A 55838-nucleotide genomic window follows, 5' to 3' on the forward strand; every position below is an offset into this window, starting at 1 on the left:
GCCCGTCGATCTGGGAAGGCTTCGTCAAGCCGTTCGTCTGGGCCGGCGAGGGTTACCAGGGCCAGTATCCGCTGCTGGTCTCCGACCGCTACCTGATCGTCGACGCCGCGCTCAAGCGCGCCGCCGAGCTGGGCACCAACATCATCGCGCACGGCTGCACCGGGATGGGCAACGACCAGGTCCGCTTCGACCTGGCGGTCAAGGCGCTGGGCGACTACGAGATCGTCGCCCCGATCCGCGAGATCCAGAAGGAGCACACCCAGACCCGCGCCTACGAGCAGAAGTACCTCGAGGAGCGCGGCTTCGGCGTGCGCGCCAAGCAGAAGGCCTACACCATCAACGAGAACCTGCTGGGCCTGACCATGTCCGGTGGCGAGATCGACAGGTGGGAAGCGCCGGGCGAAGGCGCGCGCGGCTGGTGCGCACCGCGCAGCGCGTGGCCGATCGAGCCGCTGACCGTGACCCTGAAGTTCGTCGAGGGCGAGGCGGTGGAGCTGGACGGCAAGCCGCTGCCGGGCGCGCAGATCCTGGCCAAGCTCAACAAGCTGTTCGCGCAGTACGGCGTCGGCCGCGGCGTCTACACCGGCGACACCGTGATCGGTCTGAAGGGCCGCATCGTGTACGAAGCACCGGGCCTGGTCTCGCTGCTGGCCGCGCACCGCGCGCTGGAAGACGCGGTGCTGACCAAGCAGCAGAACCGCTTCAAGCCGGAAGTGGCGCGCAAGTGGGTCGAGCTGGTCTACGAAGGCTTCTACCACGACCCGCTGAAGACCGACATCGAGGCGTTCCTGAAGTCCTCGCAGGCCAAGGTCAACGGCGAAGTGGTGCTGGAAACCCGTGGCGGCCGCGTCGATGCGGTGGCCGTGCGATCGCCGCACCTGCTCAACGCCAAGGGCGCGACCTACGCGCAGTCGGCCGACTGGGGCGTGGAGGAGGCCGAGGGCTTCATCAAGCTGTTCGGCATGAGCTCGACGCTGTACGCGCAGATCAACCGCTGAAGGCGGTTCCGGCGCTCCGCGGAGGCGGGGCGCCGGGCCACGCCAGGTCGTCGTCCCGCGTCCGCGGTTTCCGCGGGCGCCGGCGTCCGTCATGCACAAGGATCACCGACCCGCGATGTCCGACGTCACCGCTCCCGTGGCCCGTCAGTTCGAGGCGTACAACCGCCGCGACCTGGATGGCTTCGTCGCCTGTTTCGCCGAGGACTTCCGGTCGTACCGGATGCCGGCCGAGACGCCGTCCCTGCAGGGCAGGACTGCGCTGGCCGCGTTCTACGCCGAACACCGGTTCAACAACCCGGCACTGCGCGCCGAACTGATCTCGCGCACGGTGGTGGGCAATACGGTGTTCGACCATGAGCGCATCCATGGGCTGGGCGACCGGGCGGTGGAGAACATGGCGGTGTTCGAGATCCGCGACGGACTGATCGCCGTGGCCTGGTTCTTCGTGGCGGATGCAGGCTGACGTGGGCACGCTGCGCATCGGCACCGACCGGCATGAACTGGACGTGGATCTGATCCATGCCTTCCTCGCGACCGAGGCCTACTGGTGCCGCGGCATTCCCCGTGCGGTGGTCGAGCGTGCGATCGCCGGCTCGCTGTGCTTCGGCGGCTATCTCGATGGCGTCGGGCAGGTGGCGTTCGCGCGGGTGATCACCGATGGCGCCACCTTCGCGTACCTGGCCGACGTGTTCGTGCTGCCGGAGCATCGTGGGCGCGGCTACAGCAAGCAGTTGGTCGCGACGATCATGGAGCATCCGCAGCTGCAGGGCCTGCGCCGCTTCATGCTGGCCACCTTCGATGCGCATGGGCTTTACACGCAGTTCGGATTCACCCCGCCGGCCCGGCCCGACCGGCTGATGGAGCGGCTCGACAGCGACATCTACACCCGGGCGATCGCCTGAGCCTCCACCGCAACCAAGACCGACCATGACCGACCTGCTCGCAACCACGCTCACGCATCTGGAGACGCTGGTGTCCTTCGACACCCGCAACCCGCCGCGTGCGATCACCACCGGTGGCATCTTCGACTACATCCGCGCGCAGCTGCCCGGCTTCGCCGTCGAGGTGATCGACCACGGCGCCGGTGCGGTCAGCCTGTACGCGGTGCGCGGCACGCCGAAGTACCTGTTCAACGTGCATCTGGACACCGTGCCCGATTCGCCGGCGTGGAGCGCCGATCCGCACACGATGCGGCGGCTGGACGACCGCGTGGTCGGCCTGGGCGTCTGCGACATCAAGGGCGCGGCCGCTGCGCTGATCGCTGCGGCCAACGCCGGCGACGGCGATGCGGCGTTCCTGTTCTCCTCCGACGAGGAAGCCAACGACCCGCGCTGCATCGCCGCCTTCCTGGCGCGCGGCCTGCCCTACGAGGCGATCCTGGTCGCCGAGCCGACGATGGGCGAGGCGGTGCTGGCCCATCGCGGCATCAGTTCGGTACTGATGAAGTTCGCCGGCCGCGCCGGTCATGCGTCCGGCAGGCAGGATCCGTCGGCCAGCGCGCTGCACCAGGCGATGCGCTGGGGCGGCCGGGCGCTGGACCATGTCGAGTCGCTGGCGCATGCGCGCTTCGGCGGCCTGACCGGGCTGCGCTTCAACATCGGCCGGGTCGATGGCGGGATCAAGGCCAACATGATCGCGCCTGCGGCCGAGCTGCGCTTCGGCTTCCGTCCGCTGCCGTCGATGGACATCGACGATCTGCTGGCGACCTTCGCCGGCTTCGCCGAGCCGGCCGCCGCGCACTTCGAGGAAACCTTCCGCGGACCGAGTCTGCCCTCCGGTGACATCGCCCGTGCGGAAGAACGGCGCCTGGCCGCGCGCGACGTCGCCGACGCGCTGGACCTGCCGATCGGCAACGCGGTCGATTTCTGGACCGAGGCCTCGCTGTTCTCCGCCGGCGGTTACACCGCGCTGGTCTACGGCCCGGGCGACATCGCCCAGGCGCATACCGCCGACGAGTTCGTGACGCTGGAGCAGCTGCAGGGTTACGCGACCTCGGTCGACCGGATCATCAACGGCCCGCGATGAGCGCCGGCCGCTTCCTCCTGCGCGGCTGAGCCGCGTTCTTCCGGCGTCGTTGCCGGTTGTTTCCCACCTTCCGCAGACATCGTCCCAGTGAACATCCCCGTCACCAACGCCCAGACCCGCCAGACCATCGTGCGCCTGCTCTCGAGCATGGCCAGTGCGAAGGAGATCAGCCAGTACCTCAAGCGCTTCTCGCAGCTGGACGCCAAGCGCTTCGCCGTGGTCAAGGTGGGGGGCGCGGTGCTGCGCGATGAACTGGACGACCTGACCTCGTCGCTGACCTTCCTGCAGGAAGTCGGCCTGACCCCGATCGTGCTGCACGGTGCCGGTCCGCAGCTGGATGCGGAATTGTCGGCGGCCGGCATCGTCAAGCAGACCATCGGCGGCCTGCGCGTGACCTCGCCGGAAGGCCTGGCGATCGTGCGCAAGGTGTTCCAGGCCTCGAACCTGAAGCTGGTCGAGGCGCTGCAGCAGAACGGCGCGCGTGCGACCTCGATCACCGGCGGCGTGTTCGAGGCCGAGTACCTGGACCAGGCGACCTATGGCCTGGTCGGCGAGGTGCGCAAGGTCAACCTAGCGCCGATCGAGGCCAGCCTGAAGGCCGGCTCGATCCCGGTGATCACCAGCCTGGGCGAGACCGTCAGCGGCCAGATCCTCAACATCAATGCCGACTTCGCCGCCAACGAACTGGTCCGCGAACTGCAGCCGTACAAGATCATCTTCCTGACCGGCACCGGCGGACTGCTCGACGAGGAGGGCAAGGTGATCGACTCGATCAACCTGTCCACCGAGTACGACCACCTGATCGAGCAGCCGTGGATCCACGGCGGCATGAAGGTCAAGATCGAACAGATCAAGGACCTGCTGGACAAGCTGCCGCTGGAGTCGTCGGTGTCGATCACCCGGCCGGCGGACCTGGCCAAGGAACTGTTCACCCACAAGGGCTCGGGCACCCTGGTGCGTCGTGGCGAGCGCGTGCTGCGCGCGACCTCCTGGGCCGAGCTCGACCTGGACCGGATGAAGTCGCTGATCGAATCCAGCTTCGGCCGCGCACTGGTGCCGGACTACTTCGAGACCACCACGCTGCTGCGCGCCTACGTCAGCGAGAACTACCGCGCCGCGGTGATCCTGACCGAGGCCGCCGGCTACACCTACCTGGACAAGTTCGCGGTGCTCGACGACGCGCAGGGCGAAGGGCTGGGCCGCGCGGTCTGGAACGTGATGCGCGAGGAAACCCCGCAGCTGTTCTGGCGTTCGCGCCACAACAACCAGGTCAACATCTTCTACTACGCCGAGTCCGACGGCTGCTTCAAGCAGGAGAAGTGGAAGGTGTTCTGGTACGGGCTGGAGGACTTCGCCCAGATCCAGCACTGCGTCGCGCACTGCGCCACGCGCCAGCCGACGCTGGTCGGCTGAACATGTCCACGGCCACGCTGCCGCAGGCCTGGCGCGCCGTGCCGACGCTGCGCGGCACGCATGCCACGCTGGAGCCGCTGCAGGCGGCGCATGCCGATGGCCTGCGCGCGGCGCTGGACGGCAGCGGGCTGGAGCGGCTGTGGTACACCAACGTGCCGGCGCCGGTGCACGTCGATGCGTACATCGCCGCCGCGCTGCAGGCGCAGGAAGACGGCGAGGCGCTGCCGTTCGTCGTCCGTGATGCGGCCGGCGCCATCGTCGGCAGCACCCGCCTGTACGGGCTGGACGCGACGGTGCCGCGGCTGCTGGTCGGCTACACCTGGTACGCGCCGCGGGTGCAGCGCAGCGGGGTCAACACCGAGACCAAGCTGATGCTGCTGACGCATGCGTTCGACACGCTGGGCTGCCTGGGCGTCGCCTTCGAGACCAGCTTCTTCAACCACACTTCGCGCGCGGCGATCGCGCGCCTGGGCGCGAAGCAGGACGGCATCCTGCGCCACCACAAACGCCACGCCGACGGTACCCCACGCGACACCGTCGTCTTCTCCATCATCGACAGCGAGTGGCAGGGTGTGAAGCGCCACCTGCAGCACCGCCTGGAAGCACACGCATGAGCAAGCACTACACCGTCGGCATCGTCGGCGCCCGCGGCCACACCGGCAGCGAACTGATCAAGCTGGTCGCCGCGCATCCGCAGCTGCAGCTGGCCTTCGTCTCCTCGCGCGAGCTGGACGGCCAGCGCGTGGCCGATCACAACGCGGCCTACAGCGGCGAACTGCGCTTCGAGAATCTCGACCCGCAGGCGATGGCGGCCAGGCGTGCCGACGTCGTGGTGCTGGCCCTGCCCAACGGCAAGGGCGCGCCGTTCGTGGAGGCGCTGGACGCGGCCGCGCCGGACACCATCGTCGTCGACCTGTCGGCCGACTACCGTTTCGACCGCGGCTGGTACTACGGCCTGCCGGAACTGACCCGCGGCCGCTATGCCGGGCAGAAGCGGATCAGCAACCCGGGCTGCTACGCCACCGCGATGCAGCTGGCGATCGCGCCGCTGCTGGACCAGCTGGCCGGCCCGCCGCAGTGCTTCGGCGTGTCCGGCTATTCCGGCGCCGGCACCACGCCGTCGGACAAGAACAACACCGAGCTGCTGGCCGACAACCTGATGCCGTATGCGCTGACCCAGCACATGCACGAGCGCGAGGTCTCCACCCAGCTCGGCGTGCCGGTCGAGTTCATGCCGCATGTGGCGCCGCATTTCCGCGGCATCACGATGACGATCAACCTGTGGCTGCAGCAGCCGCTCGCGCCCGAGGCGATCAAGGCGCTGTACGCGCAGCGCTATGCCGGCGAACCGCTGGTCGAGGTGATCGACGAGGCGCCGTGGGTCAGCCGCATCGCCGGCCGCCACGGCGTGCAGATCGGCGGCTTCACCACCGCGCCGGGCAACAAGCGCGTGGTGGTGGTGGCGACCATCGACAACCTGCTCAAGGGCGCGGCCACCCAGGCCGTGCAGAACATCAACATCGCGCTGGGGCTGGACGAAATGACCGCGATCCCGGCGTTCAAGGTGGAGGGCGCGGCATGACCAACCTGTTGTGGCAGAAGCCCGGTGTGGCCGTGGATGCCAAGATCCAGGCCTTCCTCGCCGGCAACGACGTGATCCTGGACCGCGAGTTCTTCCTGCACGACATCGTCGCAAGCACCGCGCATGCCGAGGGCCTGCAGCACATCGGCATCCTCAGCGCCGACGAACTGGCCGGTCTGAAGCGCGAGCTGGCGGTCCTCGCCGACGATTTCCGCAGCGGCGCCTTCGTGCTGGACGAGCAGTACGAGGATTGCCACTCGGCGATCGAGGCGCGCCTGACCGAGCGTCTGGGCGATGCCGGCCGCCGCATCCATACCGGCCGCAGCCGCAACGACCAGATCCTGGTCGCAACGCGCCTGTGGCTGAAGGAGAAGCTGGCGCGCGTGGCGGAGCTGAGCCGCGAGATCGCGCGTGTCGCGCTCGACCGTGCCGAGGCCGAGAAGGACCTGCCGGTGCCCGGTTACACCCACATCCAGCGCGCCGTGGTGTCCTCGGCCGGCATGTGGTGGGCGGGCTGGGCCGAAGGCTTCATCGACAACGCGATCCGCGCCACCGACACGCTGAAGCTGGTCGACACCAATCCGCTGGGCACCGCCGCCGGTTACGGCGTCAACCTGCCGCTGGACCGTGCCCACACCACGCAGGCGCTGGGCTTCGCGCGGATGCAGGTCTCGCCGATGTACGCGCAGCTCTCGCGCGGCAAGTTCGAGCTGGCCGCGCTGGAAGCGCTGGGCGGCGCCACGCTGGACCTGCGCCGGATCGCCTGGGACCTGTCGCTGTTCACCAGCGGCGAGTTCGGCTTCGTCGCGCTGCCGGCGCAGTACACCACCGGCAGCTCGATCATGCCGAACAAGCGCAACCCGGACGTGATCGAGCTGATGCGTGCGACCCACGCCAGTGTCGCCGCGGCGCGCACCGAGATCGAGCAGCTGCTGTCGCTGAGCTCGGGCTATCACCGCGATCTGCAGAACAGCAAGGGCGCGATCGTGCACGGCTTCGCCCACGGTCTGGCCGCGCTGGAGCTGCTGCCGGCGCTGCTGGCCAACCTGGAATGGCGCGAGGACCGCCTGCGCGCGGCGATCGATTCGGGCATGTACGCCACCGACGTCGCGGTCGAGGCTGCCGTCGCCGGCGTGCCGTTCCGCGAGGCCTACAAGGCCGCTGCGGCCAGCGCCGACACGGCCGGGCAGGGCCGGACGCCGGAAGGCAGCCTGGCCGCACGCGTGTCGCCTGGTGCGGCCGCCGATCTGCAGCTGGACGTGCTGCGTGCCCGCTGGGAGGCGCTGGCATGACGCGCTATCTGGTGCTGGCGATGCGCCGGCCCGACTTTCCGGCCGATGTGATCGAGCCGCATCGCGCGTTCCTCGCCGAACTGCGCGCGGCCGGCCAGCTGGAGCTGACCGGTGGCTTCAGCGACGGCAGCGGCGGCGCGTATCTGCTGAAGAACGTCGACAGCCTGGAGCAGGCGCGGGCGCTGGTCGCGCGCGATCCGCTGGTGCTGCGCGAGACCTCCGACATCACCATCCACGCATGGGACGCGCACTGAGCGCATCCGGCACTGAGCCATGACCGACACCGCCGCCAGCGTCTCGCCGTTTCCCGAACAGACGCTGCCGCCGTGGCGGCGCGGCGTGCTCAAGGTCGGCAGCAGCCTGCTGGCCGCCGATGGAGGCGGGCTGTCGCCGCGCTTCGCGCTCGGTCTGGCGCAGTTCGTCTCGGCCAACCTGCTGGCCGGGCGCGAACTGGTGATCGTGTCGTCCGGTGCGGTCGCGGCCGGGCGTGCGATCGTGCCGAAGGCGGCCGAGGCCGGTGCGGCGATGGCCGCGCGGCAGGCGCTGGCCGCGCTCGGCCAGGCGCAGCTGATCGCACTGTGGCAGCGCTTCTTCGAGCGCCCGGTCGCGCAGGTGCTGTTGACCCACGACGACCTGCGCAACCGCCGCCGCTATCTCAACGCACGCGCCACGCTGGGCGAACTGCTGCAGCTGGGCGCGCTGCCGGTGGTCAACGAGAACGACACCGTGTCGGTGGACGAGCTCAAGCTCGGCGACAACGACAACCTGGCCGCGACGGTGGCGGCGCTGATCGATGCCGATGCGCTGTTCATCGCCACCGACATCGACGGTCTGTATACCGCCGATCCGCGCCGACACGCCGATGCGCAGCCGCTGCACGAGGTACCCGAGCTCACGCCCGAGGTGCTGGCGATGGCTGGCGGCTCGGGCAGCGCGGCCGGCACCGGCGGCATGCGCACCAAGCTGGAGGCCGCGGCCAAGGCCGGGCGCGTGGGCATCGACACCTTCCTGTTCAACGGCCGCAACGGCGACGTGGTGCGGGCGCTGGCGCAGGGCCGGCTGCATGGCACCCGCATCCACGCCGGCCAGAGCCGCGACGCAGCGCGCAAGTACTGGTTGCGGCACGCGCCGCTGGAACCGGGCTGCATCCTGGTCGATGCCGGCGCTGCCTCGGCGCTGGCCGACAAGGGTGCCTCGCTGCTGCCCGGCGGCGTGACCGGTGCCGAGGGCGACTTCCGCCGGGGCGACATGGTCGCGGTGCTGCTGCGCGATGGCGACGGCGAGCAGCGGATCGCACGCGGGGTCAGCCAGTACTCGGCGGTGGACATCCGCCGCATCGCACGCCGGCACTCGCGCGACATCGAGGCGATCCTCGGCTACAACTACGGTGGCAACGTGATCCACCGCGACGATCTGGTGCTGCTGTAGTGGGTGAAGGGTGAAGGGAAAAGAGTGAAGCGTCAGAACCGCTTTGATCTTTCCAATGCACTGCACACCGATTGCGGCTTCACCATCGCGTTTCACCCTTCACCCTTCACCCTTCACCCTTCACCCCCAACGGTCCCGCTGCCATGACGATCAAGACCCTCGCCCTGCAGTGCCGCGATGCGGCGCAGACGCTGGCCACGCTGTCGTCGCCCGCCAAGCGCGACCTGCTCGAGGCGATGGCCGCCGCGCTGGAAGCCGATGCAGGTCTCATCCTGGAAGCGAACGCGCGCGATCTCGAGGCCGCCAGGGGCAAGGGCACCGGCAGCGCGATGCTCGATCGGCTGGCGCTCGATCAGAAGCGTCTGGCCGGTATCGCCGCCGCGCTGCGCGAAGTTGCCGCGCTGCCCGATCCGGTCGGCCAGGTGACCCGTGAGGACGTGCGTCCGAACGGCATCCGCGTGCAGAAGGTGCGGGTGCCGCTGGGCGTGATCGCGATGATCTACGAGGCACGGCCGAACGTGACCGCCGATGCCGCGGCGCTGTGCATCAAGGCCGGCAACGGCGTGATCCTGCGCGGCGGCTCGGAGGCGATCCATTCCAATACCGCGATCGCCGCGGCGCTGAAGCGCGCGTTGGCCGCCGCCGGCGTGCCCGAGGCCGCGCTGACCCTGGTCACCGACCTGCGTCGCGAGACGATGCTGGAGCTGCTGCAGCTCAACGACATCGTCGACCTGGCGATCCCGCGCGGAGGTGAAGGCCTGATCCGCTTCGTCGCCGAGCATGCGCGGGTGCCGGTGATCAAGCACTACAAGGGCGTCTGCCATCTGTTCGTCGATGCCAGCGCCGACATCGATCTGGCGCTGCGTCTGCTGGTCGACGGCAAGGTCTCGCGGCCGTCGGCGTGCAATTCACTGGAAACGCTGCTGGTGCATGCCGACATCGCGCCGCGCTTCCTGCCTGCCGCCGCTGCGGCGCTGCGCGAGCGTGGCGTCGAGCTGCGCGGCGACGCAGCCAGCCGCGCGCTCGTCGCTGGCTTGGGCGACGCCGGTGAGGAGGACTACGCGGCCGAGTTCCTCGACCTGATCCTGGCGATCCGTGTCGTCCCCGACCTGGACACCGCCATCGCCCACATCCGCCGGCACGGATCGGACCACACCGAGGTGATCGCCACCGCCGACGCGGCCAATGCCGAGGCCTTCGTGCAGGCGCTGCGTTCGGCGGTGGTGATGGTCAACGCCTCCTCGCGCTTCTCCGATGGCGGCGAGCTTGGCCTGGGGGCCGAGATCGGCATCTCGACCACGCGCCTGCATTCCTACGGCCCGATGGGCCTGGAAGCGCTGACCGTGGAGCGCTTCGTCGTGCGCGGCGAGGGCCAGGTCCGGCACTGAGCATGCCGGCGGCTGGATGACGCCGCCGGGGACAGCGCGTGTGGTGGTCGCCGGTGGCGCGTGGATCGTGCCGACCTGCGACACGGCGCCACCGCGTGTCCGTGCGTGGCCCGCTGGTGCGTATGCGCGAAGTGCGGACGCGTACATCCTCCGGCGTCCGGGGCGCCTTGCGTCACCGGGCCGCGCTGCACCTACTACCAGCGGTCCTCGAGCAGCTGCGGCCGGCAGACGAACCAGGCGCCGATCGCGGTCAGGCTGACGCAGCCGAGCAGGAAGGCGAACGGCAGCGTCCAGCCGTGGCTGCGTTCGTGCAGCCAGCCGAACAGCAGCGGACCCAGGCAGCTCAGGCTGTAGCCGACGCCCTGCATGAAGCCCGACAGCGCCGCCGAGCCCTCCGGCGTGCGCGTGCGCAGGTTGATCAGGGTCAGGGTCAACGGGAAGGTGCTGGGACCCAGGCCGAGCAGTACCACCCACAGCACCGGCAGGCTCATCGGCGCCCACAGCAGCCCGGCGAACGCACCCAGGTAGGCCAGCACGCACAGCAGCACCAGCGGATAGGGATTGCGCAGACGCGTGGCCAGCGCCGGCATCGACAGTGCGCCGACCAGGCCGAGCGCCGAGAACAGCGCGACCATGCTGCCGCCGAAGGCGCGGCTGGCGCCGGCCTCCACCAGCAGCCGCGGCAGCCAGGTGAACATCGAGTAGGTCACCAGCGAGGTCATGCCGAACATCACCGCCATGCCCCAGCCGAGCGAGGTGAGCCACACCCGGCCGCGTGGGCGCGCAGCGCCGAGTTCGGGGGCGGCGTCGCCCGGCGTCACCGCGGCGTCGTGGATGCGCGCGAGCAGCGCGTTGCCATGCGTCCCGGCGCGCAGCACGCCGATCCACGACAGCGCGGCGGCGACGGCCATCAGCGACCACACGCCGAGCGAGACCCGCCAGCCGGCCGCATCGGCCAGCGGTACCGCCAGCAGGGCCGGCAGCATCGTGCCGACCTGCAGGATGGTGATGTAGGCCGTGCTGACGGTGCCCACGCGCGACGGGAAGTAGCGCTTCACCAGCGGCGGCAGCACCACGTTGCCGATGCCCATGCCGGCCAGCGCCACCGCGGAGCAGACCAGCAGGCCGCCGGTACCGCCGACGAACGAGCGCATCAGCAGCCCGGCCGCGGCCAGCACCATCGCCAGCAGCGCGGTGCGCTCCAGCCCGATGCGGTGGCCGATCGCCGGCGTCGCCACGCCGAACACCGCGAAGGCGGCGGTGGGCACCATGCCGAGCACGCCGGTCATGGTCGGGCCGAAACCGAACGCGCTACCGAGCACGTCCAGCAGCGGCGTCAGCGAGGTCACCGCGGTGCGCAGGTTGAACGCGGCCAGCAGGATGCCGGCCAGCACCAGCCATTGCCCGCTGCGCTGCGGAGGGGAGGAGGGCATGGCGGATGGCGGCATTGCGGAGTCCTCGAGCGGCGCCGGCCCCGGGCCGGCGGTCTCGCGGGACGCGTCGGCGCCAGCGGGCGCCAGAAAGCAAAAAACCGGCGCGAGGCCGGCATCTGCGTGTCACACCTGATTGGTCGGGGAGACAGGATTCGAACCTGCGACCTCTACGTCCCGAACGTAGCGCTCTACCAGCCTGAGCTACACCCCGATTGAGCCGCCCATGATACCGGCATCGTCGGGTTTGGGCAACAATCCGTGAAGCATTTTCTTCACATGCCCGACCCGATGCCGGTCGGCGGTGCGTCGTGTCATTCGCCCGGTTTGGCTCCCGAACTCGGAGAGTCGGTTGCCGCGCGGCGGGCCAATGTCGCTTCGCGGTGCGCAATATAGGCGTTCGCGCCGAAAATGACCAGCGCGCCGGCCAGCGTCCAGCGATCGATCGCTTCGTCGAACAGCAGCCAGGCCAGGACCGCGACGATCGGCAGCTGCATGAAGCCGATCGGAGTCAGTGCCGAGACCTCGCCGAGCTTGAGCGCGCGCGTCCACAGCATGTGCCCGCCGGTGCCGAACAGGCCCGCCGCGGCCAGCCACAGCCAGACGATGCCCTGCGGCCACTGCCAGACGCTGAGCGCGGGCAGCAGCGACATCGGCACCCACAGCAGTGTGGTGTAGAGGACGATGCGGTCGGCCGGCTCGGTGGCCGACAGCTGCTTGATCTGGATCGCCACCAGGCTGGACAGCAACGCGGCCAGCAGCGCGATCATCGTGCCGGTGCTGAAGCCGGTGGTGCCGGGCCGCACGATCAGCAGCACGCCGGCGAAGCCCAGCGCCACCGCCGCCCAGCGCCGCACGCGGACCTGCTCACCGAGCAGGGCGGCCGCGGCGATGGTCGCGAACAGCGGCGTGGAATACGAGAGCGAGATCGCCTGCGCCAGCGGCAGATGGCCGATCGCCCAGAACCCGGCGATCATCGAGCACACGCCGATCAGGCAGCGGAAGATGTAGCGCGGGAACTGGGTCGTGCGCAGCAGGCCCGGGCCATGCCGCAGCAGCAGTGGCAGCGCCGCCACCAGCCCGAACAGGTTGCGGAAGAACGCGACCTCGAAGGTGTGCAGGCTCTCCGAGGCCAGGCGGATGGCGATGACCATCATCGCGAAGAACGCGGTGCTGCCGAGCATGAGCAGCGCGGCGCGGATGGGCACGGGCAGGTCGCGCGGCACGGCCGTCATCGGTGCGCGGCGGCCGGTACCGCCGCCAGGCCATCGGTGGGCGCCGGGCTGCTCACCACTGCGCGCCGATCAGCCGCGGCTCGGGGTCGAGCGCCACGCCGAAGCGGTCCTGGACCGAGCCGGCGATGCGCCGGGCCAGGGCGAGCAGCTGCGCGCCGCTGGCCTGGCCGTGGTTGACCAGTACCAGCGCGTGCTCGGCGGACACGCCGGCGTCGCCCTCGCGCGCGCCCTTCCACCCGGCCGCTTCGATCAACCAGGCCGCCGACAGCTTGCGCTGCGCGTGACCGGCCTCGAACACCGGCAACGCCGGGTGCGCGGCCTTCAGCGCGTCGGCACGCGACGTGGCCACCAGTGGATTCTTGAAGAAGCTGCCCGCGTTGCCGGTCACCGCCGGGTCGGGCAGCTTGCGGCGGCGGATGCGGATCACCGCGCCGGCCACGTCGCTGGCGCTGGGCTGGGCGATGCCGCTGGCCGCCAGTTCCTCGGCGATGCCGGCGTAGCCGGTGCGCAGCGGGGCGTGGCGCGGCAACGCCAGTTCGAGCGCGACCAGCAGGTAGCGGTCCGGCGTGCGCTTGAACACGCTGTCGCGGTAGCCGAACGCACAGGCGTCGCGGTCCAGCCGGACCAGCTGGCCGGCGTCGCGGTCCCAGGCCTCGACCGCGTGCACGAACTCGCCGACCTCGGTGCCGTAGGCGCCGATGTTCTGGATCGGGGCCGCACCGGCATGGCCGGGGATCAGGGCCAGGTTTTCCAGGCCGCACAGGCCCTGCCGCAGGGTCCACAGCACCAGCGCGTGCCAGGCCAGGCCCGCGTCGGCGCGGACGATCGCGTGGTCGTCGTGCTCGGACAGGATCCGCACGCCGGCCGCCTGCAGGGCCAGGACCACGCCGGGCGCGTCGCCGGCGAACAGCAGGTTGCTGCCGCCGCCCAGCGGAAGCAGCGGCAGGCCGCGGATCTGCGGCAGGTCCAGCGCCTCGGGCAGGGTGGCGGTGTCGTTGACCTCCAGCATCCACGGCGCCCGCGCGGGGACGCCAAAGGTGTTGCGCGCCGAGAGGTCGGCGTCGCCGTACAGCCGGTACAGGGACGTCATGCCGGGTCGGCCGTTCCGCGGCTGGGCGATTCCTTGCGCCGGCGCATCGCGTCCACGCACTCGGCGATCAGCTGCGGCCCGCGGTAGACCAGGCCGCTGTAGCACTGCACCAGGCTCGCGCCGGCAGCCATCTTGGCCACCGCGTCGGCGCCGGACAGGATGCCGCCCACGCCGATCAGCGGAACCGACTCCGGCAGCCGTGCGCGCAACCGGCGCAGCACCAGCGTCGACTGGCCCATCAGCGGCGCGCCCGACAGGCCACCGGTTTCCGAGGCGTGCCGGTGCCCCTGCACGCTGGTGCGGGCGATGGTGGTGTTGGTCGCGATCACGCCATCGACCGCCAGGTCGCCGAGCACGCGCGCGGCGGCGTCGATGTCGTTGTCGCTCAGGTCCGGAGCGACCTTCACCAGCAGCGGTACGCGGCGGCCATGCTGCGCGCCCAGGCGTTCCTGCGCCTCGCGCAGCGCGGCGACCAGGCGGCGCAGCGCCTGCTCCTCCTGCAGTTCGCGCAGGCCGGCGGTGTTGGGCGAGGAGATGTTGACCGTGATGTAGTCGGCCAGCGGGTAGACGCGCTCCAGGCAGTGCAGGTAATCGTGCGCCGCGTCCTCGTTGGCGGTGTCCTTGTTCTTGCCGATGTTGATGCCGAGCAGGCCGCCCTTGCGGCTGGCGCGTTCGACGTTGCGCACCAGCGCGTCGACGCCGCCGTTGTTGAATCCCAGGCGGTTGATCAGGGCCTGGTCGCCGACCAGCCGGAACATCCGCGGCTGCGGGTTGCCCGGCTGCGGGCGCGGGGTGACGGTACCGATCTCGACGAAACCGAAGCCCAGCGCCAGCAACGCGTCGATGTGGTCGCCGTTCTTGTCCAGGCCGGCCGCCAGGCCGACCGGGTTCGGGAAGTTCAGCCCGAAGACCTTCGTCGGCAACGGCTCCGGACGGCGCGTGAGCAGTCCGCCCAGACCGCTGCGGTAGGCCAGGTCCAGGGTGTTGAGGGTGATGCCGTGCGCGCGCTCGGGCGGCAGGGCGAACAGGAAGGGACGTGCGATGCCGTACATGTCAGCGCGTGCCCAGCCAGGCCAGGCCACCGAAGAACAGGATGAAGACGAGGATGCCGACGATCCACAGCACCACCGACGCCCAGCCCAGGATCAGCCCGATCACGGCCATCCCGTCGCCCTGCAGGCCCGGAGTGCGGCGGATCTCGGAGCGCGCCATGTGGCCGGCGATGATCGCGCCGATGCTGCCGAGGAACGGGAACAGGGTCCAGCCGAGGATGCCGGCGACCAGGCTGACGATCGCCAGGCTGCTGTTCTGCGGGGAAGGGATGCTCATCGAGGAATGGCCGGGGGAGGGATTTCAGGCGGAAAGGGTACCGGCAAACACGCGGGTGTCGTAATCGAAATCGACCAGACCATCGCGTGCGGTGGCGTCGAACAGGGCGCGCAGCGCCTCCAGCATCGGCGCGTGGCCGGGGTGGCCGGCCGGCGGCGCGTAGGAGGAGGACAGCAGACGCCCGCGCAGCGCGTCGAAATCCAGCCGCTGGCCGTGATCGAAGCGGGCCTTGCCGCGCAGGCCCTCGCCGAACCAGCGCTCCATCATCGCGTCGTCGCCGTAGCGCTCGGACACGCTGCTGTAGTCCAGGCCGTGCTCGAGCAGCAACTGCTCGTAGCCTTCGAGGAAGGCGCTGCCGGTGAGCCGGCGCGAGTTCCAGTAGATCGCGGCCAGGCCGCCGGGACGCAGGATGCGCGCCCATTCGGCCTTGACCGCCTGCTGGTCGAACCAGTGGAAGGCCTGCGCGGCGGAGACCAGGTCGACGCTCGCATCGGCCAGCGTGGTGGCTTCGGCACGGCCGTCCACCGCGCGGAAGCCGGCATCGCCGCCCAGCCAGCGCTCGGCCGCGGCGCGCATCGCCGCGTTCGGCTCGACCGCGGTCACCGGGTGGCCGGCGTCGAGGAACATCTTCGTGGAAATGCCGGTGCCGGCGCCGATGTCGGCCACCCGGGCGTCGGCGGCCACGCCCATCTCCCGGTGCAGCCAGTGCAGCAGGGCGGGCGGATAGTCGGGCCGGTAGCGGACATAGTCCTCGACCCGGTTGGAGAAGCGCGCGGTCGGCGAGAGATCCTGCATCGGCATGTCCTGCGGGAGGCCGGCCCGGCCGGCGTGGTCCGCAAAGCGGCGCGGCGGCCCCGGTGAGGGAGCCGCCGCGCGTGGTCTTACAGGTCGAACTTGATGCCCTGGGCCAGCGGCAGCGAATCGGAGTAGTTGATCGTGTTGGTCTGGCGGCGCATGTAGACCTTCCACGCGTCCGAGCCGGACTCGCGGCCGCCGCCGGTGTCCTTCTCGCCGCCGAACGCGCCGCCGATCTCGGCACCGGAGGTGCCGATGTTGACGTTGGCGATGCCGCAGTCGCTGCCGGCCGCCGACAGGAACTTCTCGGCCGCCTTCAGGTTCTGGGTGAAGATCGACGACGACAGGCCCTGCGGCACGCCGTTCTGCATGTCGATCGCCTCGTCCAGGGTCTCGTACTTCATCACGTACAGGATCGGGGCGAAGGTCTCGTGCTGGACGACCTCGTCGCTGTTCTTCAGGCCGGTGACGATCGCCGGCAGCACGAAGTTGCCGGCGCGGTCGATGCGGGTGCCGCCGGTGGCGATGGTGCCGCCGCTGGCCCTGGCCTTCTCGATCGAGGCCAGGAACTGCTCGACCGCCGCTTCGCTGTTCAGCGGGCCCATCAGGTTGGCCGCATCGGTCGGGTCGCCGATCTTGCCCTCGACCTGCTTGTAGGCCTTGACCAGGGTCTCGACCACGGTGTCGTACAGCGAGGCATGCACGATCAGGCGGCGGGTGGTGGTGCAGCGCTGGCCGGCGGTGCCGACCGCGCCGAACACGATGCCCGGGATCGCCAGCTTCAGGTCGGCGGTCTCGTCGAGGATGATCGCGTTGTTGCCGCCCAGCTCCAGCAGGCAGCGGCCCAGTCGGCGGGCGACCTTCTCGTTGACCACGCGGCCGACCTGGGTCGAGCCGGTGAAGCTGATCAGCGGCACGCGGCGGTCGTCGACCAGCTTCTCCGACAGGGCGGTGCCGGCGTCGTTGATCAGGAAGAAGATGTCCGGGAAGCCGGCTTCGCGCAGCGCCTCGTTGCAGATCTTCATCGAGGCGATCGCGGTCAGCGGGGTCTTGTTGGACGGCTTCCAGATGCAGATGTCGCCGCAGATGCCGGCCAGGAACGAATTCCATGCCCACACCGCGACCGGGAAGTTGAACGCGGAGATGATGCCGACCAGGCCCAGCGGCTGGTACTGCTCGTACATCCGGTGGCCCGGGCGCTCGGAATGCATCGTGTAGCCGTACAGCATGCGGCTCTGGCCAACCGCGAAGTCGGCGATGTCGATCATCTCCTGGACCTCGCCGTCGCCTTCGGGCTTGGACTTGCCCATCTCCAGCGCGACCAGCGAACCCAGCGCGTCCTTGTTCCGGCGCAGTGCGTCGCCGCACAGGCGGATCGCCTCGCCGCGGCGCGGGGCCGGGGTGGTGCGCCACACCTTGAACGCCGCCTGGGCGCGGGCGACGACGGTCTCGTAGTCGGCCTCGGTGGTGGCCTCGACCGTGGCGATCACCTCGCCGGTGGTCGGGTTGGTCGGCGACAGCACGCCGGCGCCGGTGGCCTGCGACCACTGGCCTTCGCCGAGATAGGTGCCGGAATTGGTGGCGCCGAGGCCCAGGGCCTGGAGCAGAGCAGCGGACATGGAATCTCCTGATCGGATGCGGGCACGGAGGCCCGAGGCGCGCCGCGGGTGGGGGCGGCGGCGCAGGGAACGTGGCGCGATTCTATCAAAGCGGCATTGCCTGGCCGTGCGTGCCGGCCTTTGCCGGGCAGGACGTCCATGCGACAATCCGCCGCCTGTGGCCCCGTAGCTCAGCTGGATAGAGCGGTCCCCTCCTAAGGGACAGGTCGTGCGTTCGAATCGCGCCGGGGTCACCATTCTTCCAGGCGTGCAGCCGCTGCCGTGCCCCCTGGCCCGCCACTCCGGCGCGGCGAAGGCACTCCCGAGTCCTGTTGACCGTGCTGGCGACGTGCAGTCCCCTGCATGGCGCCGCGTGCAGCCCGTGCTGGCCCGATTCATGACGTGCGGATCCGCCGACATCCGACCTGGCACCATGCCCCGCGCATCTCGCGCGGGGAGCTGGTGCGACTGCGCCTGCCTGCGATGCAACCGGTCCGCGCAATGCGCTTGCGCGGATCCGTCAGGAGCGGGTCCGGGGACCGCCTGCCCACGGTCGCGGCAGGGCGGCGGACGCTCGTGCATCCGCCGCCCGCGTCGACCGTGTCGCCTCAGAACTCGGCCCAGTCCGTGTCGGCGAAGGCGACGGCGCTGGACGACGCACGCGGGACCGTTGCGGTGCGTGCCGGCCGGTGCGCGATCGCGGGTGCCGCCATCGATGGCTGCGGCCGGGTGGCGACGGGCGGCTGTTCGCGGGCCTGGCCGTCGATGCGGAACACGGCGATGGCGGTAGCCAGGCCGGCGGCCTGTTCCTCCATCGCACGCGCCGCGGCGGTGGCTTCCTCCACCAGCGCCGCGTTCTGCTGGGTGGTCTCGTCCATCTGGGTGATGGTCTGGTTGACCTGCTCGATGCCGGCGGCCTGTTCCTGCGAGGCCGCGGAGATCTCGGCCATGATGTCGGTCACCCGTTGCACCGAGGCCACCAGTTCGCCCATCGTCGCCCCGGCCTGCTGGGCCAGCGCCGAGCCGGTCTCGACCTTGCCGGTCGAATCCTCGATCAGGCCCTTGATCTCCTTGGCCGCCGTGGCCGAGCGCTGGGCCAGCGAACGCACCTCGGTGGCGACCACGGCGAAGCCGCGGCCCTGCTCGCCGGCGCGGGCCGCTTCCACCGCGGCGTTGAGCGCCAGAATGTTGGTCTGGAAGGCGATGCCGTCGATCACCGAGATGATGTCGGCGATCTTGCGCGAGGAGGCCTGGATGTCGGCCATGGTGGTGACCACCTGGCCGACGACCTCACCGCCCTGGGCGGCAACCGAAGCCGCACCGATGGTGAGCTGGTTCGCCTGGCGGGCGTGGTCGGCGTTCTGGCGCACGGTGGAGGTCAGTTCCTCCATCGAGGCGGCTGTCTCTTCCAGATTGGCGGCCTGCTGCTCGGTGCGGCGCGACAGGTCGTTGTTGCCCGAGGCGATTTCGGTGGCGGCGGTGTTGATGGCCACGTTGGACTGCTGGATGCGGCCGACGATGCCGGTCAGCTGCTCGACGGTGGCATTGGCGTCGTCGCGCATCTTCGCGAACACGCCATGGAAATCGCCGTGCATGCGTGTGGTGAGATCGCCGGCGGCGATGGCCGCCAGCACCGACGACAGCCCCCCCAGGCTACGGTCGGCGCCGTCCATCATCGCGTTGAGGTCGCCGATCATCAGGCGGAAATCATGCTGGAAGCGCGCCACGTCGCCGCGCTCGGAGAAGTCGCCGGCGGCGGCGGCTTCGGCCAGGCGGCGGATCTCGCCGTTGATCGCCAGCAGGCTGGCCTTGGCCGCATCCATGCTCTCGTGCAGCGTCGCGCGGCTGCCGGGCAGGCGCCGCGCGTCGCGGCGCAGGTCGCCGTTCGCATATTCGTTGAGCACGCTGATGGCATCGACGATCGCATCGAGGTGTTCGAACACCATCGCGTTCGTGCCGCGCGCCAGCTCACCGTAGACGCCGGGGAAGTTCTCGGGCATGCGATGGCCCATGTCCTCGGCGGCATGCAGCTGGATCATCCGGCCTGCCTCGTCCGAATACCGCTGCAGCAGCCGCACCATGGTGTTGGTCGCCACGATCATCGCGGCCGGCTCGTCCTGGCCCTGGTCGACCGCCACCCGGCTCAGGTCGCCGCGGGCCACGGCCTCGATCGACGCCTGCACCCGCGCCAGCGGCGTGGTCAGGCTGCGGGTGATCGCCAGCGCCAGCAGCGTGCCCAGCAGCAGGCTGCCCAGCGCGACACCGACCACCAGGGCGGTCATCGTGCGGTCGATCCGCTTCATGTCGGCGGTGGCCGCGTCCACGTAGGTGCGCTGCAGCGCGATGGCCCGTTCGATGGCCTCGTTCCAGGCGTTGGCCGCGGTCCGGGCCTCGGCCACGGTCAGCTGCGCCGCGCCCGCGTAGTCGCCGGCCTGCATCAGGGCGGTCAGCTGCTGGTTGAGCGCACGGGCCGTCAGGCGCGCCTGGACGATGTCCTCGCGCGCCTGTTCCGCCACCGGGTCGTCGACCCGGGCGTTGGCCACCAGCACCTCCCAGATCTCGTCGTAACGGCGGACCAGTTCCTTCATCGCCTCCAGGTCGCGCTCCAGCCCCTGGCCATGGTTGATCACCATCTCCCGGCGCAGCAGCAGCATGTCGTTGTTGAGGTGGAGCAGTTCGGTGAAGCGCTGCATGCGCACCATGTCCACGTTGACGACCTTGTGGAACTGGGCCTGCTGCTGGCTGTTGCTGTAGAGCGAGGCGGCGGCGATGCCCAGCAGCAGGCACAGCAGCAGACCGAAGGCGGCGGCGAGGCGCGCGCCCACCTTGAAACGGCGGAGGAAGTTCATCGGGAAAGTCCTGGGAAGATCGGGATCGGGAGCGCGGCCTTGCCGGCTGCAGGCGGACATGCGCTCGCGCCCGTCACCGTCGCGGCAGCGGGTGAAGGCGCGGGATGTGGCCTGGAAACAGGGAGGCGCGGTGCGTCGTTCCGGGGCAGGAACGCGCTGGGGGGGGCGTGCGGGGGAAGGAACGTCTCAGTACATGGATGTGGCGCTGACGGTGGGTGCGGCCGACGGCCTGCGCGGCCGGCAGGCGCGGGAAGGGCCTCCGCCTGCCGTATCGGCGCCGCCCGTCATTTCTTCATTGGGATTTCGTTGAGGATCGGCGGGGCGGTTGCGCGCCCGACGCGTCTGAACGCTGGCTGCCGTGCCGGGGATCCCACTGCGCCAGGTGCAGCAGCACGCCACTGGGATCCCGGACGCAGGTGACCAGCGCACCGTAGGGTTCCCGTTTCGGTGCGGCGATGCGTGCGCCGGGAAAGCGGCCGTCCGCGAGCAGCGCCGCGATGGCCGCATGGCAGGCGCTGGCGTCGCGCACGCCGCTGTGCAGCATGCTGTTCCCGGTCCAGGCCTCGTCGTCGCAGGCCTGCAGAGAGAAGCGATGGCCGCGGTTGTGCAGCAGCGCCAGGCTGTCGTCCTGGTACTCCTCGTCCCAGCCCAGTGCGCGGTAGAACGCACGCGACAGTGCGAAATCGCGTGCGGCGACGAAGGGGCGGAGGTCGTCCAGGCGAGATCGATCATGACCGGACTCCGCATGGTTCAGGGGTGCTGGGACGCCGGGATGTCGCCGGCGCGCTCGGCGAACGGCCGCGCCAGCTGGACCAGCGACAGCAGGGTCTTGCCCGGCTCCTCGATCATCACCTCGTGCGCCGACTGCTCGAACCAGACCAGGTGCTTGGCCGGCGCCTGGACCCGGTCGAACCATTCGGCGGCGAGTTCGGACGACACATTGATGTCGTGGCGGCCCAGGAACAGCAGCAGTGGGCAGTCGAGCGCGCGCACGCCGCGCATGTCCATGGTCAGCACCTCGGTCAGCAGGTGCTCCATCGAAAAATCGTTGCCGGCCCAGACCTGGCGGACGTCGCTGTCGCGGTACTCGGGCGAGAGCGCGATTGCGGCGGCCTCGGCGCCGCCACCGCGGCGGTTGTGGACCATCCCGCCGTAATGGTTGAGCCATCTGCGCTGGACCATCAGCGCCTCCAGCGGCACCGCCTCGCGTCCGGCCGCATAGGGCGCCAGCGCTTCCAGTTCGGCGATGGCCTGCGCGTTGCCGTCGGCGCGCGCGCGGGCCAGGGTGGCGGCCCAGCCGCGGCGCTCGCTCTCGGGGCCGTCGCTCAGCTGGCCGATGCCGATGTAGGCGTGCAGCCAGTCCGGGCGCCGCTGCGCCAGTTCCAGGCCGAGGTAGCTGCCCCAGGAATGGCCGAGCACGAAGATGCGCTCCTTGCCGAATTCCGCGCGCAGCCAGGCCACCATCTCCTCGGCGTCGGCGACCATCCGTCCCGTGGTCATCGTCGCGGCGACGGCCTGCGGATCGTTGTCCGCGTAGGTCTTGCCGGCGCCGCGCTGGTCCCACTGGACCACGGTGAAGTACTCCTCCCAGCCGCGCTGGAAGTACCAGCTGCTGGGCATCGCCACCCAGCCCGGGCCGCCGTGCAGCATCAGCAGCACGGGATTGCCGGCATCGTTGCCGCGGATCGAGACCCACTGCTCGATGCCGCCGATCCGCACCTGTTCAAGCCGTTCGATACCGTTGTCGCTGACCACCCTGCGCAGGTCGGCGATGATCGCGGTGGCCTCGGCACGCGAGGCCGGCTTCGGTGCCGGCGGCGTGATGGCGAAGGCCGGGACGGCCCACGCCAGGGCGAGCAGGGCGGCGATGCGGCAGGCGGCAAGGGGCATGGGCCGATCCGGAGCAGGGCGGGTCCGCATGCTGGCCCGCCCTGCAGCCGGTGTCACGCTGCCACGCACGACGCGGCGGCGTGGCGCGTCAGCGCGGTCCGGCGTCGCCGGTCGCGGGTGGTGGCGCACGGTCGCAGGGCATCGCATCGGCGTCGCAGAAGGCCGCCGCCCGCAGCAGCTGCGCGTCGTCGAGCGGCGAAGGGCGCGCGACCGCGGCCTGGATCGGACCGGGCCCGCCGGTGATGCGGCCCAGCCCCTGCAGCCCTTTGCCGAGCAGGTAATTGATGCCCATGATCACGTAGCCGCCCTGCATGCTGACCTGTTCGGGCGACGGCGGCGGCCGCCACGCACGGTCGAAGCGGTTGGCCTCCAGCTCGACAGGGTTCCTGAACCGGTACAGATCCACCTCCTCTTCGTCCGGCTGCAGCGCACGGACCTCATCGAGCGTGGGGATCTGCGTCTGCGAGGCGGCGGCCTCCGGTGGGCGCGGAGCGTCCTGGGCGATCGCGGCACCGGCCAGCAGCAGTGCCGCGGCAGCGCCAGCGCGGCGCATGCCGCAATGAGTACGGGGGGAAGTCGTCATCCTGCCAGTGGCGTCCCTGTCGATGCCGGTGGGTGGGCGGCACGATAGCGTCACCGCGGCCGCGATTGGTTGGTTTTCCGTTCTGCCGCCGCCGCATCCGTGCGCGCCGTCTCACCCGGTGAGACGGCGTTCTGCTTGGATGCCTGCCCCGATCCCGATGTACACCGATGGTCTTCCCCCTCGCTCCACGTACCGAAGCCGGCGAACAGGCGCTGGCCACCACCGATGGTCTGCCCAGCCGCGACGGCGCCCTGCTTGGCGCGCGCCTGGCGCGGCGCTATGCCGACCGGGTGACCGGCAACTTCACCATTCCCGGGCGCGAGGGCCGCTATGCGCCGATTCCCGACGACGTGCCCGAGGCGCTGAAGGCCGCCCTGCAGGCGCGCGGCATCGGCCAGCTCTACAGCCATCAGGCCGAAGCCTGGGCCGCGACCCAGCGCGGCGAGCACGTCGCCGTCGTCACCCCGACCGCCTCGGGCAAGTCGCTGTGCTACACGCTGCCGGTGGTGGCCGCGGCGATGCAGGGCCGGGCCAAGGCGCTGTACCTGTTCCCGACCAAGGCGCTGGCCCAGGACCAGGTGGCGGAGCTGCTGGAACTCAACCGCGCCGGCGACCTGGGGGTCAAGGCCTTCACCTTCGACGGCGACACGCCCGGCGATGCGCGGCAGGCGATCCGCCTGCATGGCGACATCGTCGTCTCCAACCCGGACATGCTGCACCAGGCGATCCTGCCGCATCACACCAAGTGGGCGCAGTTCTTCGAGAACCTGCGCTACGTGGTGATCGACGAGATCCACACCTACCGCGGCGTGTTCGGCAGCCACGTCACCAACGTGCTGCGCCGGCTCAAGCGGATCTGCGCGTTCTACGGCGTGCGCCCGCAGTTCATCCTGTGCTCGGCCACGATCGGCAACCCGCACGCGCATGCCGAGGCGCTGGTCGAGGAACAGGTGCATGCGATCACCGAATCCGGCGCGCCCACCGGCGACAAGCACGTGCTGCTGTGGAACCCGCCGGTGGTCAATGCCGACCTGGGCCTGCGCGCCTCGGCCCGCTCGCAGGCCAACCGCATCGCGCGCATCGCCATCAAGTCGGGCCTGAAGACGCTGGTGTTCGCGCAGAGCCGGCTGATGGTCGAGGTGCTGACCAAGTACCTCAAGGACATCTTCGACCACGACCCGCGCAAGCCCCCGCGGATCCGCGCCTACCGTGGCGGCTACCTGCCGACCGAACGGCGCGAGGTGGAGCGGGCGATGCGCGCCGGCGACATCGACGGCATCGTCAGCACCTCGGCGCTGGAACTGGGTGTGGACATCGGCGCGCTGGACGTGGTGATCCTCAACGGCTACCCGGGCAGCGTCGCGGCGACCTGGCAGCGCTTCGGCCGCGCCGGCCGCCGCCAGCAGCCCGCGCTGGGCGTGCTGGTCGCCAGTTCGCAGCCGCTGGACCAGTACGTGGTGCGGCATCCGGATTTCTTCGCCGACGCCTCGCCCGAGCACGCGCGCACCGCGCCGGACCAGCCGCTGATCCTGTTCGACCACATCCGTTGCGCGGCATTCGAGCTGCCGTTCAACGCCGGCGAGGGCTATGGCCCGATCGAGCCGCAGGTGTATCTGGAGGCGCTGGCGGAGACCGGCGTGGTCCATCAGGAAGGCGAGCGCTGGGAGTGGATCGCCGACAGCTACCCGGCCAATGCGGTCAGCCTGCGCTCGGTGGCCGATGGCAACTTCGTCGTCGTCGACCGCAGCGACGGCCGCCAGCAGATCATCGCCGAGGTCGACTATTCGGCCGCCGCGCTGACCCTGTACGAAGGCGCGATCCACATGGTCCAGTCCACGCCCTACCAGGTCGAGCGGCTGGACTGGGAAGGCCGCAAGGCCTACGTCACCCGCACCCACGTCGACTACTACACCGACAGCATCGACTTCACGAAGTTGAAGGCGCTCGACCGATTCGACGGCAGCGCTGCCGGCCGCGGCGACAGCCACCACGGCGAGGTGCACGTGGTGCGGCGCGTGGCCGGCTACAAGAAGATCCGCTACTACACGCACGAGAACATCGGCTACGGCCCGGTCAACCTGCCCGACCAGGAACTGCATACCACCGCGGTCTGGTGGCAGCTGCCGCAGGCGACGCTGGACAAGGCGTTCGCCTCACGCCAGGACGCGCTCGACGGCTTCCTCGGCGCGGCCTACGCGTTGCACGTGGTCGCCACCGTGGCGGTGATGGCCGATGCGCGCGACCTGCAGAAGGCGGTGGGCAACGGCGATGGCGCGTGGTCGGCGCTGGCCGACCAGAACGGGCGCGGCCAGCTGCGCGGGATCGAGGACCAGCCGGCCGGCGTCGAGCTGCTGCAGTCCTTCGTGCCGACCGTCTACCTGTACGACAACTTCCCCGGCGGCGTCGGCCTGAGCGAGCCGCTGTGGCTGCGCCAGGCCGAGCTGGTGCAGCGCGCCGGCGAGCTGGTGCACGGCTGCGACTGCAGGGCCGGCTGCCCGGCCTGCGTCGGCCCGGTGCTGGCCGCGCACGAAGAGGGGCAGGCCGATTCGCCGAAGGTGCTGGCGCTGAAGGTGCTGGCGCTGCTGCGTGGCGGCGCCGATGCCGGGCCCGGCGAGACGGCCACGCTCGATGAAACGCCGCACGGGCGGAACAGGCTGGAATCCGAGGCCTGGGCGTGAGGACGCGCGCGCATGCCGGCGGCATCACCGCTGACGGCGTCGCGGTGATGCCGCCGTGTCCGGAATGGACGATGGTGAGCGCCTGCGACGCGCCGGGCGGAGCGCATCGGCGCCTGCGTGGACCTGCGTTGCCCGCGTCCTGGATCGCCGCACCACGCCATGATCGCGGCCTTGCACGCGGACCGTGTGCAACGGGCGGCCACGTCCGGAGCCGGCGATGAGCATCAGCCTCGAGCGCTTGCGGATGCTGCGTCGCCAGGCCGGCGACGCGACGGCGGCGCCGGCGTCCAGGGACGCATCCGAGACAGCTCCTGCACCCGCTGCACCTACGGCGACGCCGCTGGCCGGACACCCGGGCACGGGCGAGCGCGCACCCTCCGTCGGCCGTGCCGCCGATGCGGTGGCCGCGCCCAGGTCGGGCACGCCGTCGGCGTCGCGTTCGGTGTTCGACTGGATCGATCGACCGCCGGCCGCCAACAGCGCGCCGCCGGGGAAACCGTTGCAGCCGCACAACGCGGCCGCGCTGCGGCGGCTGCTCGGCGCGCGTGGGCGCGTGCCGGCGACGGCCGCTGCTGCCGCACCAGCGCCGACACCGGCTCCGGTCGCACGCCGCCGCACCGGGCTGGGCCGCTCGCTGCCGGGCACCGAGATCGCCGCCGGGCTGCACCTGATCGAAGCCTTCCTGCCGCAGCCGGTCCCGGCCGCGCCGTTGTCGCTGGCCTTCGCTAAACGGCCGGAAGAGCACGTCGCTGCGACCGACCTGCTGTTCTTCGATACCGAAACCACGGGCCTGGCGGGAGGCACCGGCACCCGCGCCTTCATGATCGGCGCGGCCGACTGGGTCGATGATCCCGACCGTGGCCAGGGCCTGCGGGTGCGCCAGCTGCTGATGGCGACGATGGCCGCCGAGGCGGCGATGCTGCGCGCCTTCAGTGGCTGGCTGGGCGCCGGCACCGTGCTGTCCAGCTACAACGGGCGCAGCTACGACGCGCCGCTGCTGAAGACCCGCTTCCGGCTGTCGCGGCAGGTCGAACCGATCAGCGCGCTCGACCATGTCGACCTGCTGCATCCGACCCGGCGCCGCTATCGCGGGCGCTGGGAGAACTGCCGGCTGGCCACGGTCGAGCGGCAGCTGCTGGGCGTGGTGCGCGAGGACGACCTGCCGGGATCGCAGGCACCGGCCGCGTGGCTGGGCTTCCTGCGCGGCGGCGATGCGCACGACCTGCATCGTGTCGCCGCGCACAACCATCAGGACGTGGTGACGCTGGCCCTGCTGTTCCAGCAACTGGTGCGTGCGCAGCACGAGGAGGCCGAGGCGCTACCGGAACCACTCGCATCGGCGTAGCGGTACAGCGCATCCCGGGTCGATCCGCGCAGGTCCGGCATGGGTGCGTCCGAAACGGTTTCCAGGGCAAGCAGTTGCGGCCGCTCCCGGCCCGCAACCCCTTGTCATGCAAGGGAGAACTGCACCGTCGTCCCGGCGTGCGCGCCATGGTGCACGGCAGCACTTGACAGCTTCCATTCAGCTGAAAGACTCTTGGGCGCATGCCGTCCGCATCCACCCGCATTCGCCTTTCCGCCACGTCGCATGACGTGCGGGGCCGCGGCGTGACCGGCATTACCACCACCATTACCACCCTCACCATTCGCCCGGTGCGGCCCGTCGTCTTCGCGTAACTTCCGAAAACCACGGCCCCGCACCCGGATCAGGATGCGGGGGAACTCCCCAGCCTGATGCGGACGGGGCCTCACCACGAGGTCTGTCGATGTCATCGCCCGCAGTTGCCGTTTCCGCCGGTTCCGTCACGCCGGTCTCCAAGCTCCGCACCGTCGCCCACAAGTTCGGCGGCACCTCCGTGGCCGGCGCCGACCGCTACCGCCATGTCGCCGAGCTGCTGCTGGCCCGCGACGAGACGCTGCAGGTGACCGTCGTCTCGGCGATGAAGGGCGTGACCGATGCGCTGATCGAACTGGCGACGCTGGCGGCGGCGACGCCGGCCGGGCAGGACTCGCCCGAGTGGCGCGAACGCTGGCACCAGCTGCGCGCGCGCCACCGTGGCGCGGCCGTGTCGCTGCTCGGCGAGCATGCCGGCCCGGCGGTGGAGTGGCTCGACCAGCGGTTCGACGCGCTGGCGCAGGTGCTCGAAGCGCTGTCGGTGATCGGCGGCTTGCCGCAGGAAGTGCTCGATCGCGTGCAGGGGCTGGGCGAGGTCTACTCCGCGCAGCTGCTCGGCGAGCATCTCAAGGCGCTGGGCGAGGACTGCGCGGTGCTCGATGCGCGCGACGTGCTGGTGGTCAGCCACGGCGAGCTCGGCGTCGACGTGGACTGGGCGACCAGCGCGCAGCGGCTCGCCGCGTGGCGCGAGCGCAACCCGCAGCGGCGCGTGGTCGTCACCGGCTTCGTCGCCCGCGATCCGCAGGACCGCATCACCACGCTCGGCCGCAACGGCAGCGACTACTCCGGCGCGATCTTCGCCGCCCTGTTCGATGCCGAGGAACTGCACATCTGGACCGACGTCGACGGCGTGCTCTCGGCCGATCCGCGCGTGGTTCCCGAGGCCGTCCAGCTCGAATCGCTGAGCTACGACGAAGCCTGCGAACTGGCCTATTTCGGTGCCAAGGTGGTGCATCCGCAGACCATGTCGCCGGCGATCGAACGCGGCCTGCCGATCATCATCCGCAACACCTTCCAGCCGGAGCATCCCGGCACCCGCATCACCGCCGAGCGCGATTTCAGCGGCCCGGTGAAGGGGTTGACCCTGAGTCCGCGGCTGTCGCTGGTCAACGTCGAAGGCACCGGCCTGATCGGCGTGCCCGGCACGGCCGAGCGCGTGTTCGCCGCGCTGCGCACTGCGAAGGTGTCGGTGGTGATGATCTCGCAGGGCTCGTCCGAACATTCGATCTGCTGCGTGGTCAAGCAGGAGGAAGCCGAGCGCGCGCAGGCGACGCTGATCCAGGCCTTCGCCCATGAACTGACCGTCGGCCACGTGCAGCGCGTGCAGCTGGTGCCCGACATCAGCGTGCTGGCGGCGGTGGGCGACGGCATGACCGGCCAGCCCGGCGTGGCCGCGCGTCTGTTCGAGTCGCTGGGCCGTGCGCAGGTCAACATCCGCGCGATCGCGCAGGGTTCGTCCGAGCGCAACATCTCGGTGGCCATCGACAGCGAGCAGGCCACCCGCGCGCTGCGTGCCGCGCATGCCGGGTTCTGGCTGTCGCCACAGACCTTCGCGGTCGGCGTGATCGGCCCCGGCAATGTCGGCGCGGCGCTGCTGGACCAGCTGCTGTCGGCGCGTGCGCCGCTGCTGGAGCGCACCCGGCTGGACCTGCGCCTGCGTGCGGTCGCCTCGCGCAGCCGCCTGCTGCTGGACCAGCGCGGGATCGAGGACGACTGGCGCGCGCGCCTGTCGGCGGCGACCGACCCGGCCGACCTGGACCGGTTCACCGCGCACCTGCTCGATTCGCACCTGCCGCACATCGTCATCGTCGACTGCAGCGCCAGCCCGGACGTGGCCGACCGCTACCCGCAGTGGCTGGCCGCCGGCATCCACGTGGTGACGCCCAACAAGCAGGCCGGTGCCGGTCCGCTGGCGCGCTACGACGCGATCCGCGACGCGGCCGCCGCCAGCGGCGCGCGCTTCCGCTACGAGGCCACGGTCGGCGCCGGCCTGCCGGTGATCTCGACGCTGCGCGACCTGCTCGATACCGGCGATGCGGTGACCTCGATCGAAGGCATCTTCTCCGGCACGCTGGCCTGGCTGTTCAACAGGTACGACGGCAGCGTGCCGTTCTCGCAGCTGGTGGGCGAGGCGCGCGCGCTGGGCTACACCGAGCCCGATCCGCGCGACGACCTGTCCGGCACCGACGTGGCGCGCAAGCTGGTGATCCTGGCCCGCGAATCGGGCAGGGCGCTGAGCCTGGAGGACGTGCAGGTCGAGAGCCTGGTGCCCGAAGCGCTGCGCCAGGCCAGCGTCGAGGACTTCATGGCGCGGCTGGGCGAGGTCGACGCGGCCTTCGCCGGACGCCTGGCGACGGCGCGTGCCGCCGGCAAGGTGCTGCGTTACGTGGCCAGGCTGGACGTGGACGGCAGGGCCAGCGTCGGCCTGGTCGAGGTGCCGGACGACCATGCCTTCGCCAACCTGCGCCTGACCGACAACATCGTCCAGTTCACCACGCGCCGTTACTGCGACAACCCGCTGATCGTGCAGGGCCCGGGCGCCGGTCCGGAGGTCACCGCCGCCGGCGTGTTCGCCGACCTGCTGCGGGTGGCCGCAGGCAGGGGAGCGCGCCTGTGACGCTGGCGATCGACCCGTCCGTGCAGCGGCCGGCTGGCGCCTCCGCGCGGACCGAGGCGCGTGCGTTCGCGCCGGCCTCGGTGGCCAACGTCGCAGTGGGGTTCGACCTGCTCGGCTATCCTGTCGACGGCGTGGGCGACACCGTCACCGTGCGTCGCATCGCCGAACCGCAGGTGCGCATCGCCGCGATCCGCGGCACCACGGCCGCGTTGCCGCTGGAGGCCGCGCGCAACACCGCCGGCGCGTCGCTGATCGCGCTGCGGCAGGCGCTGGCGCTGCCGTTCGGCTTCGAAATCGAGATCGACAAGGGCATTCCACTGAGCTCGGGCATGGGCGGTTCGGCCGCCTCCTGCGTAGCCGCGCTGGTCGCCGCGAACGCGCTGCTCGATGCGCCGCTGCCGCGTGATCAGCTGTATCTGTATTCGCTGGAAGGCGAGGCGGTGGCCAGCGGCAGCCGGCATGGCGACAACCTCGGCCCGATGTTCTTCGGTGGGCTGGTACTGGCCACGCTGGAGCGCGTGGTGCCGGTGCCGGTGCCGGCCGCCTGGCACAGCCTGCTGGTGCATCCGGAGGCGGTGCTGGAGACGCGCCGTGCCCGCGAGGCGCTGCAGGGTCACTACGCGCTGAAGGAGTTCGTCGACCAGAGCGGCAACCTGGCGCTGGTGCTGGCCGGCTGCCATGCCGGCGACGCCAGCCTGGTCCGTGCCGGGCTGCGCGACGTGCTGGTCGAACCGCGCCGCGCGCCGCTGATCGTCGGCTTCGATGCGGTCAAGGAGGCGGCGCTGGCGGCCGGTGCGATGGGTGCCAGCATTTCCGGCGCGGGCCCGAGCGTGTTCGCCTGGTTCGAGACCCGGGCCGAGGCCGAGGCGGCGGCACCGGCGGTGCAGGCGGCATTCGCCGCGGCCGGGTTCGACAGCCAGGCCTGGGTCTCACCGATCGCCGCGCCTGCCGCGCGCCTGCTGTAGGCGCCGCTCGTGCATCGACGCTCGCACCTCCACGAAAGCCGCTATCGGCAGGCCACCGCCGGCGGCGTGAGGCGCGACCGGGGCGTCAGCCGCCCAGCCACGACGCGAGGCGGCCACCGGACCGGTCCATGCGCCCGCCCGCCACGTGCACGCACCAGCGCCTCGTCCGGCAGACGGCCGGTGAGTCTTCCTTCATCCACGCAGCGTTGCGGCGATGGCCGGCCCGTCGTGCCGGCGGGCCGCACCTGACTTCCAGGACGTTCCATGAACTTCATTTCGACCCGCAATGCCGCTCCTGCCGTTTCGCTCAGCGAGGCGATCGCCGCCGGCCTGGCACCGGACGGCGGCCTCTACGTGCCGCAGGCGCTGCCGGCCGGCCGTGTCCTGCACGCAGGCGCGGATCTGGCCGCGACCACCGCCGCGCTGCTGGCGCCGTTCTTCGCCGGCGATGCGCTGGAAACGGAGCTGCCGGCGATCTGCGCCGAGGCCTTCGATTTCCCCGCACCGCTGCTGCCGCTGGCCACACCGGGCGACCACGTGCTCGAGCTGTTCCATGGGCCGACCGCCGCGTTCAAGGATTTCGGCGCACGCTTCCTCGCCGCCAGCCTCGCGCGGATCCGTCGCGGCGCGCAGACGCCGTTGACGATCCTGGTGGCGACCTCGGGCGACACCGGCGCCGCCGTGGCGGCCGCGTTCCACCGCCAGCCCGGCCTGCGGGTGGTCGTGCTGTATCCCGACGGCCGGGTGTCGCCGCGGCAGGCGCACCAGCTGGGCTGCTTCGGCGACAACGTCGGCGCGCTGCGCGTGGCCGGCTCGTTCGACGACTGCCAGGCGCTGGTCAAGCGCGCGCTCAACGATGCCGACCAGCAGGCGCAGGTGCCGCTGAGTTCGGCCAACAGCATCAGCCTGGGGCGCCTGCTGCCGCAGACCAGCTACTACGCGCATGCCGCGCTGGGGCATTACGCTGCCACCGGCAAGGAGCTGAATCTGGTCATCCCGACCGGCAACCTCGGCAATGCGCTGGCGGCGATCCTCGCGCGCGCGCAGGGCGTGCCGCTGGGGCGGATCGTGCTGGCCACCAACGCCAACCGGGTGCTGCCCGAGTACTTCGCCGGCGACGATTACCGGCCGCGCGCCAGCCAGGCCACGCTGGCCAATGCGATGGATGTCGGCGCGCCGAGCAACTTCGAACGCCTGCGCTGGCTGTACGCCGGCGACGACGCGGCGCTGCGCGCGGCCTTCACCGCGATCGCGGTCGACGACGACACCATCCTGGAGACCATCGCGCGTCGCCATCGCCTGCATGGCGAGGTGTTCTGCCCGCACACCGCGACCGCGGTGCACGTGCTGGAAACCCTGCGGGCGGATGGCGTCGATGGCGACTGGGCGGTCGCGGCGACCGCGCACCCGGCCAAGTTCGAGGCCGTGGTCGAGCCGCTGGTCGGCCCGGTCGAGGTGCCGCCGGCGCTGGCTGAACTGCTGGAGCGGCCGGCGCATGCCGAACCGGTGCCACCGGACTACGACGCGCTGCGCGCGCATCTGCTGGCCTGACCGGTGCATGTGGTCGCCCGTCTCGTTCGTCTGGGCGACGGAAGGGCGGGCAGAGGCAGCGGCGACGCCGCCTCCAGCCGGGCGACCCGTCTTCCGGTTCTTCGCAGGGGCCTGTCCGCCCGGGCATCCGGGGGACGCATGGCGTCCATGCGTCGCCGTTCTTCGTTCCGGTCCATGCATGCGATGAAGGCGGATCGCGTCGGCATCATGTCGTCGGCGAGTGCGGACGGCATCGCCGGACATCGCTGGATCCGCACGGCACGTGCGGTGCTGCATGCGCATGTCCATGCATGCGACGATCACCTCCGCCCCCGAATCACGTAACGTCCGGAGCAGACATGGACCCGATCGCGCGACGCCGTCGCACTGCGTGGATGATCGGCCTGGCACTGGCCGTGTGCATGCCGTTTGCCACCCCCGCCCAGGAGCCGGCCGCCGCGGTGCGCGGGCCGCTGGACCTGAAGCCCGGCGAGTTCCTCTGGCATCCGGAAATCTCGCCGGCCGGACCGATCGTGCTGGTGGTCAGCCTCGACGAGCAGCGCGCCTACGTCTACCGCAACGGCATCGCGATCGGCGTGTCGACGATCAGCTCCGGCAAGGCCGGACATGAGACACCCACCGGCGTGTTCACGATCCTGCAGAAGAACAAGGATCACCGCTCCAATCTCTACAACAACGCGCCGATGCCCTACATGCAGCGGCTGACCTGGGACGGCATCGCCCTGCATGGCGGCAAGCTGCCCGGCTATCCGGCCTCGCACGGCTGCGTGCGCCTGCCGCAGGCGTTCGCCGAGAAGCTGTTCGGCCAGACCCGCAACGGCGACACCGTGGTCGTCGCCGAAACCAAGGCCTCGCCGACCACGATGGTGTATCCGGCGGTGCTGGCGCCGGTCACCGCCAAGGGGGCGCCGCTGGCGCTGCCCGAAGGTGGCGACGGCTATGCCTGGGACGACAGCGTCGCGCCGACCGGCCAGGTCGGGATCCTGGTCAGCATCGCCGACCGTCGCATCTACGTGCTGCGCGACGGCCTGCTGGTCGGCGAGGCGCCATTCGAGCCGGCCAGCCCGGACTTCAGCTTCCACGGCACCACGCTGTTCGTGATGGGCGCCGGGCTGGAGGATGCCGCGAGCCCGCTGGATCCGAGCAGGCCGCGGCACCACTGGACGACGTATCCTATTCTCGGCGCGGTCGCGCCCGATCCGGCCGCGGCGACGCAGCCGCAGACCGATCCGCTCGATCTGCTGCGCACGCCGAGCCTGCCGGTGCGCCTGCCCGAGGCGTTCTCGCGGCGCCTGTACGACGCGCTGGTACCGGGTACCACGCTGCTGGTCACCGACCTGCCGGCGGTGCGGCCAACCACCGATGAACAGGGCCTGCAGCCGGTACTGGAATCCGACGCCGGCGACCCCATACGCTAGGGAACGCGCCGGGCGGATACACCGCCGCGGCCTCTCCGCCGGGGACGATCCGATGCAGGCTCCGTTCGCCATCACCCGCCCGCTGTTGTGCGTGTCAGCGCTGCTGGCGATGTGCGCGCCGGCGATGGCGGGCCAGCCGACGCCGGCGGCATCCGGTCTGGCCGAACGACTCGCACGCCAGGCACCGGCGGCCGATGCAGGCGTACTGCGGCTGGCCGCGCAGGCGATGCGCTGCGCGCTGCGCCATCCGGAGTTCGGTATCGATCCGCAGCGGCTGGGCGTGATCGACTACTCGCGCCCGTCGACCGAACCACGGCTATGGATCTTCGATCTCGCCCGGCAGCAACTGCTGTTCGAGGAATGGGTGGCCCATGGCCGCAACAGCGGCGACAACCTGACCACGCGTTTCTCCAACCGCGAGGGCAGCTACATGTCCAGCCTGGGGGGATTCGCCGCGCAGGAAACCTATGTCGGCGGCAACGGCTACTCGCTGCGCCTGCGCGGGCTGGAGCCGGGCTTCAACGACCAGGCGCGCGAGCGCGCCATCGTGATCCACGGCGCACCCTATGTGAATCCTGCGGCGGCGAAGCTGCAGGGCCGGCTCGGTCGCAGCCTGGGCTGCCCGGCGGTGCGCCCGCAGGTCGCGCGCGAGCTGATCGACACGCTGCGCGATGGCACCTTCGTCTTCGCCTACTACCCGGACCAGGACTGGCTGGCGCAGTCGCGTTTGCTGCAGGGTGCCTGCGGTGGCAGTGGAGCCGGCACGCCGCACACGGCGGCCGCGCCCTGACGGCGCGTGTGCGGAATGCCGCAGCGCGGCGGCACGCGCGGCGATCCCGGGGCATGCGCTCATGGATGACACGGGATGATCGCGGCCGGGCAGCGCAGCACGCTTGATGCCGCGTGTTTCGCGCGGATCCGGATGCGCGGCGCCGGCGCGGAGGCCTGAACGCCGCATCGATGACCACGCAGCGTCAGGTCGATCCCTCGACCCGGTGTGCGGCGCCGCAGCGGCACCCGCTACCATGTGCCCCCCATTGAGGCCTCGACGTCGGGATGACGAAGCACGAAACGGACAGGGATGCCCCACGGCGGGCCGGCACGCCGCACGCCATCGATCTTCCACGCGCCGCGCGCTCGGGCATGCCGGTCCTGCTGGCTGCGATGCTCTGCATGGCGTCGGCCCGGGCCGGCGAGCCGGCGACCTTTTCGCTGCAGGCCAGCGGCTTCGACACCGGCGTGGTGGCCGACGACCAGGGGCGGCTGCTCCAGGCGTGGCCCGGCCGGCCGCAGCGGCTCGCGCCGGGACGCTGGGTGAGCGTGGATTTCGATGCGAAGCGCAGCGTATGGTTCGACGACGCCGGCCGCGTGTCGCGGCGCGGGCCGTATGTCGAGATCCGTGACGGCGAGTTCGCGCGGCATCCGGACGATCCTGATCGCAGTCCGCTGTTCAGCACCTGGTCGCATGAGGGGACCGCGCTGCTGCGTGCCGATGGCAGCGCATTCATCGACTGGCAGCCCGAGCGCGGCGGCGAGTGGGCGATCACCGCGCACCCGCAGCGGTACAGCTGGCGTCCGCGCGACGGCGGCGAACGCATCTTCGACCAGCACGGGCAGCTGCGCCTGCGGCTGGAAGACCATGAGCTGCGTGCCGCAGGCCCGTTCGCCGGGCGTGCGCAGTACCTGATCTGCGATCTGTCGGTCGAGGCACCGTGCGCGCTGCGCGACGAAGCAGGCACCACGTTGTGGACGGCATGGGTCGACGATCTGCTGCCGCTGGACAAGGGCGGCTGGCTCGCACGGCAGGGCAATGCGTGGCGTCGCCTCGATGCGCGCGGGCAACTGGCCGGCGAGCGCGAGCAGGTGTTCGCTGCCGGGCAGTTCCTGCCGCGCGCGCGCAGCCAGGCCGATGCGCGCGCGGCATCCTGGCCGCGCTGGATGACCGGATACCGGATCCAGCAGGAGACCGGGGACGAACTCGTCCTCCAGCCGGAGACCTCGACGGGTGGCCTGATGCAGGCCGACGGACGTTTCGTTCCGGTAGCCGGTGCGACGTCCGCGCAGGAGGTCTGCCCCGGCGTCTGGCGTTTTTCGATGGAGCGGGACGGCGACCGGCTGGGCGACGCCGATGGGCGCTTGCAGGGGCGGTTCGAGGCGCATGCATGGCGCGAGATCGACGCGCGCCCGGAACTGCGGGTGGCGATCGCCGAGGATGGCCAGGAGACGCTCGTCGATTGCCGGGGCCGGCGCCTGGCCGACACACCGCCGCTGATCCGCCTGGCCGCCGAGCCGGCCGGGTTCGCCGGCACGCTGGTCGGTGAGTCGCAGCCTCGCCTGTGGCTCGATGCGGCGCTGCGTCCGCAGCTGCTGCCGGAGGGCAGCGCCATCGAGAAGGCCAGCCGCGATGGCGCGCTGCTCGTGGTGCGGACCCTCGGCGACGGTCTGCGCCTGTACGAGGTGAAGCGCGGCCGGTTCGTCGGCGAGGCGTTCGCGTACGCCGAAGCGCTGCTGCCGGGCGGACTGGTGTTCATGCGCGACGGCTACTACGGGTTCATGGATGGCGAAGGGAACGAGCGCCTGGCGCCGCGCTACAACGGACTCGAGCCCTGGGGCGAGGATCGCCTGTGGAGTTCGCGCTACGTCGACGAGGACACCTTGAACAGGCAGCAGGTGACGCTCCACCGCATGGACGGCTCGGTCGTCGCCAGCTGGCTGGACGCGACGGTGCGTCTGGAGCCGATGCTGGCCGACAGGCCCGATGCCGGTCCGGTGACCCAGTTGATCGCGACGACCTTCGAAACCGCGCAGGGCAACTACGTCGGCCAGCAGTGGGTCGACCGCGAAGGCCGCACGCTGTTCGTGGCGATGCAGTGCTTCGGCACGTCGAAGGAGACCGAGGGCGCGGTGATCGAGCCCTCGAACGGAACGCCGCTGCGCACCGGTGCCGACTGCACGATTCCGGCCCGGATCCGAAAGGCGATGGCCGCGCTGCCGCCGGACGACAGGGCGGCGGCGGCTCAGTCCGCTGCCGGCGCTGCCGAGCCGGCACCGGTGGGCATGCGCAGCCAGCCCAGCAGCCGGGAATGATCGACGCGGACGCCGGCGTCCGCCCGGTGCAGCGCGTAGCGCTCGCGGCTGCTGCCGAACGGGCCCGGGTTCTGCTGGATCACTTCCACGAAATCCGCGCCGACCGCGCTGACGATGGCGACATGGCCGTAGCGGTTCAGGACCCACGGTGAGAACACCACCAGGTCGCCAGCCACCGGCGCGCTGGCGCCGCCGTTGACGAACTGCAGCAGGCCGCGTTCGGCGTTGAGCGTGCCGTCGGCCAGGCTGCGCTGGAAGAAGTCGCGGGCGTGGCCGCGGTCCTGCGGCATGCGGTGGTCGAAGCGCTGGTAGTAGTAGCGCTTCACGAACTCGACGCACTGGTACTTCAGGCCCAGGTTGTAGCCGTCCGGCGCCAGGTTGCGGCCGAGCACGTGGCCGGTACCACCATTGTGGAAGACCTCGACGCCATCGAGACTGTCGACCACGTCGCCGACCGCGTGCGCGCGATCCAGATTGACCCGGGTGGCCGTGAACCATGCGCCGCCCGGCACGACCGCCAGCAGCATGAGCGCGGCGGCCAGGCGCCGGACCCGGCGGGAAAGAGGCCTGCGCGCGCGGCTGCGGAACATCATGGTGATGACGATGGGAACGGGAACCGAAGTGTAGCCGCGGCGTCGATCATCGCGACGGTCGCGGATCGCGGTCGTCGCGCAGCAGGCCGTACAGCGCCGAATCCGACAGGACGCCATCGATCTCCCAACGCTGGCGCAGCAGGCCTTCGCGCTGGAAGCCGAGGCGCTCCAGCGCGCGCGCTGACGCCAGGTTGGCCGGGTCGATCTCCGCCTCGATCCGGCGCAGCCCGAGCGCATCGAACGCATGCGCGATCAGGGCGCCGGCCGCCTCCTACACGTGACCGTGGCCCCAGGCCTGCCGCGCGATGCCGAAGCCCAGTTCGGCCCTGCGCGAGGCGGGCGCGTAGGCGGCCAGCAGGCATTTGCCGATCAGTTGCTGGTCGGCCTTGCGCACGATGCCCAGCGCCAGCGTGGCGCCCTCGGCCAGCGCTGCCGTGGTGCCCGCGATGAACGCCAGCGCATCCTGCCGCGTGGTCCACGGCGGCGTGTTCCAGTAGCGCATCACCTCGGGGTCGGAAAAGATCGCCAGCAGCGCATCGGCATCGTCGTTGCGCAGCGGGCGCAGCAGCAGGCGCGGCGTGTCGAGGGTGCTGATGCGGGGCGATGTCATGGGTTTGGTCCTGGAGCGCCGGAAAGGTGCGGCCGACGCCGGTCGCTTCAACCCCGGTCGACTACAATCTGCGCCCCCGTCCGCGATCCCGGCAGCCGCAATGCCCTATACCCCCATCGTCGCCACGCTCGGCTACGTGCTCTCGCCCGATCGGTCGCAGGTGCTGATGATCCACCGCAACGCGCGGCCCGGCGACCAGCACCTGGGCAAGTACAACGGGCTGGGCGGCAAGATCGAGCGCGACGAAGACGTGGTCGCCGGCATGCGCCGCGAGATCATGGAGGAGGCCGGCATCAGCTGCGATGCGCTGCACCTGCGCGGCACGATCAGCTGGCCCGGGTTCGGCAGGAACGGCGAGGACTGGCTGGGCTTCGTGTTCCTGATCGACGCCTACAGCGGCACCCCGCTGGCCAGCAATCCCGAGGGCACGCTGGAGTGGGTGCCGGTGGAGAAGATCCTCGACCTGCCGCTGTGGGAAGGCGACCGCCAGTTCCTGCCGCTGGTCTTCGATGCCGACCCGCGCGGCTTCCACGGGGTGATGCCGTACCGCGACGGGCGCATGCAGTCCTGGAGTTACACCCGGCTGTAGCCGCTGGTCGCTGCACGCGGCCCCGACTGCGGCGTCATCGGCCCGGTCGCGCTGGTCCGCCTCGTACCGCTCAATCGCGTGTGGCGACCAGCAGATGCATGCTGCGCTCGACCTGTTCGCCCGTATTGCCGATGACCTGCTCGTGATGCAGCCGGTGGGTCACCTGACCGAATCCCGCGTCGCGCAGCATGGTGTCGATCGACGCGACCTCATGCAGCCGGAAGCCGTGCGCGGCGAACGGCATGCGGCGCAGGAAGGCGGCATCGGCGAACGCCAGGCACAGCACGCCGCCGGGGCGCAGCACCCGTGCCAGCCCGTCCAGCACCTGCGACGGCGCGTCCCAGAAATACAGCGTGTTGACCGCCAGCACGCGGTCGATGGCGGCGGTGTCGAACGGCAGCGCCGCTGCATCGCCGAGCAGGAAGGCCGCGCGTCCTTCGGCGATGGCCGTGGCATGCAGGCGCGCGCCTTCGGCCGCCATGGCCGGGGACAGATCCAGGCCGATGTAGCCGGTGCCAGGGACGTCCAGGATCAGCGACGCGAAGGCGGCATTCCCGGGCCCGATCTCCAGGATGCGCTCGCCGGGCAGGGTGCCCAGTGCGGCGATCGCCGCCCGGGTCAGCGCGCCGTTGGCTGCATTCATGCGTTCGCCAACTTCGCGCGCTTGTGGACCATGCGGGCAGCGCAGCTGCGCCGACAGTTCCTCTGGGGTCATGGCGTTCCGGTCCGATGACGGGTGGCGTGCGCTTCCCGGTGCGCGGCGGAGTATCGGCAGGGAGTCATCGGCCTGTCCAGCGCGGCGTTGTCCACACCGGGTGTGGATGAAATCCGGACAAGCTTGTGGATAACGATGGGCGCGCCTTGCGTGGCAAGGCTGTCAAGAGGTGTGGCGAAAAAATGACCAGCACCTGTCGCGGCGATGACAGCGTTTTCCACAGGGCGTGTGGATGGTTTCCGCGCAAACATGTGGATAAGCGGCGGCGGCCCTTGGGGCACAAGCGTGTCAATAGGGTTGGTCAAAAAATGACCAGTGAATGACACGGCTTTTTTTCTTGACCTCGCGGGGGGAATCTGCCGCAAGGCCGGCGCGCGCCACGCCGGCGACAGCCACGGCGCGAGGCGGCCATGCCGAGGCCCACCGCTCATCCAGGCCCGAGTTCGGGCAGGTCGTCGAGCGCTGCGTGGGCCAGCACGCGACGGACCACGTCCGGGTCGTCGTCTGCCGGCGTCACCGCTGGACCGCGCGCGCGGGCCAGCCCGTGATCGCCGGGCACGTGCGGGCGAGTCGATACCAGGGTGACATCGGGACGGTGTTCGCTCGCTTCCAGAACCTCGTCCAGCCACGTGGACCCGGGCATCGTCGACGGTGCTGCGCGATGACATCGGTTCGCGTGTTGCGCGAAGCACCGGAAAACAGCCGATGGCCGTCGTCGGCCTGCAGGGCCAAGCGCAGGCGCGCAATGAAGAGCAGGGGTCAGGCCTGAAGAAGAGGGCGCCGTGCAGGAAGCAGGCGTTCCTCTTCACCATTCACCGCTCGCTCCAGGCTGCCTTCACTGCACCGTCCAGCCGCCATCCAGCACCAGGGTCTGGCCGGTCATGTTGCGTGCCGCCGCCGAAACCAGGAAGGCGGTGACGCCGGCCAGTTCGTCCATCTCGATGAACACGCCCTTCGGCATCGGCTTGAGCATCACCTGGCTGACCACATCGGCCTCGGAGATGCCGCGGGTGCGCGCCTGGTCGGCGATCTGCCTGTCGACCAGCGGGGTCTTCACGTAGCTGGGGCAGACCGTGTTGATGGTGATGTCGGTGTCGGCGGTCTCCAGCGCGATCACCTTCGAGAACCCGACCAGCCCATGCTTGGCCGCCACATAGGCGCTCTTGTACGGGCTGGCCACCAGCGCGTGGATGCTGCCGATGTTGACGATGCGGCCGAAGCCACGCTCGCGCATGCCGGGCAGTACCGCGCGGGTCAGGCGGGCGACGCCGACCAGCATCACCTGCACAAGAACCTCCCACTTGCCGACCGGGAACTCTTCCAGCGGCGAGACATGCTGCAGGCCGGCGTTGTTGACCAGCACGTCGACCGGACGGGTGATCGTGGACAGGGCTTCGGCGACGCTGTCGTCGGAGGTCACGTCCAGCGCGACCGACTCGGCCGAGCCGCCGCCATCGCGGATCGCCAGTGCGACCCGTTCCGCGGCGTCGCGGTCGAGGTCGCTGACGATGATGTGGTGGCCGGCGCGGGCCAGTTCGTGGGCGATGCCGGCGCCGATGCCGCTGGCCGCGCCGGTGATCAGGATGCTGTGCATTGGGGAGTCCTCCTGCGGCCAGCTTAGCAATCCGGATCGGAACCGGGGCGTGCCCGGGTACGATGGCCGCGGCCGGTGCGCGCGGCGGTGCCTGCATCGTCGCCGACGCCCTTGCCGGCCAGCAGCGCACTGCGTGTCGCCGCTGGTGGCCGGCACCTCCCATCGCCCTCGACAGGCCCCGCATGATCGATCCGCAACGCGTCACGGAACACCGCCACGGCGACGAGCTGCTGACCGCCGGCCTGGGCCTGGACGGACTGCGGGCGATGACGCCGCCGGCCTTCGCCGATGCCGACGCCCCGACCACCGCCGAGCTGCGTCGGCGGGCGCTGTGGAGCAGCTGGCGCGGGATCGCCGATCTCTCGCCCGGTGGCGGCTACGGCACGGTCTATGGCGATCTGCGCGCGGTTCCCGGCCGCGAGTACGCGGCGCTGGTCACGCTGCCGGGCGCGCGCCAGCCGCACCGGGTGCTCGCGCAGGTGCCGAACGGGTTCGATCACGCGCGCCGCTGCCTGGTGGTGAGCGCCAGCTCCGGATCGCGTGGGGTCTACGGCGCGATCGCGGTTGCGGGCGCCTGGGGACTGCCCCGCGGCTGCGCGGTGGTCAGTACCGACAAGGGCGCCGGCAGCGACTACGTCGACCTCGATGCCGGCACCGGCGTGCGCGAGGACGGCCGCATCGGGCGCCTCGGCGACCATGACGATCTGGCCTTCGCCCCCGATGTGCCGGCCGGCGCCCGCGGCATCGCATTCAAACATGCGCATTCGCAGGACAATCCGGAGGCCGACTGGGGCCGGCATCTGCGCCAGGCGGCGGAGTTCGGGCTGGCGGCGCTGGATCGCGCCTTCCCGCAGGCAGCGCCGTTCCGCTTCGACAACACGCGGGTGATCGCGGTCGGCATCTCCAATGGCGGTGGCGCGGTGCTGCGTGCCGCCGAGGACGCCTCGGGCTGGCTGGACGCGGTGGTCGCCGGCGAGCCGAGCGTGCATGCGCAGGGCGCGCCCGGCGCGCGCAGCCTGTACGACTATGCGACCGAGGCCGCGCTGTGGATGCCGGCCGCGCTGCTGGCGCTGCCCGGGACGACCGGCAACTCGCCGCTGCTGCACGCCCAGGCCGCGCCGGCATGGATGCAGCGCTGCGCCGGGCTGAAGGCGGCGGGTCTGGTCGACGGCACCGATGTCGTCGCGCAGGCCCGCTCGGCACATGCACGGTTGCGCGCGGGCGGCTGGACGGACGCCGCACTGGCCGCCGGCGCCTCCAGCGTCGGCTTCGACCTGTGGCGTGCGATCGCCGCGACCTACGCTTCGGCCTATGGCCGCTACGGCATCGGCGCGCATCCCTGCGGGTTCCGGTTCGCGGCCCAGCGGCCGGATCTGCACCCGCGTCCGGCCACCTCCGTCGAGCGTGCGGCCTGGCCCGCCGACGCCAGCGGCATCCCGCCGGGCGCCGGTGTCGGCCTGATCGATCCGGCGATGTCGCCACCGGATCCTGCCCTGGCAGGCCTGCAGGCGCTGCGCGCCCTGCAGACCGGCGATGGCGCGGATGCGCAACGGGTCCGGGCCGGCATCGCGGAGACGCGTGCCTGCCTGCCGCGCGCCGGTCTGCCCGTGATCGTCGTGCATGGGCAGGACGATGGCCTGATCCCCGCCGCGTTCACCAGCACGCCCTATGTCGCTGCGGCACAGGCAGCCGGTCGCGACGTGCGTTACTGGCAGGTGCGCAACGCGCAGCACTTCGACTCCTTCCTCGGCCTGCCGGCGTACGGCGCGCGCCATGTGCCGCTGCTGCCCTACGTGTACGCCGCGCTGGACCGGGTGGCCGCGCACCTGGACGGGCGGGGCGCGCTGCCCGCCGACGCCGTGATCGATGCGCGTGGCCGGGGCGCCGGCGTGGTCGAGGCCTCGCAGCTTCCCCGGCCCTAGCGCGCGTTCCCGTGTCCGAAGCGGGGCTCTGGACCCGGCCGCATCGAGCCACGCGGGCGCAGGGCGGCGAGGGCAATCCGACAGTCCGTGCGGCACGCTCACGATGATCGTGATCGTGATCGTGGCAGGAGTTCGCGTGGCCAGGTTGGTGCGACGATGGCGGTGTTGACGCAGCGGGAGCCCGGTGGGGCGGCGGCAGCCTCGGGCGCGGATGCAGCATTGCAGATGATCGGCTGCATGCCGCTGGAGCAGGCGCTTCTTCAAGATCAGCCACGGTGTGTCCGATTGCGGATCCGCGTTGGGTGACGTGGCGTGGTGCGTGTTCCCGCGGCCCGCTCCGACCGGACAGGGCGCCCGCAGCGGCATGAGCGGACTCGCCGCCGCCGCTCGCTCACGCGGCATCTTGCGATCGTCGCCTCGGTCGGCGGGGCCACCACGGTACTGCCGATCGGCGCGGTCGAGGACCGGCGGTCCCGGTCGCGCGCCGCTCCCACACCGGCTACACGCCGCACCGGTATCCTGTCGCGGTCGTCTCCAGGATCCCCGCGATGTCCCGCCATTTCTCGATGCTGCGCGAGTTCCAGCTGGCCGACTGGTTCACCCTGGCCAATGCGTTCTGCGGCACCGGCGCGATCTTCGCGGCGATGCGTTTCCTGCAGGACGGGCGCACCAGCGACCTGCTGCTGGGCATGGCGCTGATCCCGCTGGCCTTCATCTTCGATGCGCTCGACGGCCGCATCGCGCGCTGGCGCAAGTCCTCGTCCACCCTCGGGCGCGAACTGGACTCGCTGGCCGACATCATCTCCTTCGGCGTGGCGCCGGCCGCGCTGGCCTATGCGTGCGGCATGCAGGGCGGCTGGGACTGGCTGGTGCTGTCCTACTTCGTCGGCTGCGGCGTCAGCCGCCTGGCCCGCTACAACGTGACCGCCGAGGCGCTGTCCGGTGGCGACGACAAGGTGCGCTACTTCGAGGGCACGCCGATTCCGACCAGCCTGGCGCTGGTGGTGGTGCTGGCGGTCGCTGCTTCGCAGGGCCGCATCGGCGAGGCGCTGTGGTGGGGGCAGTGGCAGCTCGGCCCGTGGCAGCTGCACCCGCTGGTGCTGCTGTTCGCGCTGTCCGGCTCGCTGATGATCAGCAAGACCCTGCGCATTCCCAAGCCCTGATCCCCGTGGACATCGCGCGGCCACCGCCGTGCGCGCACGGGCGCCGGTGATCGCACCGGCGCCTGCCGGACGCGTGCCGCCGCGCCGGGCGCCAGCCGTCGACGCTGGTAGACTCGGGCGCGTACGGGAGGACGCATGATCATGAATGGGTCGACCGGCGATTTCGAATCGCTGGCAAGGCAGTACTGGGATACCTGGAACGAGCTGCTCGGGCGGGGTGCCGGCGGTGGTCTGGATGCGTTCGGCCTGGCCGGCGCGATGCCACCGGGCCTCGGTCGCATGGATCCGGGCGCGTTCGACTGGTACAGCAGGATGCAGCAGCTCGCCATGCAGTTCAGCGGCCAGCAACCCTCCGCCGCGGACGTGACCCGCGCCTGGCGCGACATGCTGGGCGGGCAGGGCGCCAATCCGTTTGCCGGCATGCAGCACGGCCTGCAGGCGGGGCCACTGTTCGGCAACGACTGGATCGAGCAGGTGCGCCCGTGGCTCGATGGCGTCATGCACCAGTGGCGGCAGGACCACACGCACTGGCTGCACCGCCCCGCGTTCGGCCCGCAGCGCGAGCACCAGGAGCGCCTGCAGCGGCTGGCGCTGGCCTGGCAGGACTGGCAGGAACGCAACCAGGCATTCGTCGCCCAGCTCGCCGGTGCCGGCCAGCAGGCGTTCGCCCTGTTCGAACAGCGGCTGGAACAGCGCGATGCGCCCGGCCAGCGGATCGAGAGCGCACGTGCGCTGTTCGACCTGTGGATCGACGCGGCCGAAGAAGCCTGGGCCGAGATCGCGCTGACCCCCGAGTTCCGTCACGCCTATGCCGAGATGACCAACGCCCAGATGCGGCTGCGGCTGGGCGTGCAGCGCGAGGTCGAGCAGGTCGCCGCGCTGTTCGGGCTGCCGGGCCGGACCGAGATCGATGCGGTGCACCGCAAGGTCGCCGAGCTGGAACGCGCGCTGCATGCGGCGCGGCGCGCGGCGCAGGCAGGCGTCACTGCGCCGGCCGGACGGCAGCGCACCACGCGGACGGACAGCGCCGTGGATGCCGGGGCGGCGATTCCTCCGTCGGCAGCACCTGCGAAGCGCAGGGCCGCAGCGGATCGCCCGGCAACGCCGGCCGGGAAAACGGCAAAGCGCCAGCAGAAGCCCGTCACGGCGAAGGCCGGGAAAGCGCCGGCCAGCGGGAAAAAGCCGGCCAGATCCCGCGCTGTCGCGGCATCGGCCAGTGCGACGTTCGCAGAGCCGGCCGGCAAGAAAACCACGCCCGCGCCGCGCCGCGCGGGCAGCAAGCCTGCCGCTGCAGGGGCGCCGGCGAAGCACGCGCCTGCCGTCCAGCCCGGCCTTGGCAGGACCGGCTCGCCTGCCTCCCGTCAGGCGCCGAAGGCGACGGCAGCAGGCAGGAAGGCGTCAAAGGCGACACCCGCCGGAAAGCCCGCGGCCGGCAGGAAGGTGGCGGCCGGCAAGGCCACCGCAGCCGGCCGCACGGCCACCGGCGGCACGCCCCGCAACGTGGTCTCGATGAAGGACTGGGTCAGCCGCAATCTCGATGCGGTACCGGCGTCTCCCGCCGAGACCAGCGGCGGCACGCGCACGCGTGGCAAGCGCGGAGGGCCGGGTAAATGAGCCAGGGCCCGCTGCAGTTCAATCCGGTCGATCTGGCGCAGGAGGCGCTGCGCTTCCAGCAGCGGCTGGCCGACGGCATGCGCACGCTCGGCGACATTCCCGATGTCGAGTACGGCGCGACCGAGAAGCAGGAAGTCTGGCGCGACGGCAAGGTCGTGCTGTACCGCTTCGTCGGCGAGCGTCCCGCGTCCGGCCCGCCGCTGCTGATCGTCTATGCACTGGTCAACCGGCCCTACATGGTCGACCTGCAGGCCGACCGCTCGCTGGTCAAGGGCCTGCTCGCGCTGGGCGTGGATGTGTACGTGCTCGACTGGGGCTATCCGGACCGCTCGGACCGCTACCTGACCCTGGACGATTACATCAACCGCTACATCGACGGCGCGGTCGATCATCTGAACGCAGCCGGCGATGGCCCGCTGAACCTGCTCGGCGTCTGCCAGGGCGGCGCGTTCTCGCTGTGCTACTCGGCGCTGCACCCGGAGAAGGTGCGCAACCTGGTGACGATGGTCACCCCGGTGGATTTCCAGACACCGGACAACATGCTGTCGAGCTGGGTGCGCGAACTCGACGTGGACCTGTTCGTCGATACGCTCGGCAATGTCCCGGCCGACCTGATGAACGCCAGCTACCTGATGCTCAAGCCGTTCCGGCTGAACCTGCAGAAGTACGTGGGTCTGGTCGACACGCTGGAGAATCCGAAGGCGGTCGAGGATTTCCTGCGCATGGAAAAGTGGATCTTCGATTCGCCCGACCAGGCCGGTGAAGCCTTCCGCGAGTTCATCAAGCAGTTCTACCAGGGCAACGCCTTCGTCAACGGCACGGCGAAGATCGGTGCGCAGCCGGTGGACCTGGGATTCGTCGACATGCCGGTGCTCAACATCTATGCCGAGCAGGACCACCTGGTGCCGCCGGATGCCTCGCGCGCGCTGGCCGGCCTGGTGGGCACCGACGACTACACCGAGCTGGGCTTCAAGGGCGGCCACATCGGCATCTACGTCTCCAGCCGCGCCCAGCGCGAAGTACCGGCGGCGATCGAGCGCTGGCTGGCGGCCAGGCGCTGAAAGTGGCGCCACGGCGTACACCGGTCGCCGCGGCCCGTGCGCACGCGGCTGGACTGTCCTGCTTCCACAGGGATACGGCTGCATGAAGACCGGTCTTTTTTCCACGAAGCGAAGCGACGTTTCCATCGCTGTCGTCCTGTGCGCGCTGCTGGCGTGCGCGGCACCGGCATCCGCCCAGCAGACGCCGGCGGCCTCCGCGGATGCCGAGGTGCGTGCCCTGATCGCCGCGCTCGGCCAGTCCGGGTGCCGCTTCCAGCGCAATGGACGCTGGCACGATGCCGCCGAAGCGCAGTCCCACCTGCAGCGCAAGTACGACGTGGCGCGCAAGCGTGGCCGCGAAGGCACAGCCGAGGACTTCATCGAGGCCGCGGCCAGCCGCAGCATGCTCAGCGGCAAGGCCTACCGCGTCGTCTGTCCGGGGCAGGCCGAGCGTGATGCCGGTGACTGGTTCAGGGAGCAGTTGTCCCTCACGCGTGGGCAGCGGTCAGCGCGATAGACTCGAAGCACCTGCCCAGCCAGCGCCTTCGCGGAGCGCGCCATGAACGTCAGTGCACATCCCACCACCGGGCTGTCGCGTTCCCTGAACGACCGGATGATCGCCGGCGTGATCGGCGGTATCGCCCGTCGCCTTGGCTGGAACGCCAATCTGCTGCGCCTGGGCTACGTGGCGGGGTCGATCCTCTCCGCCGCGTTCCCCGGCCTGCTGGTCTATCTGATCCTGTGGCTGCTGATCCCGAACGAAGGGGATTGATGGTCGCGCAGGCGGAACGGGGGCTGCGCGCGCCATTGCGCGTCGCGGGATTCTGGCTCGGCTGCCTGTGGGCGGCGCCCTATACGCTGGCCGCACTGTTCGCAGGCGTGGCTGCGCTGCCGTTCGGCGCGCGCTTTCGCGTGAGTCGCCGCGACCGCGCCATCGTGATCGCGCGCTGGCCGTGGGGTCCCGGCGGTGCGATGACTCTCGGCAACGCCATCCTGCATACCGGCACGAGCCTGGACGTGTTCTGCGCGACCTACGAGCACCGGGCCGGCCGTTGCCGCCATCCGCAGGTGCGCCTGGGCGACCACGAGCGTGCGCACGTCTACCAGTACATGGTGCTCGGCCCGCTGTTCGTCCCGATCTACTTCGCCTGCGGCGGCATCTCGGTGCGCAATCCGTTCGAGCGTGCCGCCGATCACTATGCGATGCATGGACATGGCTGGTGGCCCCGCCGGCGCGGCAACTGAACACCGGGGCCATTGTCGTGCGGCCATGCGCAAACGGTAACGTGCGTTGCACGGAATTCTAACGGCGTGTCGGCCACACTTGCGCTTGTCGACCGAAGCGCAATACAGAACAGGGAAACGGCCGAATGTCCATTGTCCTTTACGTGGGTGGCAGCAAGGATGGTACCCGCGGCGTGATGCCGAACGGCTTCACCAAATCGATGCTCGAAACCGCCGAGTACGGGCGGGAAATCTATGTCGAACGGATGATCCGGCTGGCCAACTACGGCACGGTCCGGATCATGGCGCTCGAGTCGCTGTGCGAGGAGCTGCTCGCCAGCTGGACCGCGCGGCACTACGCCGCGGCGACGGCCTGACCGCAGGTCGTCATCAGCAGCGGTAGAGGCGCGACGTGCGCCATCCACGATGACTGCGGAACTCGCCGCTGTCGCCCCACAACGCGAACCTGAAGGCAGCCAGCGCCGACACCTGTGGCGGGCACGACCATGAGCGTGCCTTGCGGTAAGCCTTGAAGAAATCCCGGGTGCGCAGTGTCAGACCCGCGCGTGATGTCCCGTCGGTCCCCTGCATGGGCCGCCCCTGATGCCGTGTCATCGCCACTCTCCTTGTCGGGCGCCGACGTCGCGGTGCCCTGATATCTGATTACCGGGCAAACCGGGGCGGGCCTATCACCGCTTCCGATCGCCAGCACGAAGAGCGAGGCCCGGCACTGCGCCGGGCGGCATCGCGCCTCGTGCACGACGCCTGTGTCGACGTGCCTCCGGAAATCGCTGGATCTTGATGCCGGTCCGGTCAGGCTGCCCGCGAAGCCCCGGCCTGCGTCCGCCGCCAGCTTTGTGGCGACCGGCGCCCACGCATCCGCGTCGTCCCGGGACCTGCGGCGGGACGCGGTGATCTTCGTCCGGTCAGCGCCTGCGCATATCGGCGCATGGACGGGCAGCTCCCACGTCACGCGCGGGAGCCGCCGCCGTCACGGCACGGACGCAGCCTGCGCGACAGGATGCAGGGGAACGCATCGCCATGAGCCGCATGACTGCCCACTTGACCGGAGATACCCATGTCGACCCGTCGAAGCTTCCTGAGCGCCGCTGCCTACGCATCGGCGGCCCTCGCCGCCGCACCGCTGATCGCGCAGGCCCAGCGCACGCCGGGTGATGTGATGCCGACGACTGGCAGCACGGGACGACGGCCGCTGCCGGTCAACGCGCCACGATCCGGTGGTCGCTGGCGGCCCCATGCGGTGACCGGGATGGGAGGCGCACCGCTGGGCAACAATTTCGCGGCTGTCGCCGAGGCCGACGCGCAGGCGGCGCTCGAGGCGGCGTGGAGTGCCGGAGCGCGCGTGTTCGATACCTCGCCCTGGTACGGGCTGGGGCTGAGCGAACGCCGCTTCGGCCACGTGCTGGCGCAGAAGCCGCGCGATGCGTATGTGCTGTCGAGCAAGATCGGCCGCCTGCTCACGGCGAGCCGTTCGCCGAAGAAGACCAGCTGGAAGGACCCGTCGCCGTTCGACTACCGCTACGACTACAGCGCCGAGGGCACGCGCCGCTCGGTGGAGGACAGCCTGCAGCGGCTTGGCGTTTCGCACTTGGACATCGTGTTCGTGCACGACCTGTCGCCGGACAACGGCGACATGGGCGAGCGCTGGACCGAGTACTTCGAGCAGGCGCGCACCGGCGCATTCGTGGAGCTGACGAAGATGCGCGAGGAGGGCCTGATCAAGGCCTGGGGCATGGGCGTGAACACGCCCGATCCCGCACTGCGTGCGATCGAGGTCGCCGAGCCGGACATGTTCCTGCTGGCCTGCCAGTACTCGCTGCTCGATCACGAGCAGGCGCTCGCTGGCGTGTTCCCGAAACTGCACGCGCGCGGCATCTCGGTGATGGTCGGCTCGCCCTTGCTGGCCGGCTACCTGACCGGCCGTGACCGTTACCTCTACGGCGGCCGGCCGGTCCCTGCGGGCGCGGCGGAGAAGCGGGCGAAGGCGATGGAGATCGCCGCCAGCCACGGCGTGGACCTGCGCACGGCCGCGCTGCAGTTCGCCGCGGCACCGGAGGTCGTGTCCTCGATCGTGCCGGGCGCACGCAATGCCGAGCAGGCCAGGGCCAACATGGAGTCGATGACCGTCGCCATCCCGGCCGGCTTCTGGGCCGACCTGCGCCGCGCCGGAATCGTCAGTGCCGACGCCAGCGTGCCGGCCTGAGCGGCGACCCACGAAATCTGCACGGGCCAGAAACGACGAAGCCCCGAAACCGGGGCCAGGTCGCTGGTGCCGAAGGTGGGACTCGAACCCACACGATATCGCTACCGGCGGATTTTGAGTCCGCTGCGTCTACCATTCCGCCACTTCGGCCAGGTCGCGCAGTATAGCGGCCGACGGGCAGGGCGGCTAGGAATCGCTCGCCAGCAGGCGTTCCTCCCGGCGGGTCCAGCCCGGGTGCCTGGTGTCAGGCACGAATACGTGGCAGCGCAGCAACGGCCGCTGGTAGACATGGATCGACACCGCAACCGCCTGCTCGCTGGGATTGCGCACGGTGTGGTACTCGTGCGGCGGGATCAGGCTGCCCGCCGAGCCCGGGCCGGCCTCCTCGGGCCTGCCAGCAACGTCGAAGCGCCAGCGCTCCTGTGCGTGCTCGACAGGGATGTACTGGGTAATGGCCAGCCGGCCGTGCCAGACGCCCTCCACGCACCATGCGCCGTCGTGATCGTGCACATGGGTCCCCTGACCCGGCCCCCAAGTCATCGCGATCACGCTGTAGCCGTGGTCGGTACTGACATGCAGTTCCCGCCTCGCATAGTGATCCGCACAGGGGACGAGCACCTCTGGTGGCAGGCGTACGTCACGATCGGCGAAGAGTGCGACCAGCGCCGCACGGACCGCAGCGGTACAGGCGATGTCGTTGCCGGTGGCAACCGCGGCATCGAGCGCCGAGACAAGCTTTTCCTTGCCGGAGAAATGCATCACTCGGCGGTCCCACAGAACTCAATCCGGTAGTTTACCGATCGCGCGTTAGATGGATGTTCTCCGTTGGCCGGGGACGTACCGCGAATCCTTGTCGTGCGTTTACAGCCCGTCGAGAAATCCCCTGACCGCAGGCCCGAAGCGCTCGAAGTCGACCAGGAAGGCATCGTGCCCCTGCGGCGAATCCAGGCCGAGGAAGCGGGCGTCGGCACCGCCCAGCGCCAGTCCGTCGGCGATCTCTTCCTGCTGTTCGACCGGGAACAGGATGTCGGTGTTGGCGCCGATCGCCAGCGCCTGTTCGACCCGGATCCTGGCCAGGCCGGCGAGCACGTCGCCGCCAGCGACATCGGCCAAGTCGAACCAGTCCATCGACCGGCTCAGGTACAGATAGCAGTTGGGATCGAAGCGGCGCACGAAGCGGCGCGCGTGACCCTCCAGGTAGCTCTCGACCTGGAACTCCAGGCCGAACGGCTCCTCGTCGGGGCGGTCCGATTCCAGCCGCACGCGGCCGAAGCGGCCGTCCCACTCCAGCGCCGAGCGGTAGGTGATCACGCCGAGCTTGCGGGCGATGCGCATGCCCGATTCAGGCCAGGTCGCCTCGTCGTAGCGGCCTTCGTTCCAGTTCGGATCCAGCCGGATCGCCTCGCGCTGCAGCGAGCGCACCGCGATCGAGAACGGCAGAGCGCGGGCGCTGCCGGAGATGTTGAGGTGGGCGCGGGCGATGCCGGGGTGCCGCTGCAGCAGGGCCAGCGCGGTCATGCCGCCCATCGAGTTGCCGATCACGCAGGCCAGCCGTTCGATGCCCAGGCCACGCATGACTTCCGCCGCCGCGTCGGCGATGTCCTCCACCGACAGCTCGGGAAAGGTGAGCCGGTACGGCTCGCCGGTGGCCGGGTCGCGCGACGCCGGGCCGGTCGACCCCTTGCAGCTGCCGAGCGAATTGACGCAGACCACGAACCAGCGGTCGCTGTCGATTGGTTTGCCGGGGCCGAGCATGGCCTCCCACCAGCCGGGGCCGGGATCGTCGACGCTGGCCGCCGCATGGGCATCGGGAGAGAGGCCGGTGACGATCAGCACCGCGTTGCCGCGGGCGGAGTCGAGCGTGCCCCAGGTTTCGTAGGCGATGCGCGCGCCATGCAGCGCGCCGCCGCGTTTCATCGGGAAGGGCGAGGTCAGCGCGTGGAAGCGGCTGCCGGGCGGGATGAACTCGGACATAGGCGCGGGAGTGTAACGGGATCGCCGCCCGCCACGGCAGGCAGGCGGCGGGATCCAGCGTTCCGCCGGATCAGCGCTCGGCGCCGATCACCAGTTCCAGCGGTCCGCTGGCCGGCAGGCGGACCCGTACCGGCGTCGACTCCAGGTCGTCGGCGCTGCGTTCGGCACCGCCGCCGGCCGAAATCCGGGCCAGCACCTCGACCTCGTCCAGCTGCGACAGCTTCAGCGTCGGCATGGCGGCGTCGGCGTCGTCGAGCACCGTGTCCAGCGGCAGGTCGCGCAGGCGGTGGCGCTCGGCCGCGACCGGCATCGGCGGGCCGCCGGGGGCGCGTGCGATCACGAACACGGTCGCATCCGCGGACAGTTGCAGGCGTGCGGCCACGTCCGGCGCCAGGCTGACCCTGACCTGCAGCGCGTGGCTGGCGGCGTCGGTCGCGGTCGCACCGGCGGGACTCTCCGGGGGCGCCGGCGCGGCCGCCAGCGGTGCCTGGCCGGCGTCGGCGCGGGCCTCGTCGATCTGCGTGCGCAGGCTGCGCGCGGTGGCGTCGTCGACGCTGCCGATCAGGGTTTCCCAGGTCGCTGCGGCGTCGGCCGGGCGGCCGGACTGGCGATGCCAGACACCGAGGAACCAGGTCGCGCGCGGATGGCCCGGCTGCCGCGCGAGCGCATGCTGCAGCCACTGCACGGCCTGCGCGTCGAAGCGGCGCTGCGGATCGGCCAGTGCGCGGGATTCGGCGGCGTCGACCAGCAGGGCCGGTTCGTCCGGCGCCAGCTGCACCGCGCGCGCATAGGCCTCGCGCGCCTCCAGCAGGCGGCCCAGCGTGGCGTGCGAACGCCCCAGCAGCGCCCAGCCCTCGGGCTGGTTCGGGTTGCGCTCCAGCTCGGCCTGCAGGCGGGTGATCGCCTCGTCCAGGTTCTGCGGGTTCTCGGTCTCGACCGGATGCAGCGCCTCGGGGGTGCCCACCCACTGGTAGAGCGCGAACGTCACTAGGGTCAGGGCCAGCACCGATCCGGCCAGCGGCACTCCGATCCGGCGCCACAGCGGCCACAACACCCAGGCGAGCACGCCCAGGCTGAGCACCGCGGCGATCGCGGCGAAAACGGGCGTCACCATTCGGTTTCCTCTTCATTGCCACGGCTGCCGGCCACCGACCGTGCGCGCGCGCGCACGATCCGCCAGACCACCACGGCACCGGCCAGCAGCAGCAGGGCCGGGCCGAACCACAGCACCCAGGTATGCGCATCGACCGTCGGGCGGTACAGCACGAACTCGCCGTAGCGGTCGACGAGGAAGCGCTTCACGTCGGCGTCGCTGCGGCCTTCGCGCATCAGCGAAAGCACTTCGCGGCGCATGTCCTGCGCGATCTGCGCATGGGAGTCGGCCAGCGACTGGTTCTGGCACATCACGCAGCGCAGTTCGGCGGTCAGCCGCTGGAAGCGGGCTTCCTCGGCAGTGTCGTTGAACTCCAGCGGGCTCATGTCGCCGGCCGGCTGGGCGCCGGCCAGGCCGGACAGCAGCAGGCCCAGCGCCAGCAGCAGGGCGCGCAGGACCGGGCTCACCGCGCCTGCTCCGCCTGCTCCAGCGCCGGCAGCAGCCGTTCGCGCACGATCGCTTCGGTCAGCGGCCCGGTGTGCTTCCAGCGCACCTTGCCCTGCGCATCGACCAGGAAGGTCTCCGGTGCGCCGGCCACGCCCCAGTCCAGCGCGTAGCGGCCTTCCTTGTCGGCGACCACCACGAAGAACGGATTGCCGTAGCGCTCGAGCCAGCGCAGCGCGTCGTCCGGCTCGTCGCGCCAGTTGTAGCCGACCACGCGCACGCGCTTGGTCTGGGCGAAGGCGGTCAGCACCGGGTGCTCGTCGCGGCAGGCCGCGCACCAGCTGCCCCAGACGTTGAGCAGGTACGGTGCGCCACGCAGGTCGTCCGCGCCGAACTGGACGGTCGGGTCGTGCAGGACGGGCAGGGTGAAGGCGGGTGCGGGCTTGTCGATCAGGGCCGACGGCAGGACATCGCGGTCCTCGTCGCCCGAGCGCAGCACGCCGTGCAGCATCAGCCCCACCAGGCCGATGAAGAACAGCGCACCGATCACGATGGCGACCGGCGGCAGGCCCTGGGGCTTGTTCTGCGTGCTCATGCGGACTTCTCCGGAAGGCGGCGGAAGCGCCGGTCGGCGGCGGTGACGAAGGCGCCCAGCGCCATCAGCAGCGAGCCCGCCCAGATCCAGCGCACGAACGGCTTGATGTGCACGCGCACCGCCCAGGCATCGCCGCCCAGCGGCTCGCCGAGGGCGACGTAGACGTCACCGGTCAGCCCCGGCCGGATGCCGGCCTCGGTCATCACCTGGCCGCCGCTGGCGTAGGCCCGCTTTTCCGGATGCAGCAGCACCAGCTCGCGGTCGCCGCGCAGGACCTGGATGTGGCCGCGGTCGGACAGGTAGTTCGGCCCCTGTTTCTCGTCTACCCCCTCGAAGCGGAAGGTGTAGCCGGACACCTCCAGCGACTGGCCGGGCTTGAGCGCGACCTCGCGCTGCACGTTCTGCGCCTCGACCAGCAGCGCGCCGACCAGGAACACGGCCACGCCCAGGTGGCCGAGCACCATGCCCCACATTTCCAGGGTCAACCGGCCGCTCTTGCGCAGGCGGCCCCAGACGAAATACAGCGTGCCCGCGCCGACCCAGACCGCACCGGCCACGCCCAGCGCGGTCTTCCACGCACCCTGCGGCGCCATGAACCAGGCCAGCACCGCCAGCACCAGAGCCAGGGCCAGCCACGGCAGCAGCAGCCGCGCGACCTTGGAGGCCTGGTCGCGCTGCCAGCGCACCAGCGGACCGAACGGCACCAGGGCCACCAGCGGCGCCATCAGCACGAAGAACAGCAGGCCGAAGTAGGGCGGGCCGACCGAGATCTTGCCCAGGTCCAGCGAGTCTGCGATCAGCGGATACAGCGTGCCCAGCAGGACCATCGCGCAGGCGCTGGTCAGCAGCAGGTTGTTGAGCAGCAGCAGGGTCTCGCGCGATTCGGGCTGGAACCCGGCACCGGCCTCGAGCCGGCCGGCACGCAGCGCGTACAGCAGCAGCGAGGCACCGACCACCGCGCCCAGGAACACCAGGATGAACAGGCCGCGCGAGGGATCGGCGGCGAACGCGTGCACGCTGGTCAGCACGCCGGAGCGGACCAGGAACGTGCCCAGCAGCGACAGCGAGAACGAGGCGATCGCCAGCAGCAGGGTCCAGCCGGCGAAGCTGCCACGCTTCTCGGTCACCGCCTGCGAATGGATCAGGGCGGCACCGGCCAGCCACGGCATGAAGCTGGCGTTTTCGACCGGATCCCAGAACCACCAGCCGCCCCAGCCCAGCTCGTAGTACGCCCACCAGCTGCCGAGCGCGATGCCCAGGGTGAGGAACGCCCAGGCGACGTTGGTCCAGGGCCGGGTCCAGCGCAGCCAGCGCGCGTCGATGCGTCCGTCGAGCAGCGCGGCGATCGCGAACGCGAACGGCACCGCGAAGCCGACATAGCCGAAGTAGAGCATCGGCGGATGGATGATCAGGCCCGGATCCTGCAGCAGCGGATTCAGGTCGCGCCCTTCCGTGGCCGCCGGCAGCAGCCGCACGAACGGGTTGGAGGTGAAGATCAGGAACGCCAGGAAGCCGATCGCGACGAAGC

Annotated in this window: 50 protein-coding genes, 3 tRNA genes and 2 pseudogenes (2 of these 55 cut by a window edge); 31 read left to right on the top strand and 24 right to left on the bottom strand. The window is 70.7% G+C overall.

What is annotated here, in order from left to right; all coding sequences use genetic code 11:
- From IB242_RS10190 to IB242_RS10240, 11 genes are all read left to right on the top strand, one after another.
- Positions 1–998: the 3' portion of an argininosuccinate synthase gene (locus IB242_RS10190; protein ID WP_192278770.1), read on the top strand. It extends 196 nt beyond the left edge of the window; the window shows 998 of its 1194 coding nt (coding positions 197–1194); the start codon falls outside the window, past its left edge; its stop codon occupies positions 996–998.
- Positions 999–1113: 115 nt separating this feature from the next.
- On the top strand, positions 1114–1461 hold the full coding sequence (locus IB242_RS10195; RefSeq protein ID WP_192278772.1) for a nuclear transport factor 2 family protein: 348 nt from the start codon (positions 1114–1116) through the stop codon (positions 1459–1461).
- 1 nt (position 1462) lies between these two features.
- Entirely contained in the window at positions 1463–1900 is a 438-nt protein-coding gene (locus tag IB242_RS10200; RefSeq protein ID WP_343237124.1) for a GNAT family N-acetyltransferase, read from the top strand.
- Positions 1901–1925: 25 nt separating this feature from the next.
- Positions 1926–3023, top strand: coding sequence for an acetylornithine deacetylase (locus IB242_RS10205; RefSeq protein ID WP_192278776.1), 1098 nt, complete (start codon positions 1926–1928; stop codon positions 3021–3023).
- A 147-nt stretch (positions 3024–3170) separates the two neighbouring features.
- Entirely contained in the window at positions 3171–4436 is a 1266-nt protein-coding gene (locus IB242_RS10210; protein ID WP_255523462.1) for an acetylglutamate kinase, read from the top strand.
- A gap of 2 nt (positions 4437–4438) precedes the next feature.
- A complete protein-coding gene (locus IB242_RS10215) occupies positions 4439–5050 on the top strand; it encodes a GNAT family protein (RefSeq protein WP_192278780.1) in 612 nt (203 codons plus the stop codon).
- On the top strand, positions 5047–6018 hold the full coding sequence (argC, locus tag IB242_RS10220) for an N-acetyl-gamma-glutamyl-phosphate reductase (RefSeq protein WP_192278782.1): 972 nt from the start codon (positions 5047–5049) through the stop codon (positions 6016–6018). Before IB242_RS10215 ends, argC begins: the two co-directional genes overlap by 4 nt.
- Positions 6015–7310 (top strand): argininosuccinate lyase, encoded by a 1296-nt coding sequence (argH, locus tag IB242_RS10225; RefSeq protein WP_192278784.1) that lies wholly within the window; start codon positions 6015–6017, stop codon positions 7308–7310. Before argC ends, argH begins: the two co-directional genes overlap by 4 nt.
- On the top strand, positions 7307–7564 hold the full coding sequence (locus tag IB242_RS10230; protein WP_192278786.1) for a YciI family protein: 258 nt from the start codon (positions 7307–7309) through the stop codon (positions 7562–7564). Before argH ends, IB242_RS10230 begins: the two co-directional genes overlap by 4 nt.
- A 19-nt stretch (positions 7565–7583) precedes the next feature.
- Entirely contained in the window at positions 7584–8738 is a 1155-nt protein-coding gene (proB, locus tag IB242_RS10235; RefSeq protein WP_192278788.1) for a glutamate 5-kinase, read from the top strand.
- 143 nt (positions 8739–8881) lie between these two features.
- Positions 8882–10126, top strand: a complete 1245-nt coding sequence (locus IB242_RS10240) for a glutamate-5-semialdehyde dehydrogenase (RefSeq protein WP_192278789.1) — start codon at positions 8882–8884, stop codon at positions 10124–10126.
- Between the two features lie 194 nt (positions 10127–10320).
- Here the strand turns inward: IB242_RS10240 and IB242_RS10245 are convergent, their stop codons facing one another.
- From IB242_RS10245 to IB242_RS10280, 8 genes are all read right to left on the bottom strand, one after another.
- Entirely contained in the window at positions 10321–11559 is a 1239-nt protein-coding gene (locus tag IB242_RS10245; RefSeq protein ID WP_192278791.1) for an MFS transporter, read from the bottom strand.
- Between the two features lie 134 nt (positions 11560–11693).
- Positions 11694–11770, bottom strand: a tRNA-Pro gene (locus IB242_RS10250).
- A gap of 100 nt (positions 11771–11870) precedes the next feature.
- A complete protein-coding gene (locus IB242_RS10255) occupies positions 11871–12791 on the bottom strand; it encodes a DMT family transporter (RefSeq protein WP_192278793.1) in 921 nt (306 codons plus the stop codon).
- Between the two features lie 52 nt (positions 12792–12843).
- A complete protein-coding gene (gene murB / locus IB242_RS10260) occupies positions 12844–13881 on the bottom strand; it encodes a UDP-N-acetylmuramate dehydrogenase (protein ID WP_192278802.1) in 1038 nt (345 codons plus the stop codon).
- Positions 13878–14933: a quinone-dependent dihydroorotate dehydrogenase gene (locus IB242_RS10265; protein WP_192278804.1), complete on the bottom strand. Its 1056-nt coding sequence runs from the start codon at positions 14931–14933 to the stop codon at positions 13878–13880. The genes murB and IB242_RS10265 overlap by 4 nt, the downstream gene beginning before the upstream one ends.
- Position 14934: 1 nt before the next feature.
- Positions 14935–15210, bottom strand: a complete 276-nt coding sequence (locus IB242_RS10270) for a DUF4190 domain-containing protein (protein WP_192278806.1) — start codon at positions 15208–15210, stop codon at positions 14935–14937.
- 24 nt (positions 15211–15234) lie between these two features.
- Complete coding sequence (locus tag IB242_RS10275) at positions 15235–16005, bottom strand: class I SAM-dependent methyltransferase (protein WP_192278808.1); 771 nt, start codon at positions 16003–16005, stop codon at positions 15235–15237.
- Between the two features lie 86 nt (positions 16006–16091).
- Positions 16092–17624: an aldehyde dehydrogenase family protein gene (locus IB242_RS10280; protein WP_192278810.1), complete on the bottom strand. Its 1533-nt coding sequence runs from the start codon at positions 17622–17624 to the stop codon at positions 16092–16094.
- Positions 17625–17783: 159 nt separating this feature from the next.
- Between IB242_RS10280 and IB242_RS10285 the strand changes: the two genes are divergently transcribed.
- Positions 17784–17860: transfer RNA gene (locus tag IB242_RS10285), tRNA-Arg, on the top strand.
- A 351-nt stretch (positions 17861–18211) separates the two neighbouring features.
- On the opposite strand, the gene IB242_RS10290 is transcribed toward IB242_RS10285, so the two are convergent.
- The 4 genes from IB242_RS10290 to IB242_RS10305 form a co-directional block, all read right to left on the bottom strand.
- Complete coding sequence (locus tag IB242_RS10290) at positions 18212–20452, bottom strand: methyl-accepting chemotaxis protein (RefSeq protein WP_192278812.1); 2241 nt, start codon at positions 20450–20452, stop codon at positions 18212–18214.
- A gap of 292 nt (positions 20453–20744) precedes the next feature.
- Entirely contained in the window at positions 20745–20996 is a 252-nt protein-coding gene (locus IB242_RS20465) for a hypothetical protein (protein ID WP_225540384.1), read from the bottom strand.
- 206 nt (positions 20997–21202) lie between these two features.
- Entirely contained in the window at positions 21203–22342 is a 1140-nt protein-coding gene (locus tag IB242_RS10300; protein ID WP_192278814.1) for an alpha/beta fold hydrolase, read from the bottom strand.
- Between the two features lie 88 nt (positions 22343–22430).
- Positions 22431–22925: a hypothetical protein gene (locus tag IB242_RS10305; protein ID WP_225540385.1), complete on the bottom strand. Its 495-nt coding sequence runs from the start codon at positions 22923–22925 to the stop codon at positions 22431–22433.
- Positions 22926–23092: 167 nt separating this feature from the next.
- Here IB242_RS10305 and IB242_RS10310 point away from each other — a divergent pair.
- The 9 genes and pseudogenes from IB242_RS10310 to IB242_RS10345 all read left to right on the top strand — a co-directional run.
- Positions 23093–25510: pseudogene (locus IB242_RS10310) on the top strand (DEAD/DEAH box helicase); the annotation flags it as partial.
- A 310-nt stretch (positions 25511–25820) separates the two neighbouring features.
- Positions 25821–26948, top strand: coding sequence for a ribonuclease H-like domain-containing protein (locus tag IB242_RS10315; protein ID WP_192278816.1), 1128 nt, complete (start codon positions 25821–25823; stop codon positions 26946–26948).
- 200 nt (positions 26949–27148) lie between these two features.
- Positions 27149–27280 carry a hypothetical protein gene (locus IB242_RS20665; RefSeq protein WP_255523461.1) on the top strand — a complete coding sequence of 44 codons (132 nt, stop codon included), beginning with the start codon at positions 27149–27151 and terminating at the stop codon, positions 27278–27280.
- Between the two features lie 89 nt (positions 27281–27369).
- Positions 27370–29895: a bifunctional aspartate kinase/homoserine dehydrogenase I gene (thrA, locus tag IB242_RS10320; RefSeq protein WP_192278818.1), complete on the top strand. Its 2526-nt coding sequence runs from the start codon at positions 27370–27372 to the stop codon at positions 29893–29895.
- Between the two features lie 2 nt (positions 29896–29897).
- Positions 29898–30860: a homoserine kinase gene (locus IB242_RS10325; protein ID WP_225540499.1), complete on the top strand. Its 963-nt coding sequence runs from the start codon at positions 29898–29900 to the stop codon at positions 30858–30860.
- Positions 30861–31124: 264 nt separating this feature from the next.
- The gene (gene thrC, locus IB242_RS10330; protein ID WP_192278820.1) at positions 31125–32411 is read left to right on the top strand and encodes a threonine synthase; all 1287 of its coding nucleotides are present in this window, start codon (positions 31125–31127) and stop codon (positions 32409–32411) included.
- 338 nt (positions 32412–32749) lie between these two features.
- The gene (locus tag IB242_RS10335) at positions 32750–33829 is read left to right on the top strand and encodes a L,D-transpeptidase (RefSeq protein ID WP_192278822.1); all 1080 of its coding nucleotides are present in this window, start codon (positions 32750–32752) and stop codon (positions 33827–33829) included.
- A 109-nt stretch (positions 33830–33938) separates the two neighbouring features.
- Complete coding sequence (locus IB242_RS10340; protein ID WP_343237137.1) at positions 33939–34619, top strand: murein L,D-transpeptidase catalytic domain family protein; 681 nt, start codon at positions 33939–33941, stop codon at positions 34617–34619.
- A gap of 383 nt (positions 34620–35002) precedes the next feature.
- The gene (locus IB242_RS10345) at positions 35003–36916 is read left to right on the top strand and encodes a hypothetical protein (protein WP_192278826.1); all 1914 of its coding nucleotides are present in this window, start codon (positions 35003–35005) and stop codon (positions 36914–36916) included.
- Here the strand turns inward: IB242_RS10345 and IB242_RS10350 are convergent.
- A complete protein-coding gene (locus tag IB242_RS10350; RefSeq protein WP_225540387.1) occupies positions 36847–37509 on the bottom strand; it encodes a CHAP domain-containing protein in 663 nt (220 codons plus the stop codon). The genes IB242_RS10345 and IB242_RS10350 overlap by 70 nt on opposite strands.
- Before the next feature lie 46 nt (positions 37510–37555).
- Positions 37556–38119, bottom strand: a pseudogene (locus tag IB242_RS10355) (GNAT family N-acetyltransferase).
- A 100-nt stretch (positions 38120–38219) separates the two neighbouring features.
- Between IB242_RS10355 and IB242_RS10360 the strand changes: the two are divergent.
- Positions 38220–38708 (top strand): 8-oxo-dGTP diphosphatase, encoded by a 489-nt coding sequence (locus IB242_RS10360; protein ID WP_192278828.1) that lies wholly within the window; start codon positions 38220–38222, stop codon positions 38706–38708.
- 70 nt (positions 38709–38778) lie between these two features.
- On the opposite strand, the gene IB242_RS10365 is transcribed toward IB242_RS10360, so the two are convergent.
- The 3 genes from IB242_RS10365 to IB242_RS10375 form a co-directional block, all read right to left on the bottom strand.
- Entirely contained in the window at positions 38779–39351 is a 573-nt protein-coding gene (locus tag IB242_RS10365; protein ID WP_225540389.1) for a class I SAM-dependent methyltransferase, read from the bottom strand.
- A 499-nt stretch (positions 39352–39850) separates the two neighbouring features.
- Positions 39851–40066 carry a hypothetical protein gene (locus tag IB242_RS10370; RefSeq protein ID WP_192278832.1) on the bottom strand — a complete coding sequence of 72 codons (216 nt, stop codon included), beginning with the start codon at positions 40064–40066 and terminating at the stop codon, positions 39851–39853.
- Between the two features lie 192 nt (positions 40067–40258).
- Positions 40259–41017: a 3-hydroxybutyrate dehydrogenase gene (locus IB242_RS10375; RefSeq protein ID WP_192278834.1), complete on the bottom strand. Its 759-nt coding sequence runs from the start codon at positions 41015–41017 to the stop codon at positions 40259–40261.
- Between the two features lie 182 nt (positions 41018–41199).
- On the opposite strand from IB242_RS10375, the gene IB242_RS10380 reads away from it, so the two are divergent.
- From IB242_RS10380 to IB242_RS10420, 9 genes are all read left to right on the top strand, one after another.
- The gene (locus IB242_RS10380; protein ID WP_192278836.1) at positions 41200–42939 is read left to right on the top strand and encodes a 3-hydroxybutyrate oligomer hydrolase family protein; all 1740 of its coding nucleotides are present in this window, start codon (positions 41200–41202) and stop codon (positions 42937–42939) included.
- A gap of 548 nt (positions 42940–43487) precedes the next feature.
- Complete coding sequence (locus tag IB242_RS10385) at positions 43488–44102, top strand: phosphatidylcholine/phosphatidylserine synthase (protein WP_192278838.1); 615 nt, start codon at positions 43488–43490, stop codon at positions 44100–44102.
- 141 nt (positions 44103–44243) lie between these two features.
- On the top strand, positions 44244–45716 hold the full coding sequence (locus IB242_RS10390) for a poly(R)-hydroxyalkanoic acid synthase subunit PhaE (protein ID WP_192278839.1): 1473 nt from the start codon (positions 44244–44246) through the stop codon (positions 45714–45716).
- Positions 45713–46777, top strand: coding sequence for a class III poly(R)-hydroxyalkanoic acid synthase subunit PhaC (gene phaC, locus IB242_RS10395; protein ID WP_192278841.1), 1065 nt, complete (start codon positions 45713–45715; stop codon positions 46775–46777). The genes IB242_RS10390 and phaC overlap by 4 nt, the downstream gene beginning before the upstream one ends.
- An 82-nt stretch (positions 46778–46859) precedes the next feature.
- Positions 46860–47273 carry a DUF5329 domain-containing protein gene (locus IB242_RS10400; RefSeq protein WP_192278843.1) on the top strand — a complete coding sequence of 138 codons (414 nt, stop codon included), beginning with the start codon at positions 46860–46862 and terminating at the stop codon, positions 47271–47273.
- A 42-nt stretch (positions 47274–47315) separates the two neighbouring features.
- On the top strand, positions 47316–47528 hold the full coding sequence (locus IB242_RS10405; protein WP_192278845.1) for a PspC domain-containing protein: 213 nt from the start codon (positions 47316–47318) through the stop codon (positions 47526–47528).
- The gene (locus tag IB242_RS10410; RefSeq protein WP_192278847.1) at positions 47528–48001 is read left to right on the top strand and encodes a hypothetical protein; all 474 of its coding nucleotides are present in this window, start codon (positions 47528–47530) and stop codon (positions 47999–48001) included. The genes IB242_RS10405 and IB242_RS10410 overlap by 1 nt, the downstream gene beginning before the upstream one ends.
- Before the next feature lie 125 nt (positions 48002–48126).
- A complete protein-coding gene (locus tag IB242_RS10415; protein ID WP_192278849.1) occupies positions 48127–48357 on the top strand; it encodes a hypothetical protein in 231 nt (76 codons plus the stop codon).
- Between the two features lie 701 nt (positions 48358–49058).
- Entirely contained in the window at positions 49059–50204 is a 1146-nt protein-coding gene (locus tag IB242_RS10420; RefSeq protein ID WP_192278851.1) for an aldo/keto reductase, read from the top strand.
- Between the two features lie 64 nt (positions 50205–50268).
- Here IB242_RS10420 and IB242_RS10425 read toward each other — a convergent pair.
- The 7 genes from IB242_RS10425 to IB242_RS10455 all read right to left on the bottom strand — a co-directional run.
- Positions 50269–50354 (bottom strand) — tRNA-Leu (locus tag IB242_RS10425).
- A gap of 36 nt (positions 50355–50390) precedes the next feature.
- The gene (locus IB242_RS10430) at positions 50391–50963 is read right to left on the bottom strand and encodes a cysteine dioxygenase family protein (RefSeq protein WP_192278853.1); all 573 of its coding nucleotides are present in this window, start codon (positions 50961–50963) and stop codon (positions 50391–50393) included.
- A gap of 102 nt (positions 50964–51065) precedes the next feature.
- Positions 51066–52178 (bottom strand): homoserine O-acetyltransferase, encoded by a 1113-nt coding sequence (locus IB242_RS10435; protein WP_192278855.1) that lies wholly within the window; start codon positions 52176–52178, stop codon positions 51066–51068.
- A 70-nt stretch (positions 52179–52248) separates the two neighbouring features.
- On the bottom strand, positions 52249–53292 hold the full coding sequence (locus tag IB242_RS10440; RefSeq protein WP_192278857.1) for a tetratricopeptide repeat protein: 1044 nt from the start codon (positions 53290–53292) through the stop codon (positions 52249–52251).
- Complete coding sequence (locus IB242_RS10445; RefSeq protein ID WP_192279282.1) at positions 53286–53657, bottom strand: cytochrome c-type biogenesis protein; 372 nt, start codon at positions 53655–53657, stop codon at positions 53286–53288. The genes IB242_RS10440 and IB242_RS10445 overlap by 7 nt, the downstream gene beginning before the upstream one ends.
- Positions 53658–53734: 77 nt before the next feature.
- A complete protein-coding gene (locus IB242_RS10450) occupies positions 53735–54310 on the bottom strand; it encodes a DsbE family thiol:disulfide interchange protein (protein WP_192278859.1) in 576 nt (191 codons plus the stop codon).
- Positions 54307–55838, bottom strand: the 3' portion of a protein-coding gene (locus IB242_RS10455) for a heme lyase CcmF/NrfE family subunit (protein ID WP_192278861.1). Its footprint extends 388 nt past the window's final position; only the last 1532 of its 1920 coding nucleotides appear in the window; its start codon lies off the right edge, out of view; the stop codon is at positions 54307–54309. Before IB242_RS10455 ends, IB242_RS10450 begins: the two co-directional genes overlap by 4 nt.

This window comes from Xanthomonas sp. XNM01 (genome assembly GCF_014851915.1).
Lineage (GTDB): Bacteria > Pseudomonadota > Gammaproteobacteria > Xanthomonadales > Xanthomonadaceae > Pseudoxanthomonas.

What these genes read in the sequence shown, in the direction of transcription:
- IB242_RS10195 (WP_192278772.1), top strand. Translation starts at nt 1,114, where the DNA reads ATGTCCGACGTCACCGCTCCCGTGGCCCGTCAGTTCGAGGCGTACAAC.
- IB242_RS10205 (WP_192278776.1), top strand. Translation starts at nt 1,926, where the DNA reads ATGACCGACCTGCTCGCAACCACGCTCACGCATCTGGAGACGCTGGTG.
- IB242_RS10210 (WP_255523462.1), top strand. Translation starts at nt 3,171, where the DNA reads ATGGCCAGTGCGAAGGAGATCAGCCAGTACCTCAAGCGCTTCTCGCAG.
- IB242_RS10215 (WP_192278780.1), top strand. Translation starts at nt 4,439, where the DNA reads ATGTCCACGGCCACGCTGCCGCAGGCCTGGCGCGCCGTGCCGACGCTG.
- argC (WP_192278782.1), top strand. Translation starts at nt 5,047, where the DNA reads ATGAGCAAGCACTACACCGTCGGCATCGTCGGCGCCCGCGGCCACACC.
- argH (WP_192278784.1), top strand. Translation starts at nt 6,015, where the DNA reads ATGACCAACCTGTTGTGGCAGAAGCCCGGTGTGGCCGTGGATGCCAAG.
- IB242_RS10230 (WP_192278786.1), top strand. Translation starts at nt 7,307, where the DNA reads ATGACGCGCTATCTGGTGCTGGCGATGCGCCGGCCCGACTTTCCGGCC.
- proB (WP_192278788.1), top strand. Translation starts at nt 7,584, where the DNA reads ATGACCGACACCGCCGCCAGCGTCTCGCCGTTTCCCGAACAGACGCTG.
- IB242_RS10240 (WP_192278789.1), top strand. Translation starts at nt 8,882, where the DNA reads ATGACGATCAAGACCCTCGCCCTGCAGTGCCGCGATGCGGCGCAGACG.
- IB242_RS10245 (WP_192278791.1), bottom strand. Translation starts at nt 11,559, where the DNA reads ATGCCCTCCTCCCCTCCGCAGCGCAGCGGGCAATGGCTGGTGCTGGCC.
- IB242_RS10255 (WP_192278793.1), bottom strand. Translation starts at nt 12,791, where the DNA reads ATGACGGCCGTGCCGCGCGACCTGCCCGTGCCCATCCGCGCCGCGCTG.
- murB (WP_192278802.1), bottom strand. Translation starts at nt 13,881, where the DNA reads ATGACGTCCCTGTACCGGCTGTACGGCGACGCCGACCTCTCGGCGCGC.
- IB242_RS10265 (WP_192278804.1), bottom strand. Translation starts at nt 14,933, where the DNA reads ATGTACGGCATCGCACGTCCCTTCCTGTTCGCCCTGCCGCCCGAGCGC.
- IB242_RS10270 (WP_192278806.1), bottom strand. Translation starts at nt 15,210, where the DNA reads ATGAGCATCCCTTCCCCGCAGAACAGCAGCCTGGCGATCGTCAGCCTG.
- IB242_RS10275 (WP_192278808.1), bottom strand. Translation starts at nt 16,005, where the DNA reads ATGCAGGATCTCTCGCCGACCGCGCGCTTCTCCAACCGGGTCGAGGAC.
- IB242_RS10280 (WP_192278810.1), bottom strand. Translation starts at nt 17,624, where the DNA reads ATGTCCGCTGCTCTGCTCCAGGCCCTGGGCCTCGGCGCCACCAATTCC.
- IB242_RS10290 (WP_192278812.1), bottom strand. Translation starts at nt 20,452, where the DNA reads ATGAACTTCCTCCGCCGTTTCAAGGTGGGCGCGCGCCTCGCCGCCGCC.
- IB242_RS20465 (WP_225540384.1), bottom strand. Translation starts at nt 20,996, where the DNA reads ATGCTGCACAGCGGCGTGCGCGACGCCAGCGCCTGCCATGCGGCCATC.
- IB242_RS10300 (WP_192278814.1), bottom strand. Translation starts at nt 22,342, where the DNA reads ATGCCCCTTGCCGCCTGCCGCATCGCCGCCCTGCTCGCCCTGGCGTGG.
- IB242_RS10305 (WP_225540385.1), bottom strand. Translation starts at nt 22,925, where the DNA reads ATGACGACTTCCCCCCGTACTCATTGCGGCATGCGCCGCGCTGGCGCT.
- IB242_RS10315 (WP_192278816.1), top strand. Translation starts at nt 25,821, where the DNA reads ATGAGCATCAGCCTCGAGCGCTTGCGGATGCTGCGTCGCCAGGCCGGC.
- IB242_RS20665 (WP_255523461.1), top strand. Translation starts at nt 27,149, where the DNA reads ATGCCGTCCGCATCCACCCGCATTCGCCTTTCCGCCACGTCGCATGAC.
- thrA (WP_192278818.1), top strand. Translation starts at nt 27,370, where the DNA reads ATGTCATCGCCCGCAGTTGCCGTTTCCGCCGGTTCCGTCACGCCGGTC.
- thrC (WP_192278820.1), top strand. Translation starts at nt 31,125, where the DNA reads ATGAACTTCATTTCGACCCGCAATGCCGCTCCTGCCGTTTCGCTCAGC.
- IB242_RS10335 (WP_192278822.1), top strand. Translation starts at nt 32,750, where the DNA reads ATGGACCCGATCGCGCGACGCCGTCGCACTGCGTGGATGATCGGCCTG.
- IB242_RS10340 (WP_343237137.1), top strand. Translation starts at nt 33,939, where the DNA reads ATGTGCGCGCCGGCGATGGCGGGCCAGCCGACGCCGGCGGCATCCGGT.
- IB242_RS10345 (WP_192278826.1), top strand. Translation starts at nt 35,003, where the DNA reads ATGGCGTCGGCCCGGGCCGGCGAGCCGGCGACCTTTTCGCTGCAGGCC.
- IB242_RS10350 (WP_225540387.1), bottom strand. Translation starts at nt 37,509, where the DNA reads ATGATGTTCCGCAGCCGCGCGCGCAGGCCTCTTTCCCGCCGGGTCCGG.
- IB242_RS10360 (WP_192278828.1), top strand. Translation starts at nt 38,220, where the DNA reads ATGCCCTATACCCCCATCGTCGCCACGCTCGGCTACGTGCTCTCGCCC.
- IB242_RS10365 (WP_225540389.1), bottom strand. Translation starts at nt 39,351, where the DNA reads ATGAATGCAGCCAACGGCGCGCTGACCCGGGCGGCGATCGCCGCACTG.
- IB242_RS10370 (WP_192278832.1), bottom strand. Translation starts at nt 40,066, where the DNA reads ATGCCCGGGTCCACGTGGCTGGACGAGGTTCTGGAAGCGAGCGAACAC.
- IB242_RS10375 (WP_192278834.1), bottom strand. Translation starts at nt 41,017, where the DNA reads ATGCACAGCATCCTGATCACCGGCGCGGCCAGCGGCATCGGCGCCGGC.
- IB242_RS10380 (WP_192278836.1), top strand. Translation starts at nt 41,200, where the DNA reads ATGATCGATCCGCAACGCGTCACGGAACACCGCCACGGCGACGAGCTG.
- IB242_RS10385 (WP_192278838.1), top strand. Translation starts at nt 43,488, where the DNA reads ATGTCCCGCCATTTCTCGATGCTGCGCGAGTTCCAGCTGGCCGACTGG.
- IB242_RS10390 (WP_192278839.1), top strand. Translation starts at nt 44,244, where the DNA reads ATGAATGGGTCGACCGGCGATTTCGAATCGCTGGCAAGGCAGTACTGG.
- phaC (WP_192278841.1), top strand. Translation starts at nt 45,713, where the DNA reads ATGAGCCAGGGCCCGCTGCAGTTCAATCCGGTCGATCTGGCGCAGGAG.
- IB242_RS10400 (WP_192278843.1), top strand. Translation starts at nt 46,860, where the DNA reads ATGAAGACCGGTCTTTTTTCCACGAAGCGAAGCGACGTTTCCATCGCT.
- IB242_RS10405 (WP_192278845.1), top strand. Translation starts at nt 47,316, where the DNA reads ATGAACGTCAGTGCACATCCCACCACCGGGCTGTCGCGTTCCCTGAAC.
- IB242_RS10410 (WP_192278847.1), top strand. Translation starts at nt 47,528, where the DNA reads ATGGTCGCGCAGGCGGAACGGGGGCTGCGCGCGCCATTGCGCGTCGCG.
- IB242_RS10415 (WP_192278849.1), top strand. Translation starts at nt 48,127, where the DNA reads ATGTCCATTGTCCTTTACGTGGGTGGCAGCAAGGATGGTACCCGCGGC.
- IB242_RS10420 (WP_192278851.1), top strand. Translation starts at nt 49,059, where the DNA reads ATGTCGACCCGTCGAAGCTTCCTGAGCGCCGCTGCCTACGCATCGGCG.
- IB242_RS10430 (WP_192278853.1), bottom strand. Translation starts at nt 50,963, where the DNA reads ATGCATTTCTCCGGCAAGGAAAAGCTTGTCTCGGCGCTCGATGCCGCG.
- IB242_RS10435 (WP_192278855.1), bottom strand. Translation starts at nt 52,178, where the DNA reads ATGTCCGAGTTCATCCCGCCCGGCAGCCGCTTCCACGCGCTGACCTCG.
- IB242_RS10440 (WP_192278857.1), bottom strand. Translation starts at nt 53,292, where the DNA reads ATGGTGACGCCCGTTTTCGCCGCGATCGCCGCGGTGCTCAGCCTGGGC.
- IB242_RS10445 (WP_192279282.1), bottom strand. Translation starts at nt 53,657, where the DNA reads ATGAGCCCGCTGGAGTTCAACGACACTGCCGAGGAAGCCCGCTTCCAG.
- IB242_RS10450 (WP_192278859.1), bottom strand. Translation starts at nt 54,310, where the DNA reads ATGAGCACGCAGAACAAGCCCCAGGGCCTGCCGCCGGTCGCCATCGTG.